The sequence below is a fragment of the Kitasatospora sp. NPDC056731 genome (assembly GCF_040687675.1).
Taxonomy (GTDB): domain Bacteria; phylum Actinomycetota; class Actinomycetes; order Streptomycetales; family Streptomycetaceae; genus Kitasatospora.
Genome location: NZ_JBFBNR010000037.1, coordinates 1 through 57,122, shown reverse-complemented (window position 1 = coordinate 57,122; position 57,122 = coordinate 1). Strand labels below are relative to the sequence as shown.

Here is a 57,122-nt window from a genome sequence, read left to right as displayed (position 1 = left end):
CTGGACACCGCACGGCTCGTGGAGGGACTGCGGGAGCAGACCCGTCAGTTCACCCGTGCGGTCGCCGGAAGGGACCCGGACACCCGGGTGCCCACCTGCCCGCAGTGGCCGCTGCGCACCCTCGTCGGGCACCTCGGCCAGGAGCACCGGTGGGCGGCCGAACTCGTCCGTACGCGCGAGCAGTTGCCCGTCCCCGACCCGTGGCAGGCCGATCCCGGTGCCCCGGACGGGTGGGCCCGGTGGCTGCGCGAGGGCACGGAGGACTTGGTCCGCGCGGTCCAGGAGACCGGCGCGGACACCGAGTTGCCCACGTTCTTCGGGCCACGGCCGGCGGCTTTCTGGCTCCGCAGGCAGCTGAGCGACACCTGCGTCCATCACTACGACGCGGCGTCGGCGACGGGCACCGCGTTCGAGATCGCCGACGACCTCGCGGCCGACGTGATCAGCGAGACCCTGGATCTGCTGTGCACGCCGGCCTTCGAGTCGGTCAGGCCAACCGTCGCCGGGCTGCGCGGCCGGGGCGAGCGGGTCGGGTTCCGGCCGAGGCCCGGGGAGGGCTGGGTGGTCACCAGGGCGCCCGAGGCGCTGCGGTGGGAGCGCGGGCCGGTCGAGGCCGACGTGGTGGTGTCGGGCGCGGCGGCGGACCTCATGCTGGTGGTCTCCCGCCGCCGCCCGCCGCAGGACGACCGGGTGACGGTGACGGGCGACCGCGCGTTGCTGGACCACTGGCTGGCCCACACGGCGTTCTAACCGCCAGAGTTGCGCGAGAAGTCGGCCGGCCCGACTTCTCGCGCGACGGCGTTCGGCTACCGGCCGACCTCGCGGAGGCGGAAGTCCTCGACCGTCTCCCGGCGGATCAGCAGGCGGGCCCGGCCGTCCTTGACGGCGGCCACCGCCGGGCGGCCGACCAGGTTGTAGCCGGAGGCCATCGACAGCTGGTACGCCCCGGCCGCCGGGACGGCCAGCAGGTCCCCCGCGCGCAGGTCGGCGGGGAGTACGGCGTCGCGCACCAGCACGTCGCCGGCCTCGCAGTGCCGGCCGACCACGTCCACCCGGGCCGCGCCCGCCTCCGAGCGGCGGCCCACCAGGCGGACGCTGTACGGCGATCCGTACAGCGCCGGGCGCGGGTTGTCGCTCATCCCGCCGTCCACGGCGGCGAAGCAGTGGCCGTCCGCGGTGTGCTTCACCGACAGCACCCGGTACACGGCGACGGCGGCCGGGCCGACCAGCGCGCGGCCGGGCTCGACGATCAGCCGCGGCACCTCCAGGCCCGCCTCGGCGCAGCGCACCGCCAGCCGGTCGGTCACCCGGACGGCGAAGTCGGCGACGTCGAACTCGGCGTCCCCCGGCAGGTAGCGGATGCCGTGGCCGCCGCCGAGGTCCAGTTCGGGCAGTTCCACGCCGTGCTGCTCCCGGATCTCCGCGAGCAGCCGCACCAGCGCGTCCACCGCCTGGAGGTAGGGCTCGACCTCGGTGATCTGCGAGCCCAGGTGGCAGTGCAGGCCGGCCAGTTCGAGCCCGGGCTGGTCGAGCACCCGGGCGATCGCGTCGGCCGCGTCGCCGCCCTCGATCGGGAAGCCGAACTTCTGCCCGCCCACCCCCGTCTGAACCGCCGTGTGGTGCCCGGCGGCGATCCCCGGGACGACCCGGACGAGTACCCGCTGCGGGGTGTCGGCGGCCACCAGGGCGGCGAGCCGGGCGATCTCCGCCGGTCCGTCGATCACGATCCGCCCGACCCGCAGCCGCCGGGCCAGCCGCAGTTCCTCCGGGGACTTGGCGTTGCCGTGCAGCAGGATCCGCTGCGCCGGGAAGCCGGCCGAGGCGGCCAGCCACAGTTCGCCGGAGGAGCAGACGTCCAGGCCCAGGCCCTCCTCGGCCACCCAGTCGGCCATCGCGCTGCACAGGAACGCCTTGGCCGCGTACAGCACCTCGGCGTGCGGCAGCGCCCGCCGGTAGGCCCGGGCGCGGTTGCGCACCTCGGCCTCGTCCAGGACGTACAGCGGGGTGCCGAAGCGCTCGGCCGCCTCCGCCAGCCCCACCCCGCCGACCAGCACGTCGCCGCCGGGGCCGGGCCGCGCCGAGGCCGGCCAGGGGCCGCCGAGCGCGTCGACGGCCGGGGCGTCGGGGCGGGCGGTGGAGGTGCCGGTGGAGGGGGCGGGGACGGTGGAGGGGACGGACGGGGCGGTCAGCTGCGTCATGGCGGTACTCCTACGGGGCGGGGCGGGGTTGCGGCACGCGGTGGGCGGGGTCAGTCCTCGAACTGCATCGCGATCCGGCAGTGCGCCGGGCGGCCGCGGTCGTGGCCGACCGTGGTCGCGGGCGCGGGTTCGGGCGGCTCGGGGCTGTCCTGAAGCTCATGCCGTTCCTGTCGGTCCTGCCGGACACCTGCGGGCACCAGGCGGACCAGGCGGCGCGGCGACTGGTCGACGGCGGTGGCGATCGTGCTGCTCACGGGAGGCTCCTCGGGCTCGGGCGGGCCGCCGTGGTGCGGCCCTCGGTTCCAGTGGATGCCCACCGGACGCCGATCGCACCGGGCCTTGACGCGTGGCCTACGCTCCGCCGGGCGTCCTTGACGCCTTCCTGACATCCGCCGCCACGGCCGTCACCCGTACGGCCGCACGCGCCCCCGAACGTCCGTACGAGCCCCCGAACGCCCACCCGGTCCGGATGTCAGGGAGCCGTCAAGGACGGCCGCCCGCACGCCAAGCCCGCGTCAAGAGGCGCGTGGCGGGCGCGGATCCGGTGGTGGGCTGGCCGCCGTCCCCGCCGCCACCGAGCCCGCCGCCCCGTTGCCCCGCAGCCCCGGGCGGCCCGGAAGGTCTTCCGAGACGATGCGCCGTTCGGCCCTCACTCCCCCGGACACCACCACGCCCCGAACCGACTGGTTCCGCCGCCCGGAGGGCGTCCGCGAGCAACCCCCGCACGACCGACCGGACGACCGGACGGACGACCGACCGCACGACCGACCGCACCAACCGCAGCACCACCCGAGCCACCGGCCGACCGGCCCGGACGGCGGCCGCCGCCGGCTCATCACCCGCCGCCAGCTCACCGAGGCCCTGCCCGCCGCCGTCCGCAAGCTCCACCCGCGCACCATGATGCGCAACCCGGTGATGCTCGTGGTGGAGACCGGCTCCGCGCTCACCACGCTCAGCGCGGTGATCCACCCGAGCGTGTTCGCCTGGGTGATCGGCTTCTGGCTCTGGCTGACCGTGCTGTTCGCCAACCTCGCCGAGGCCGTCGCCGAGAGCCGGGGCAAGGCCCAGACCGAGTCGCTGCGCCGCACCCAGGCCGGGACCACCGCCCGGCGGCTGCTGCACTGGCGGGTCGGGACCCGCGACCACCGCCACGAGGTGATCCCCGCCGAGCAGTTGATGCTGCACGACGTGGTGCTGGTGCCGGCCGGCGAGGTCGTGCCGCAGGACGGCGAGGTGGTCGAGGGGGTGGCCTCCGTCGACGAGTCGGCGATCACCGGGGAGTCCGCGCCGGTGATCCGCGAGTCCGGCGGCGACCGCACCGGCGTCACCGGCGGCACCAGGGTGCTCTCCGACCACCTGGTCGTCCGGGTCACCTCCCGGCCCGGGCAGAGCTTCGTCGACCGCATGATCGCCCTGGTGGAGGGCGCCAACCGGCAGAAGACCCCGAACGAGATCGCGCTCAACATCCTGCTCGCCTCGCTCACCATCGTCTTCCTGCTCTCGGTGGTCTCGCTCCAGCCGATGGCGATCTACGCGCACGCGCCGCAGACCACCGTGGTGCTGGTCGCCCTGATGGTCGCGCTCATCCCGACCACCATCGGCGCGCTGCTGTCCGCGATCGGCATCGCCGGGATGGACCGGCTGGTCCAGCGCAACGTCGTCGCCCTGTCCGGCCGGGCCGTCGAGGCCGCCGGGGACGTCGACGTGCTGCTGCTCGACAAGACCGGCACCATCACCCACGGCAACCGCCGGGCCGTCGCACTGCACCCGCTGCCCGGCGCGAGCACCGAACAGCTCGCCGAGGCAGCCCAGTTGGCCTCCGTCGCGGACGAGACCCCGGAAGGCCGCTCACTCGTCGAACTGACGAACCGTCAGTACTGGGTGCCACCCCGCGCCCCCGGCGAACTCGGCGAGCAGCAGCCCGTCCCGTTCACCGCGCACAGCCGGATGAGCGGCGTCGACCTGACCTGGCCCGACGGGACGAACTGCCTGATCCGCAAGGGCGCCGCCGGCGCCGTCGCCCGCTGGGTGGTGGAGTCCGGCGGGCGGATGCCGATGGAGGCCAAGCCGCTGGTGGACCGGATCGCCGAGGCCGGCGGCACCCCGCTGCTGGTCGCCGTCCACGACCGGCACGGCGCCCGCGCGCTGGGCGTGGTCGAACTCAAGGACGTGGTGAAGGAGGGCATCGCCGAGCGCTTCGCCGAGCTGCGCAGGATGGGCATCCGCACCGTCATGGTCACCGGCGACAACCCGCTCACCGCCCGCGCCATCGCCGCCGAGGCCGGGGTGGACGACTTCCTCGCCGAGGCCACCCCCGAGGACAAGCTCGCCCACCTGCGCCGCGAGCAGGCCGCCGGGAACATGGTCGCGATGACCGGCGACGGCACCAACGACGCCCCCGCGCTCGCCCAGGCCGACGTCGGGGTCGCGATGAACTCCGGCACCCCGGCCGCCAAGGAGGCCGGCAACATGGTCGACCTCGACTCCAACCCGGCGAAGCTGATCGACATCATCCGGGTCGGCAAGCAACTCCTCATCACCCGGGGCGCGTTGACCACCTTCTCGATCACCAACGACGTGGCCAAGTTCTTCGCGATCATCCCCGCGATGTTCGCGAACGCCTACCCCGGGCTGCACCACCTCAACATCATGGAACTGCACAGCCCGACCTCGGCGATCGCCTCCGCGATCATCTTCAACGCGCTGATCATCGTCGCGCTGATCCCGCTCGCCCTGCGCGGCGTCCGCTACCAGCCCGCCTCCGCCACCGACCTGCTCCGCCGCAACCTGCGGGTGTACGGGCTGGGCGGGCTGATCCTGCCGTTCCTCGGCATCAAGGCGATCGACCTGCTGATCCAGTTCGTGCCGGGCCTCGGATGAGGCGCACGGCCTGCCGGAGCTGTCAGAAGGCCGTCAAGAAGTGTGCGACCGGCGTCATGGAGCCATCAGCGGCGGTACGGACGGACCGGTTCCGGGGTTCACTGGAATCATCCGAACCAAGGAGTACGGAACCGGGAGTACCCGACCGGAGAAACGGAGGCGAACGGCCATGACCGGGACCACCCGAGTGATCGTCGGCCTGAGCGGATCACTGAGCAGTCTGGCCGCCCTCTACCACGCCGTCGGCGAGGCGGCCCGCAGCGAGGCCGTGCTGGTGCCGGTGGCCGCGTGGAACGCGGGCGAACGCGACGGCCTGCGCCCGCTGTCCGAACTGGAGCACGCCGCCCGGCGGCGGCTGGACATCGCCTTCGAGCAGGCCTACGGCGGCTACCCGGCCGGCCTGGTCATCCACCCGCTGGTGGTCAAGGCCGAGCCCGGGCCGGCCCTGGTCGGCGCCGTCACCGGGCCGGAGGACCTGCTGGTCCTCGGCGCCGCCACCCGCCGCCGGTTCGACCGGCTGCGGCACGGCTCGGTGGCCCGGCACTGCCGCCACCGCGCGGGCTGCCGGGTGGTCGAGGTGTCGCCCTCCGCGCTGCTGACCCGGCTCGAACTCCCCGCCCGCACGGGGGCACCGCTCCCGCTGCTGGGCCGCGCCTGACAGCAACTCCCCCGAACCCGCCCGCCGGCTCGACGCGTCACCTCACCCACGCCGAGCCGGCGGGCGCCATCGCGCCCGGGCGCGCCGGACCAGGGCCCCTGGTCAAGGCCCGCCCCGACGCCTCCCCCAACTGCACCACCGCGTCCGCGTGTTCACGCACCAGCGACAGGTCGTGGCCGATGAGCGCCAGCGCCACCCCGCGCTCGGCGCGCAGCCGGCCCAGCAGGGTCATGATGCCCGCGGCCGTGTCGGCGTCCAGCCCGGAGGTCACCTCGTCGCACAGCAGGACGTCCGGTTCGGCCGCCAACGCCCGGGCGATGGCGACGCGTTGACGCTGGCCGCCGGACAGCTCGTGCGGGTGCCGGGCGGCCAGGTCGGCGGGGAGGCCGACGGCGGCCAGCAGTTCGGCGACCCGGCCGGGGCACTGCTCGTGCGGGGTGGTGTGGTGCAGCCGCAGCGGCCGGGTGAGGGTGGCGCCGACGGTCCGGACTGGGTTGAGCGCGCCGAGCGGGTTCTGCGGGACGAGTTGGACGCGGCGGCGCTGCTCGCGGGTGCGGGCGTGGTGCGAGCCGGCCAGCGGGGCGCCGTCCAGGGTGAGGGTGCCGCCGGTGGGCGGGTGGAGCCCGGCGAGGACCCGGGCGAGGGTGGTCTTGCCCGCGCCGGAGGGGCCGATGATGCCGGTGCAGCTGCCGGGCGCGAGGTGCAGGTCGACCCCGGCCAGGATCCGGCGCCGCCCGCGCCCGTACCCGACGTGGGCTTCGACGCCGAGCGCGGCCAGCCCGACGGCGGTGCGCGCCGCGACCGGTCCGGACGTGCGGCTCGCCCCGGCCCGGACGGCGCCGGCCCGGATGGCGCCGCCGCCCGCCCCGGGGCGGGCCGGGGCGAGGACGAGCACCTCGTCGGCGCAGCGGGCGACGAAGGCGGCGTCGTGACTGGCGAGCGCGACGGCGATGCCGTGCCGGCGGGCGAGTTCGCGCAGCAGGTCGGCGATCTCGTCCCGCAGCGCGGGGTCGAGGCCGGCGCCGGGTTCGTCGAGGAGCAGCAGGTCGGGGCGGCGGGCGAGGGCCCGGGCGAGGGCGACGCGACGCTGCCGGCCACCGGAGAGGGCGCCGGGGAAGGCGAGCCGGTGACGGCGCAACCGGCGCAGTGGTTCGGGGGCGAGGGCGAGGACGTCCTGGCCGAGGACGGTGACCAGCCCGGTGGCCCGGGCGCCCGGGGGCAGGGCGCCGGCGAGGGCGTGCAGCAGGGTGGTCTTGCCCGCGCCGGAGGGGCCGGTGACGGCGTGCACGCGCCCGGGGTGCAGGTCGAGGCTGACCGGGGCGAGCAGCGGGGTGCCGTCCGCGAGGGCGATGGCGAGCCGGTCGACCCGGGCGGTCGGGTTCTCGGTCACAGTCATTCCGCGTGTCCTCCCCCGAACCGAAATCACTTAGGTTTGCCTACCCTGAAGTTGAGCCCCCAGACAACCCTCCTGCCACACAATGGCTCAGGAGTGACCACCCCGCCGACGTTCTCGGCCGCCGTCCGGCCGTCAGCACCAGGGGGCAGCCGGCGCACGGCCGGCGTCACTGCGGGTCGTGCAGGTGGTCGCTCAGCCAGGTCAGCGACGGCGGGAGCAGCCTGGTCCAGGTGGTGAAGTTGTGCCCGCCGGTCTCCACGACGGCCTGGGCGACCACCAGCGGCGGGCGGGCGGCCGCGGCAAAGGCCACGGAGTCGGCGTAGCCGTGGCCGTCCTCCTTGCTGTCGGCGAGGAGGACGGCGAGGGCGGGCATCGGCAGGTGGGCGAGGCGCCAGTTCAGGTCGGCCTCGTCGCGCCGCTGCTGGCTGCCGCCGAAGAGGTCGCCGGTGGTCGCGTCCTCGGCGGCCTTGAAGTAGCCGGACAGCGAGACCGCCACCGGGAAGGTCTCCGGGTGGACCATGCCGAGCTTGACGGCGCAGTAGCCCCCGGTGGAGTCGCCGATCACGCCGAGGCTGCCGGTGCCGTCGAGCACCCGGTAGGAGGCGCGCAGGTCGGCCGGCACGTCGGTGGTGAAGTAGCGCTGGGCCTGCGGGCCGTTCGGGACGTCCTCGCACTCGCTGTCGCGCGGCATCGACGGCGAGGGGCGCACCAGCACCAGGACGGTCGGCTTCATCGTCCCCCGGCGCAGCAGGTCGAGTTCGTACGCCGGGTAGCGCAGCTTGGTGACCAGGTTGGCGGCGTCCCCCGGGAAGCCGGTCATCACCAGGGCGGCCGGGAAGTGCCGGGCCTCGGCGCCGGGCCGGAAGTACTGCGGCGGCAGGTAGACGTACCCGTCGGTGCTGAGCCCGGTGGTGGTGCCGGGCAGCCGGACCCGGTCGAGCCGCCCGATGGTGGCCGGGTCCCGGTCGGCCCCGTCCGCGCCGGTGATCTCGGCGGTGCCGAGCACCTGCACCCCGGCGGGCACCTCGGCCGGGGTGCTGCTGGGCCCTCCGGAGGGAACGACGGACGGGCTTCCGGACGGGCCGCCGGTCGGGCTGGTCGCCTGGATGACGCCCGTCCCGCGGTCGCGTCCGAACAGGTCGGACCAGCTGCTGTAGAACACGAAGTCGTCGTTGACGGCGAGCCCGAGGGTGGCCAGCAGGGTGAACTGGGTGACGGCGATCGTGCCGAGCCGCAGGAACACCGCGGGCCAGCTCCGGACGGCCAGCCGGGGCCAGACCCAGAGCGTGCCGAGCACCGTGAACACCGCGAACAGTGCCACCAGCGCCAGCAGCTTGTGACTGGTGAGTCCCATCCGGCCTCCCTGGGGCACGTCCGACAGCGCGACCCAGGGTAACCAGGTCGGGACCGAACGTCACTCCCGCCGGTCGGCGAGCGCCTGCCAGACCTGGTCGCGCAGGAACGGCGGGTCGGTGAAGCGGATGCCGGTGGCGTCGCGCAGGGCGTTGGCGAAGGCGGGGGCGACCGGGTTGAACGGGCTCTCGCTCATCGACTTGGCGCCGAGCGGGCCGATCGCGTCCGAGGTGGTCGAGAAGTGCACCTCGGTGCGCGGCACGTCGGCGTACGCGGGCAGGCGGTAGCGGCGGAAGGCGGCCGTGGTGACCTCGCCCCGGTCGTCCAGCAGCACCCGTTCGAACAGCGTCGCGCCGAGCGCCTGGGCGACCCCGCCCTCGACCTGCCCGCGGCACTGCATCGGGTTCATCACCCGCCCGGCGTCGGCGCCGTGCACGCTGCGCAGGATCCGGATCTCCCCGGTGTCCGGGTCGACGGCGAGGCGGAACCACTGCGAGTTGAACGCCACCGAGCGCGGCGAGCCGCCCCAGTGCCCGGTGCCGACGAGGTCGACGCCGCGTTCGCGCGCCGCCGCGTGCAGTTCCTTCAGCGGGATGCCGCGCCCGTCGCAGTCGACGGCCTCGGCGCCGAGCCGGACCAGGCTGCGCGGGGTCCGCGCGTACTCGGCGGCGAAGTCGGTCAGCCGTTCGGCGAGCGCGTTCGCGGCCCGCATCACCGCCTTGCCCGCGACCACCGTCCCCGCCGAGCCGAAGGCGCCGGTGTCGTGCCGGACGACGTCGGTGTCGGACTGCCGGATCGCGATCCGGTCGACGGTGGTGCCGAGCGCTCCCGCGGTGATCTGCTGGTGCACGGTGGTCGTGCCGTTGCCGAACTCGGCGGTCCCCACGGCGACGTCGTAGCCGCCGTCCTCCAGCAGGGCGACGGCGGCGTCGGCGAAGTGCCCGCCGGGCGGGCCGGTGGCGATCATCGCCATGGCGAAGCCCTGCCCGACCAGCCAGCCCTCGGGGGCGTCCGCCGCGCTGCGGTCGTTCGCGAGCGCGTCGCGGACGACTTGCAGGCACTGGTCGAGGCCGTAGCTGGCGATGTGCAGGTCCTCCTCCTCGCCGCCGGGGCTGAGCAGGTGCTCGCCGGGGCCGATGACGTTGCGCTCGCGGAACTCCAGCGGGTCGATGCCCAGCCGGCGGGCCAGTTCGTCCATCGCCGACTCCACCGCGAAGGTCACCTGCCCGAGCCCGTAGCCCCGGAAGGCGCCGGCCGGCACGCAGTTGGTGTACACCGAGTACGCCTCGACCTTCTTGTGCGGCACCCGGTAGACGCCCATCGACTCGCCGACGCTGTGGAACATCACCGCCGGGCCGTGGTTGCCGTACGCGCCGGTGTTGGACACCACCCGGAAGCTCAGCGCCGTGAGCGCGCCGTCCGCCTTGGCGCCCGCCTTGACGGTGATCGTGAACGGGTGCCGGGTGGTGGCGCCGTGGAACTGCTCGGCCCGGGTGAACTCCAGCTTCACCGGCCGGCGCAGCCGCAGCGCCGCCAGCACCGCGATGTCCTCGGTCAGCATCTCCTGCTTGCCGCCGAAGCCGCCGCCGACCCGGCCCGCCACCACCCGGACCTCCTCCTCCGGCAGGTCGAACAGGGCGCAGAGTGCGCGCCGGGTGAGGAACGGCACCTGGGTGCTGGAGCGCACCACCAGCCGCTCGCCTGCGCCGTCCTCCCGCTCCTCGAAGGAGACGACGCAGCCGTGCGTCTCCAGGCTGGCGTGCTGCACCCGCTGGGTGCGGAAGGTCTCCTGGTAGACCGCGTCGGCCTCGGCGAAGCCCTGCTCCACGCTGCCGATCTCGCCGTGCACCTCGCCGCACACGTTGTTCTCCGGCCGGGCGATCCGGGCCTGCGGCCCCTTGGCGTGCAGCACCGGCGCGCCGGGCGCCATCGCCTCCTCCGGGTCCAGCACGTACGGGAGTTGCTCGTACTCGACGGCGATCCGGCGGCAGCCCTCCTCGGCGGCCGCCTCGCTGTCGGCGACCACCGCGGCGACCCGCTGGCCGACGAAGCGGACGACGTCGTCCAGCAGCCGGGTGTCGTCCGGGTCCTCGGTCGGGTGCTCGTGCCGGGCCGAGGAGTACAGCCGCTCGGGCGCGTCGTGGTGGGTGAACACCGCGTGCACGCCGGGCACGCGCAGCGCGGCCGCGGTGTCGATGGCGACGATCCGGGCGTGCGGGTGCGGGGAGCGCAGCAGCTTCAGGTGCAGCAGCCCCGGCACCTCCACGTCGAAGGTGTAGCGGGCGGTGCCGGTGACGACCTGCGGCCCGGCGGGTGCGCCCAGGCTGCGGCCGACGGCGCGGCCGGCCTCGGGCTCCTCGGTGTGCCGGACGCCGCGGATCGCGTCCTCGATCGCCCGGTAGCCGGTGCAGCGGCACAGGTTGCCCTTCAACGACCTGGGGAGGTCGGTGAGTTGCTCCTCGTCCAGGGCACTGGCGGTCATCAGGAAGCCGGCCGTGCAGAAGCCGCACTGGAAGCCCTGGGCGTCCAGGAACCGCTGCTGCATCGGGTGCAGTTCGCCGTCCTTGGCCAGGCCCTCCACCGTGGTGACGCACCGCCCCTCGGCGCGCGCCGCCGGGTAGAGGCAGCTGTGCACCGGGGTGCCGTCCACCTGCACGGTGCAGGCGCCGCAGTCGCCGGCGTCGCAGCCCTTCTTCACCCCGAACCAGCCGCGCTCGCGCAGGTAGGTGCGCAGGCACTGGCCCGGGCGGGGCTCGGCGTCGAAGTCCCGTTCGTTGACGCGGATCGAGAAGCTCATGCGGCGGCCTCCTCGGCCAGGTCCGGTCCGGTCAAGTCCGGTTCAGCCAGGTCCGGCCCGGACAGGTTCGGTCCAACCAGGTCCGGCCCGGACAGGTCCGATCCATCCAGGCCCGGCCCGGCGGTACTCGGCGGGGCCGGCCGGGCGGGGTCCAGTTCGCGGCGGATCTGCTCGGCGAACCGGAAGGTCAGGTGCCGCCGCCAGGCGGGCAGTCCGTGGATGTCGTCGACGTACTCCTCGGGCCGGATGCCGTCTCGGACCGCCTCCTCGACGGCGGCCGCGTTCGGCCCCGGCGGGAACCAGAGCCGGATCGGGCGGACGGTGGCGGCGGTGACGGTGATGGCCAGCGAACCGTCCACCGGGTCGAGGGTGCCGATCAGCAGCGCGCCGGAGCGGCCCAGCCCGTACAGCGAGGCCTGGCGGAACGCCGTCCGGGCGGCCAGCGCCCGGCCCGGCAGGGTGATCGAGCGCAGCAGCTCGCCCGGCCGCAGGTCCTTGACGCCGGCGCCGGTGACGAACTCCGCCACCGGGACGCGGCGTTGCTCCCCCGACGGGGCCCGCAGCAGGCAGACCCCGTCCAGGGCGGCGGTCAGCGAGATCATCGGACCGGCGGGCAGGCCGTTGCACAGGTTGCCACCGACGGTGGCCATGTTCCAGATCTTCCAGGAGGCCAGGAACGCCCGGCAGCACTGCTCGAACAGCGGCGCCGCCGTCCAGGCGGCGGGCTTGGGGTGGCGGGAGAGCTGGGCGACCGTGCAGGTCGCGGCGATCTCCAGGCCGCCGTCCGGGGTCGGGGTGAGCGGCTCCCAGCCCATCCGGCCGAGGTCGATCAGCCGGCGGATGTGCGGCTGCGGCTCGGAGAACAGGTACGTCCCGCCGCCGAGCCAGGCGTCCCCGGGCCGCCAGGTGCCGCCCCGGCGGGCGTCGCGCAGCTCGGCCACCGTGTTCAGATCCATGTCGCTCCATCGCCCCCGGCCGGTCCCGTTCCTTCGGTACGGCGATTGAAGCGGCGGCGACCGGTCGGGCACGAGTGGGCCCGCACACCAGCCGCACCCGGCCCCACCTGGTCGATCGTCCAACGGCGGGCCCTCGCACCGGCGCCAACTTCGACAAGGGTGTCGAAGTTGGCGTGAGGGCCGGGCTATGCTGTCCCGAAGTCCGAGGATGACCCCCCCTTGCCCCGTCGACGAACGCACCAGCATGGCGCGCCCGACCGGAAGGAGGCGAGACGCATGGACAGCAGCAGTGCGGGCCGCACCACCCGCCCCCACCCCCGCATGCCCCGGTCCGCCTCCGGCAGACGGTGAGCACGGTCGAGACGGTGAACACACCCGTCGCGCACGCTTTCTGACGCCACGTCAAGTTCTCCTGACGCTACGTCACCCACGTCGGCCCTGCCGCCACCGCCGTCCACGGCCCCTTCACCCGCCCCGGTCTTCCCCGCCGAGGAGAGGTATCCCATGACGACGTCCCGGCCCTACCCGCGCCCCGCCGAAGCCGCGGTGCTGCTCACCGTCCTCGCCCTCCTCGTCGCCGAGGAACTCGCCCTCGGCCTGGCCGAGGAGGAGGACCGCCCGGTCATCAACGCCATCCTGATCGGCGCCTCCGGCTCCGGCCTCCTGGCGGTCGGCGCGGTGCTGCTCGGGCGCTGGCTCGACACCCGCCGCCCGCTCCCGTTACCCCCGCCCGGCCCCAACGGCCGCGAGTACAGCGCCCGCGCCCTCGAAGACTTCCCGATGGACGCCGTGCGCCCGCTCCTGCTCGCCCACCAGGCCCCGCAGCTGGGCCAGTTGTACTCCGCCTGGATGCTCGCCCGGGCCGGCCGCCCGGCCCCGTGGATCGCCCGCCGACTCGGCATCCCGCTCGACGCCGCCCACCTCCTCGTCGACGCCGCCCGCACCCGCCACGACTGAGCCGGCGGCGTCAGCGGCGTCGGCCGGGCGCCCCCGCGCCCGCCTGCGCCAGCAGGAACGGCACCAGGCCGCGCTCCGCCAGCGCCGACCGCCAGGCGTCCCGCGCCAGCCCCAGCTCCCCCAGGACGCCGGCCTCCCCGCCGGACTCCGCCGACCTCGACCGCGAGGCCGCGCCCAACAGCCCCAGCCCACCCACCAGCAGGCTCACCGCGGCCACCCCGGCCGCCACCCACCCGGCGCCCACCAGCGCGTGCCCCAGCACCTCGGCGTCGTCCGCCAGCCCCAGCGCGTACCCGAGCAGCAGGAAGATCGCGGCCGCCACCCCGGCGATGATCGGCACGATCACCCCCAGCACGCCCCACCACCCGGACACCCGCTGCCGCCCCGGCTCGTCCACCGGCAGCCGCGCCACCGCGTCCTGGTCCGCCCGCAGCGCCGCGTACCGCTCGTACTCGGGCGCCGCCGCCGCCAGCACGAACTCCGCGTTCTCCCGGGCGCACCGCCGCAACCGCTCCACCCCCGGCCCCTCGTCCCCCACCGCCCGCAGGGCCGCCCGCACCTGCGACCCGGCCAGCGCCCTCCCCAGCTCCGTCTCGAAATCGGCCCGATCCTGCTGCGGCAGTCGAAGCGGCCTGTCCATGCCGTGCCCCCGTTCGCTGTTCTCCATGTTCTACAGAACTGTAGAACATGGCAGCGGATAGCAGCAGCCCCGTTCACCTGTGGGCTTGCGATTCAGGAGCAGCCGCACCCGGCGCCCACACGGCCGACGGACCGGTCAGCTCAGGACACCGTCAGGATCCCCCGCATGAAGTGGTGGAGGGTGCACAGGTACGAGGAGGCGCCCGGCCGGGCCGGCGCGGTGAAGGTCGCGGACGCGCCCGGGGCGATGGTGCCGGTGTCGAAACTGCGGTCCTGGGCGGTGAGGGTGTGGTCGACGGTGTCGGCGTTGCGGACCGTGACGACGGCGCCCGGGCGGACGGTGAAGTTCGCCGGCTCGAACACGAAGTCCCTGATGGCCACCGCCCCCGGGCCAGGAGCGGTGGCCGAGGACGGCGAGGCGGCCGGGGCAGCCGGAGTCGCCGGGGCGGACCCGCTCGGCCCCGGGCCTGAGGTCGAGCCCGAGTCCGGACCCGAATCCGGGCCTGCGTCCGGGCCGCCCACGCTGACGGAGCAGGCGGCGAGGGCGGCGCCGAGGAGCACGGCGGCCACGGCCCGGGCCCGCGACCGCATCAGGAACTGAAGAGCGGGACCCGCCGGGCGTCCGAGGACGCGGGCGGGGTGGCGCCGAGGTCGGAGACCGTGGCGATCAGGACGGCGTCCGCGCCCGGGATCCAGTTGACCGTCTTGGACTGGACGACGAGCTGCCGCTGCCGCGCCGTCCCGTCGCAGATCACGTCCGCCTCGGCCGTCCGGCTGGAGCCGAAGGCCATCGAGGAGGTGTCCTCCGGGTCCCGCTGCTCGACCGAGACGGTGAGCGACCGGGCCTCCTCCGCGACCCCGCAGACGTACTCGACGTCGACCCGGACCCGGCCGGGGACCTTCGGGTCGATCCGGGCCTCACCGAGAGTGACGCCCGTGGGGGCCGCGTCCCCGTCCCGCACCCGGGCCGGGGCGGCCACCGAAGCCGCGGCCGGCGCCGGGTCGGCGGCCAGGGCGGGTACCGTGAGCCCGCCGAGGGCCGTGGTGAGGGCCGTCACAATGATCCACCGCTGCACTGCCAACCTCCCATAACTGAAACCGTGTTGCGGCCGACGCTAACCGCCCCGCCAGTGGCCCGCGCGCCGGAGCGGGCACCCGTCGCACGGACAGCCCAGCCACGACGGCGACCCGCCGTCACCAACGGCCCAACCCGCCGCCCGACCGCCCGTCACACCGGACCGGCCCGCCGCGACGACCCTCCGTCACCAGCCACCCCGCATGGACCAGCGCCCCTTTGGCCGCCCTCCCCAGGGCCGCCTGAACGGACGAAGGGCCCGCCGCGCGGTACGCACGACGGGCCCGGGGCGGCGCAGTGTTCGGGGTTCAGACCGCGGCGAGCTCAGGACGCGGCGAGTTCATGGCACAGCGGGCTCAGGACGCGGCGAGCCAGGCGGCCGGGCCGCCGACCTGGGCCCAGTTGGTGCCGCCCAGCCACTTGAAGACGCCGCTGCGGTCCGGGCTGAGCCCGTACACGGTGCCGGCGCCGTCGATGCTGAACTCCGCGCCGGGGCCGCCGATCCGCGACCAGCTGTTGGGCGCCCCGCCGTAACGGAAGACGTCACCGCTGGTCGGGTTGGTGGCCAGCAGGGTGCGGCCGCCGCCGGCCACGATGCTGCCGGCCGGGCCCCCGACCTGGGTCCAGTTGGTACCGCCCTGCCACTGGAACACGCCACCGCGGTCCGGGCTGAGCCCGTACACGCCGCCCGCGTCGTCGACGGCGAACTGGGCGCCGGGGCCGCCGATCCGCGACCAGTTGTTGGGCGCCCCGCCGTAACGGAAGACGTCACCGTTGGCGGGGTTGGTGGCGATCAGGGTGTTGCCGCCGGCGACGATGCTGCCGGCCGGGCCCCCGATCTGGGTCCAGTTGGTACCGCCCTGCCACTGGTACACGCCACTGCGGTCCGGGCTGAGCCCGAAGACGTGGCCGCCGCCGTCCACGGCGAACTGGGCACCCGGACCGCCGATCCTCGTCCAGTTGTTGGGGCTCCAGTTGTACGCGTAGAGGTCGCCGGTGGCCGGGCTGGTGGCGACCAGACCGCCACCGCCGGAGACGATGGTGGCGGCCGGGCCGCCGACCTGGGTCCAGGTGGCGCCGTTCCAGTTGAAGACGGCGCCGCGATCGGGGGCGAGCGCGAAGAGGGCGGTCGAGACCGCGATCGGGGCACTCGGCCGCGCGACGGACGCGGCCGCGCTCACCGGTGCGGGTGCGACGGCGGACGCCGTGGTGGCCTGGGCCGGGACCGCCAGCAGCGGGGCGGCTCCGAAGGCGAGCGCCAGGCCGGTGAGGAGGAGTTTGCGGGTCGTGGCACGGAGGTGCATCGCTTCCAACCTTCTGATGGTTTGGGAGTGCGAGTGGCACGTGCTGTTGATCCGAGTGGCTGATCCGAACTGCCTATAATAGGCATGGACATGCCAGGCGCCAGTCTTGCCTACCGCTCCACGGCCTGTCCTACGACGAACTGCGGATTGTCCGCCGCACCCGGGTGCGGTACAAGGCGTCCCCGGGCCCGCCGCGCCCTCCACGCGGCGGGCCCCTCAAGGACGCGAGGCACTACCGGCGCCTGGCGCCGACCTCGGAGCCGGTGTTCTCGCCCTCACCCTGGTCATCGTTCCGGTCGTCGTTCCGGTCCCGGTCGCCCCAGCCGTCGCTGCGGTCGCGGTACAGGGTGAAGCGGTCGAAGAGCACCGGCGTCGGGAACGGGTTGGCCGCGGTGGCGGACGGGGAGTGGTAGTAGCTGACGGTGATGGTGGTGCGGCCGCCCGGCACCGGCCCGGGGTCGACGTCGAAGACCGCGACGCCGTACGGGAAGGCGGTGTCCGGGTCGGTGACCGCGGACCAGTGGGCCTTCTCCTTCGCGTCCGGGTCGGCCTTGAAGGTGAGCCGCTGGGTGCGCACGGAGGCCTGGCGGACGCCGTCCGCGTCGGCGGGCAGGTAGACGTCGTCGTGGCCGGCGGTGCCGCCGCCGCCGAGGATCAGGTGGACGGTGCCCTGCGAGGTGTCGATCCGGCGCAGGTCGTCGTCGGCGACGGCCGGGGTGAGCAGGCCGCCCGGCTCGGTGCCGCGGACGGGGTGGGTGCGCTCGTAGTCGTGGTCGTGCCCGGCCAGGACGAGGTCGACGGAGTAACGGTCGAGCAGCGGCAGCAGCTTCTCGCGGATGCCCATGTCGCCGCCGTGGCTGGCGGCCGAGGAGGACATCGCGAACTGGTGCAGGTTGACGACGACCCAGTCCACCGCGCGGCCGCGCCGGGCGCGCGCCAGGGTGCGCTCCAGCCAGCGGAGTTGGGCGCCCTCGCTGTAGTCGCTGATGTAGATGGACTGGCCGGTGACCGGGTCGAGGCTGGCGTCGTCCTCGACGGCGATCTCGTTGCCGTCGAGGCTCACGAACAGCACCGAACCGACCTGGAAGCTGTACCAGTTGCCGCAGTAGTCGCGGGTGCCGTTGTCGGGCAGTTCGAAGCGCGTCAGATAGGAGGCGTAGCCGAGGTCCCCGCCGCCGGCCTCGACCTCGTGGTTGCCGGGCGCGGGCATCCAGGGCCGGCTGGCGGCCGACTTAGCGAGGTTGTTCATGAACGCGTTCCAGCACTGCGGCTGGCGCTGCGGGTTGTTGTTGGCGTACGCGAGGTCGCCGTTGAGCAGGTGGAACAGCGGCGCGAACTGCTCGACCTGGCGGACGGCGGCGGCGCCGTGGATCGAGGACTTGCTGAACACGTTGTCGCCGGTGCCGAGATCGCCGAAGCTGGTGAAACGGAACGCGGCCCGGCCGCGCGCGGGCGCGGTGCGGAAGGTGCCGCGCACCGGGCCGGAGCCGTCGTGCAGCACCTCGTAGACGTACGTGGTGTCGGGCCGCAGGCCGTCCAGGCGGACGTGGTGGGTGTACGTCTCGACCTTGTTGAGCCCGTCGACGTAGGTGCGGGTCTCGGCGTCCACGGTGTGGCCGGCGCCGCCGCGCGGGGTGCCGATCCGCACCCGGGGGCGGCGCACGGTGGCGGCCGTCGCCCAGGAGACGGTCATCTCGCGGGACGGCTCGTTGCCCCACTGGAGGTGGATCTGCTCCGGTCCTGGGGTGCCCGCCAGGGCCGGCTGCGTCCAGAGGAGGGTGGACACGGGCAGCACGGCCAGCGCACCGGCCGCGGTACCCGTCCGAAGGACCGTTCTGCGCGAGGGATGTGACACTGCCGCCTCCAAGGCTCCGGGAAACGCCCAGGAGAGTCCCAGCCGAACCGGGCGCCCGGGCCACCGGCGAAGGTTCTTCCGGCGAACGCCAGTTGAACGCTGGATCGGATCGGGCGGCGATCAACCGTGACACCGGCCAGGCCGGTCACGCCAGTCACACCGATTACTCCGGTTACTCCGGTTACACCGGTTACACCGGTTACGCCGGGAGGATTACCGATCCCTGACGGCCGGTCCGTCCACGCCCGGTCCGCCGCACCGCGCGGCTAGCGTCGGCGGCATGGAGATTCTGGTCACCGGCGGAGCCGGGTTCATCGGGTCGGCCGTGGTCCGCGCGCTGGTCGCGGCCGGGCACGGGGTGCGGGTGCTGGACGCGCTGCTGCCCGCCGTCCACCCCCCGGGGCGGCCGCCCCGACTGCCCGAGGGCGTGGCCTTCGCGCAGGGGGACGTCCGGGACGCCGCCGCCGTGCAGCGGGCGCTGGCCGGGGTGGACGCGGTCTGCCACCAGGCGGCGATGGTCGGCCTCGGGCTGGACCTCGACGACGCCCCCGCCTACGCGGGCTGCAACGACCTCGGCACGGCCGTCCTGCTCGCCGCGATGGCCCGCAACGGCGTCCGCCGCCTCGTCCTGGCCGGCTCGATGGTGGTGTACGGGGAGGGCCGCTACCGCTGCCCCGCGCACGGCGACGTCGCCCCGGGCCCGCGCCGCCCGGCCGACCTGGAGGCCGGGCGCTTCGAGCCGCCCTGCCCGGTCTGCGGCCGCGCCCTGAGCCCCGGGCTGGTCGCCGAGGACGCCCCGGCCGACCCGCGCAGCGTGTACGCGGCCACCAAGCTCGCCCAGGAGCATCTGGCCTCCGTGTGGGCCCGGGCCTGCCAGGGCGCCGTCCTGACGCTCCGCTACCACAACGTGTACGGGCCGGACATGCCGCGCGACACCCCGTACGCGGGGGTCGCCTCGCTGTTCCGCTCGGCGCTGGCCCGGGGCGAGGCCCCCCGGGTGTTCGAGGACGGCGGCCAGCGCCGGGACTTCGTCCACGTCGAGGACGTCGCCGCGGCCAACCTCGCCGCACTGGAGGCCCTTGCCGCCCGCGCGCCGGGCAGCTCCCGCGCCTACAACGTGGGCAGCGGCGAGGTCCGCACGATCGGCGAGCTGGCCGGAGCCCTGGCGGCGGCGTACGGCGGCCCGGCACCGCTGGTGACCGGCGAGTACCGCCTGGGCGACGTCCGGCACATCACCGCCGACTCCTCCCGGCTGCGTGCCGAACTCGGCTGGCGCCCGCAGGTGCCGTTCCCCGCCGGGATGGCCGAGTTCGCGGCGGCGCCGCGGTCCGGCGCCGCACCTGACGACCCGTCCGATGTCGGCCGGAACTCGCCGGTGAAGAGCGGAGGATGGGGCTAGCCTGGCGGCATGGTTGCAAACTACAAGGGAGATGTGGCCGTGAACGACCAGGAATTCGTCAGCGCACCCGCCCTGATCCTCCGGTCCCTCTCCGCCGACCCCGGCCGGCGGGCCATCGTCACCGCCGACGGCGTCGAGATCACCGCCGGCGACTTCGCCGCCGCCACCTACCGCCTCGCCCACGAGCTCATCGCCCGGGGCGTCACCCGCGGGGACACCGTCACCCTCCTCACCGGCAACACCGCCGAGGCACTCGGCGCCCGCTACGCCGCGGGCCTCGCAGGTGCGCGGGTGGTCACCCTGTACGACGGCATGAGCACCCCGGTCCTGGCCGAGGTCGCGGCGAGCGTCGACGCCGCCGTCCTCCTCGTGGATGCCGAACGGTACGCGGAGGCCGCCGAGTTGCTGCCCCTGATCGACGTGCCGACGGTCCTGCGCCTCGGCGCCGGACCGGCGGCCGTCGGCGAGGACGTGATCGCCGCCGCCGCGAACCGCCCCGCCGAGCCGCCCGCCGTCCGGATCGGCCCGGACGACGACCTCGGCATCCGCCACACCGGCGGCACCACCGGGATCCCGAAGGGCATCGTCAGCCTGCACGGCCCCTACCGCGGCGTCTTCGACACCTCGTTCGGCTCCGCCGGCACGGCCGACGAGGCGCCCCGCTTCCTCGCCGCCACCTCGCTCGCCCACCTCGCCGGGATCTTCTCCGACCTGACGCTCCACCACGGCGGCACAGTGGTCCTCCAGCGCACCTTCGACCCCGGCGAGGTCCTGGCCGCCGTCGAGCGCGAGCGCATCACCAGCCTCTGGGCGCTGCCGCCGCTGCTCTACCAGCTGCTCGACCACCCGGCGATCGGCCGCACCGACCTGTCCAGCCTCCGGCAGATCATGTACGGGGGCTGCGCCGCCTCGCCGACCCGGATCCGCGAGGCGCTCAAGGTGTTCGGGCCGGTCCTGGTGGGCATCTACGGGATGTCCGAGGCGCAGCTGATCTCCTTCCTCACCCCGGAGGGGCACGACCGGATCGCGCAGGGCGGCCAGGTCTCGGTCGGCCGGCCCCTCCCGGGCGTCGACGTGGAGATCCGCGCCGAGGACGGCACCGGGCTGCCGACCGGAGAGCAGGGCGAGGTCCACATCCGATCGGCCGGACTCATGGCCGGGTACTGGAAGCGGCCCGACCTGACCGCCGAGGTGCTGCGCGACGGCTGGCTGAACTCCGGCGACGTCGGCTACTTCGACGCGGACGGCTACCTCTACCTGGCCGACCGGGTCAAGGACCTGATCATCGTGGTCGGCGGGCACGTCTACCCGTCCGAGGTGGAGGACCTGCTGCTCACCCACCCGGCGATCGCCCGCTGCGCGGTCTTCGGGGTGCGCGACGGGCAGGAGGCGGAGCACGTCCACGTCGCCGTCGTTCCCGCTCCGGGGCAGCAGCCCGAGTTGGCGGACGTCCAGGCGTTCGTCACGGCCCGCAAGGGGCGGATCTACGCGCCGGAGGCCCTGCACCTCGTGGACGAGATCCCGCTGACGTCGGTCGGCAAGCCGGACAAGAAGCGGCTGCGCGAGGCCGTGGCCGAGTAGGCCGAGTAGGCCGCGCGCTCGAAAGGCGGACCCCGGGACCTGCCTCGTCATTCCCTCCGGGCGCGCGGCGCGGGCAGGGCGATCTCGAAGCAGCAGCCCCCGGCGACGTTGCGCACCTCCGCCCGCCCGGCGTGCGCCTCGACGATGCCGCGCACGATGGCGAGCCCGAGCCCGGCACCGCTCTCGCCGGGCTCGCCGGCGGCCCGGCCGTCGTCGCGGCGCGGCGTGCGGGCGGAGCCGCCGCGCCAGCCCGTCTCGAACACCCGGGGCAGGTCCTGTTCCGGGATGCCGCCGCAGCCGTCGGTCACCGACAGCACCACCTCGTCGGCCTCCCGCCGGGCGGCGACGGCCACCACGCCGTCCGCCGGGGTCGAGCGGATCGCGTTGACCAGCAGGTTGCCGAGCACCCGGGTGATCTCCCCGCTGTCCACCTCGACCGGCTCGGCCGCCGCCGGCTCGTCGGCCACCTGCCGCCCCTCCAACCGGACGCCGCGCCGCCGGGCCAGCGGGTACGCCCCGGCGAGCGCGTCGTCCACCAGGTCGTACACCGAGACCCTGGTGAGCGAGAGGGCGAGCGCGCCCGCCTGGATCCGGGAGAGCTCGAACAGGTCGTCCACCATGCCGGTGAGCCGTTCGACCTCGGTGCCGATCCGCACCAGGTAGCGGTCGGGGTCCTCGGCGACGCCGTCCTCCAGCGCCTCGGCCATCGCCCGCAGGCCGGCCAGCGGGGTGCGCAGGTCGTGCGAGATCCACGCGACCAGCTCCCGGCGGGAGTGCTCCAGGGCCTGCTCGCGCGCCCTGGACTCCGCCAGCCGGGCACTGGTGGCGGCCAACTCCTCGCTCAGCGCGGCGAGTTCCGCGCCGAGCGGATGGTCGGGCGCGGTGAACCCGGCGTCGCTGCCGACCGTCCGGACGGCCTCGGTCAGCGCCCGGCTGCCGGCCACCACCTGGCGGCCGAGCAGCGCGGCGGTGAGCAGCGAGACGACGGCGGCCATGCCGAGCACCGTGATGACCACGCCGAGGTCGTGGGTGGACAGGAACATCGCCTGCGCCACGGCGAACGTCCCGGAGGTCACCGCGAGGACGGTCACGACCGCCACGCAGAACAGGGACAGGGCGACGGAGCGGCGGCGCAGCAGCCGGATCGCCGCCCAGCCGAGCAGGCCGGCCCCGCCCGCGCCGAGGGCGGCGAACAGCGCGATCAGCAGCAGGTCCTTCACTCCGCACCGTCCTGCGGGCAGGCCCGGTCGCGGGGAGCCGGATCGTGAGGCGCCGGATCCTGGGGAGCCGGATCGTAGCGGTAGCCGACGCCCCAGACGGTGCTGATCAGGGCGGGCGCGGCCGGGTCGTCCTCGATCTTCTCGCGCAGCCGCCGGACGTGGACGGTGACGGTGGAGAGGTCGCCGAAGTCCCAGCCCCAGACCCGCCGCATCAGGCTCTGCCGGGAGAACACCGTGCCGGGGTGCCGGAGCAGGAACGCCAGCAGGTCGAACTCCCTCAGGGTGAGGGCGAGTTCGCGCGCGCCCCGGTGGGCGCGGCGGGCCTTCGGGTCGAGCGTGACGTCCCCCGAGCGCAGCACCCCGCCGACCGTCCCGTCGGCCGTCCCGTCACCCGGCCCGCCGGCGGTCCCGCTCCCCGCCCGGGCGCGGCGCAGCACCGACTGCACCCGCAGCACCAGTTCGCGGGGGCTGAACGGCTTGGTGACGTAGTCGTCCGCGCCCAGCTCCAGGCCGAGGATGCGGTCCGCCTCGTCGCCCTTGGCGGTGAGCAGCACCACCGGCAGCGCGGCGCCCCCGGCGGAGGCCCGCAGCCGGCGCAGCACCTCCAGCCCGTCGAGGCCGGGCAGCATGAGGTCCAGCACCAGCAGGTCGGGGCGGGTGCGCTCGGCGAGGTCCAGGCCCAGCGCACCGTCGGCGGCCCGGTCCACGTGGTGCCCGGCGCGGGTGAGGTAGCCGGCGACGACCTCGGCCACGGTCGGGTCGTCGTCGATCACCAGGATGTGCGAGGTGTCGTTCACCTCGCCGAGGATAGGAGGCCTCGGCGGTGGACGCGGACGGAAGCGGGCCCGCGTCCGCGTTCCGTAAGATCCGCCGCCCACCCGCCGCCCGACCCGGCCTGCTCCGGTCCACCCGGCCCGGCCTACCCGACCCGGCCCGATCCGCCGGACGGGTCAGCCGCCGAGGCGTCCGACTTCCGTAAGGCTGCGCCGCCGCCGCACCCCGCCGTCCCGCACTTAGCGTGGCCGGGTGACCTCACCCACCTCCCCCGTCTCCCCCGTCGACGTCGTGCTGCCCTGCCTCGACGAGGCCGCCGCGCTGCCCTGGGTGCTCGGGCGGATCCCGGACGGCTGGCGGGCCGTCGTCGTCGACAACGGCTCCCGGGACGGCTCCGCAGACCTCGCCCGCTCGCTCGGCGCGACGGTGGTCGAGGAGCCCCGGCGCGGGTTCGGCGCCGCCTGCCACGCCGGGCTGCGCGCCGCCACCGCCGACGTGGTCTGCTTCCTGGACTGCGACGGCTCCCTCGATCCCGCCCAGCTCCCGCTGGTCACCGGCCCGGTGCTGGCCGGCTCCGCCGACCTGGTGCTGGGCCGCCGCCGCCCGGCCACCGCCGGGGCGTGGCCGTTGCACGCCCGCCTGGCCAACACCGTCCTGGCCCGACGGCTGCGCGCCCGCACCGGCGCGCCGCTGCACGACCTCGGCCCGATGCGGGCCGCCCACCGGGAGCAGCTGCTGGCCCTGGGGCTCGGCGACCGGCGGTCCGGCTACCCGCTGGAGATGGTGCTCGCCGCCTCGGCCGCCGGGCTGCGGATCACCGAGACCCCCGTCGACTACCTGCCGCGCGCGGGCCGCTCCAAGGTCACCGGCACCCTGCGCGGCACCCGCCAGGCCGTCCGCGACATGCGGGCCGTGCTGGCCGCGCCCCCGCCGACCCTGCTGGTGATCGCCAAGTCGCCCGTCCCCGGCCGGGTGAAGACCCGGCTCACCCCGCCGTGCACCCCCGAACAGGCTGCCGCCCTGGCCGCGGCCGCCCTCGCCGACACCCTGCACACCCTGGGCACGATGCCGGCCGGGCGGCGCGTGCTCGTCCTGGACGGCGAACCGGGCGGCTGGCTGCCGCCGGGCTGGGAGGTCGTCGCACAGACCGGCGGCGGGCTGGACGCACGGCTGGCCGCCGCCTTCGCGCACGCGGCCCGGGTGGCCCCGCACGCCCCGGCGCTGCTGGTCGGGATGGACACCCCGCAGCTGAGCGCCGCCGCCCTGGCCGAGCCGCTGTCGGCCGCACGGCGGGCGGGCACGGACGCCTGGTACGGCCCGGCGGCCGACGGCGGCTTCTGGGCGCTGGGCCTGGCCCGGCCGACCGCCGAACTGGCCGCGCGCCTGCTGCACGGCGTGCCGATGTCCACCGCGAGGACCGGCGCGGCACTCCTGGAACGCCTCGCCGCAGCCGACTTGACGATCCATCAGTTTCCGTCGCTCACCGATGTGGACACCGTCGAGGACGCCCGCCGCGTCGCCGCCGAGGCCCCGAACAGCCGTTTCGCCGCCCAGCTGGGGACGGTCGACCTGAAGCCGGAGGTGGCGAGTTGACGACCACCACCGCCTGGGTGGACGACCCGTTCGCCGAAGCCGTCCGCACCGGGCGCGGCCCGCTCTGGCTGCGCCGCGAGGACGGCCACCGCCTCCGGCTGGACATCGAACGCTGGTGCGCCCCGGCGGCCGGCGCCGACCACAGCCTGCTCCGGCGCTGCGCCCGCCGGTCCGCGCCCGTCCTCGACCTCGGCTGCGGGCCCGGGCGGCTGGTCGCCGCGCTGCTCGCCCTCGGCGTCCCGGCCCTCGGCGTCGACGTGACCAGGGCGGCCGTCGCCCGCACGGTCGGACTGGGCGGCCCGGCGCTCTGCCGCTCGGTCTTCGACCGGCTGCCCGCCGAGGGCCGCTGGGGCGCCGCGCTCCTCGCCGACGGCAACCTCGGCATCGGCGGCGACCCGGACGCCCTGCTCCAGCGGGGCGCCGAGCTCATCGCGCCGGACGGGCTGTTGCTGGTCGAGGTGGAGCCCGTGGAGGTGGACGAGCAGGTCACCGTCCAGGTCGAGGGCCCGGACGGCCGGCTCGGGCCGGCCTTCCCCTGGGCCCGGCTCGGCACGGCCGCCGCCCTCCGGCGGGCCCACGCCGCCGCCGGACTGGTCGAGGCGGAACGCTGGACCTCGCACGGCCGCCGCTTCCTCGCCCTGCACAAGCGCTGAGGCGCACAAGGCCGCTGCTCCGGACGGCCACGGCCGCACCGCCCCCGGTGTGATCCCCGAGACGGCGGTGCGGCTGTCATGCCGCTCGGACGTCAGGGAGGCCAGAACGCCGCCCGCGATCGACAGGGCGGCGAGGAGGAAGATTGGCGCCGGGGTCCAAGGAGCCTTGCAGGATGCCGGTCGTGCACCACGCGTGCGGCTGTCGCCCAACCGCCTCTTGGCCCCACGGTCAGGGGTGCCCCGGCGGCACCCTTCGAGGCGTCCCGGCCGAGCCTGCCACATGCCCCGGGCCGCGACAAGACGTCCGACCGGCCGCCTACTCCCGGCCCACCGGCCGCCACTGCGGGTGCTCGCGCTCGGCCCACCGGCGCTCCACCAACCCGGTCCGCATCCCGAGCCGCGCCTGCGGATCCCGCCAGGCCATCCGGACGTGTCCGACCACCACCACGGCGATGGCGGCGGCCAGCCAGTCGTGGACGAAGGTCGCCCCGGTCCGCCAGGAGGGCGGGGCGAGGCGGGGCAGCCACATCAGCAGCCCGGTGCCGACGATCACCAGCATCGAGCCGAGCGTCCACTGCGCGTAGAGCTTCTGCCCGGCGTTGAACTTGCCCGCCGGCCGGTGCGGGGTGCGGCGCCGGACGGCGCGCAGCCAGTCCCAGTCCGCCGGGGTGAAGCGGCTCAGCCGGGCGGCGTCCGCGCGCAGCGCCCGCGAGGCGAGCCCGAGCAGCAGCGGCACGGGCAGCGCGAGGCCGCACCACACGTGCACCGTCACCACCAGCCGCCGGTTGCCGACCAGTTCGGCGAGCGGGGCGAGGTAGAGGCAGGCCGCCGTGGCCAGGCAGACGCCGGTCAGCGCGGCGGTCGTCCGGTGCACCCAGCGCTCGGCCCGGGTGAAGCGCAGCAGGAGTTCAGCCGGTGGGCGCATCGTCACGTCCGTTCGACCGGCCGACCCAGGCGTCGACGTCGTACCCGTCGCGCTCCCAGTAGCCCGGCTCCACCGAGCCGGTCACGGTGATCCCGGAGAGCCACTTGGCGGACTTGTAGAAGTACATCGGCGCGACGTACAGCCGCACCGGGCCGCCGTGGGTGTGGGAGATGGGGTTGTCCTGCATCCGCAGCGCGACCAGCACGTCGTCCCGTCGGGCCTGCGCCAGCGTCAGGCTCTCGGTGTACGCGCCGTCGAAGCAGCTGAACCGGACGGCCCCGGCCCCCGGCCGCACGCCCGCGGCGTCCAGCAGGTGCGCGAGCGGCACCCCCTCGAACGGGGTGTCCGGCACCCGCCACCCGGTCACGCACTGCACGTCCCGCACGAGCCGCCGCTGCGGCATCGCCCGCAGGTCCGGCAGGCGGAACGTCGCGGGCCGCTCCACCATCCCGTCCACGCTGAGCGTGTAGTCCGCCACGCTCCGCTCCGGGACGGACGACACCACCGAGTAGTACCGGAATCCGTTGTTGCCCGGCAGCAGCCCGCTCAGTCCGCTCGGGTCCCGTTCGGCCAACCCCGACTCGGCCCGTTGCAGGTACGGACCCGCCGCCACCCCGACGGCCCCGAGCCCGAGCAGCCCGAGCACCACCCGCCGCCCCACCGGGGTGCCCCTGCCTTCTTCGCCTGTTCTGTCCACGCCCCGATTGCACCAGCCCGAGGACGGCCGGCGCGAGGCCCGGCACCGGTCCGTCAGCCTTTCGTCATCTCCGCCAGCAGGGCCCCACGGCCGAGCGGCGGGGCAGCCGAGCAGCGGGAGATCGTTTTCCGGTCAAGTTCGACGATCTTTCGAATCCCGTATTCCCCCAGGTCCGACCGCGCCACTACGGTGCCACGCATCCCCGTTGTTCCCCTCTCCCCGGCCGGCCGCAACCGCCGGGGCTACCGATCGGACCGGTGCGCCGTGACCAGAATCCTCCGCCAGCTGTGGACCCACGCGGGAAGAGCGGCGGCCGTCGTCGCGCTCCTCGCCGCCGCCCTCACCGGCACGGCGGCCGGAACCGCCACCGCCGCCACCCCGGCCGCCCCCGCGGCAACCGCCTCGGTGGGCGGCTGGACCTGCCCCGGAACGCCCGTCCCGGACGGCTACGTCATCACCATGTTCAACTCCAGCGGCTGCAACAACCACGGCGCCTGGTTCCAGGCACCCGCCCAGAACCGCCTGTGGACCTGCTCCGGCTCGCCGATCGTCTCCGGCTACGTCCTGACCAACTACAACCCCCAGGGGTGCAGCGGCGTCGGCGCCTGGTTCCACGAACTGGTCCGCAACGGCATCTGGACCTGCCCCTACTCGCCGATCCCGGCCGGCTACCGCAGCACCAGCTACGACGCCCGCGGCTGCAACGGCCTCGGCGCCTGGCTCACCATCAAGGCCTGACCCACACCCGGCGGGGCCCGACCGGAACTCCGGTCGGGCCCCGTCCGCGTCGTCACGTTGTCACGTCGCCATTCCGGGCCGAACACTCCGCACACGCAGCACCTGCAACGCGCGCCGCACACACCGTTTCACCAGCAGAAAAGAAGTCCGCTCGCAGCGGACGAGAAAAAAGGCACAGGAGGAAAAACCACTCCCGGCCACTTCTAACTTATAGCGTACGGGGGGCCTTGCGGCAAGGCCCCGGTCGTGCCGCACAATCGTCGACCTGAACCGGAATCCGCGGAAATTTGGGGTCGCGAAAATGCGTGTGCTGTTGTCGACGTACGGGTCTCGCGGGGATGTCGAACCGCTGGTGGGGCTCGCGGCGCGGCTGCGGGAGTCCGGCTCGCAGGTGCGGGTGTGTGCGCCGCCGGACGAGGACTTCGCGCAGCGGTTGGCCCACATCGACGTGCCGCTGGTGCCGGTCGGCCCGTCGGCGCGGGCGCTGACGACGACGGCGCCGCCGCCGTCGTCCCTGCCGGAGCGCGCGGCCGCGGTGATCGCCGGGCAGTTGGAGGCGGTCACGGCGGCGGCCGAGGGCTGCGACGTGCTGGTGGCCACCGGCATGCTACCGGCTGCGGCGGGCGCGCTGTCGGTGGCCGAGAAGCTGGGCATCCGCTCCGTGTCGGTGACCTTCCAGCAGCTGACCCTGCCCTCGCCGGGCCGCCCGCCGCTGGCGTACCCGGGCCGGCCGTTCCCGCCGGAGGTGACCGACAACCGGGTGCTGTGGGGCCTGGACGCCGAGAGCATCAACGCGCTGTTCGGCGCGGCGCTCAACACCAACCGGGCGTCGATCGGCCTGCCGCCGGTGGACGACGTCCGCGACTACGTCATCGGCGACCGGCCGTGGCTGGCGACCGACCCGGTCCTCGACCCGTGGCAGGAACCGGCGGACCTGGACGTCGTGCAGACCGGCGCGTGGATCCTGCCGGACCGACGCCCGCTGCCGGCCGGGTTGGAGGCCTTCCTGGCCGCCGGCGCACCGCCGGTGTACGTGGGCTTCGGCAGCATGCCGATGCCCACCTCCCAGGACGCCGCCCAGGTGGCCGTCGAGGCGGTCCGCGCGCAGGGCCGCCGCGTGGTCGTGGCCCGCGGCTGGGCCAGCCCGGGGCGTGTCCGGGCCCCGATCGACGACCGGGGCGACTGCTTCGTCGTCGGCGAGGTCAACCAGCAGGCGCTGTTCGGCCGGGTGGCCGCCGTCGTGCACCACGGCGGGGCGGGCACCACGACGACGGCCACCCGGGCCGGCGCGCCCCAGGTCGTCGTCCCGCAGACCGCGGACCAGCCGTACTGGGCCAGCCGGGTGGCCGAGCTGGGCATCGGCGTGGCACTCGACGGGCCGACCCCGACCACCGACTCCCTGTCCGCCGCGCTCAGGACGGCTCTCGCTCCCGAGACCCGAGTGTGGGCGACCGCCGTGGCCACCATGATCCGCACCGACGGCGCGGCGCTGGCCGCACAACTGCTGCTCGACGCGGCCGGCCGCTGAGACGTGCCGGATAATTCCACCCGCCGCCACCCCCGATTTCCCGGCCGACCGCCCGAGGAATCGAAAAGCTCAAAGCACCTGGAGCCAGGTTTGTCCCCCATCTCGTCCTCCCCATCCGAGTCCTCCTCGTTCTCCTCGTCCTCCTCGTCCGAACCGAATTCGCCCGCCGACGACTGGCGGTCCGGCGAACTGCGGGCGGAGAACGCGTACGTCGGCAGGCTGTACGAGCGCCTCGAAGCGCAGCGCGCGCTCGCGGCCGCCCGGCTGCGCCAGGTCCACCTCCAGGAGAAGGGCGGGACGATCCAGGCCCTCCTGGAGCGCGACACCATGGAGATCCACCACACCCGCCGGCTGGCGGCGCTGCACGCCGCCGAGTACGGGCTGTGCTTCGGCCGGATCGACGACGCCGACGGCGAGCGGCAGTACATCGGCCGGATCGCCCTGTCGGACGACGACCACGAGCCGCTGCTCACCGACTGGCGGGCGGCGGCCGCGGAGCCGTTCTACCGGGCGACGCCCGCCGCACCGGGCGATGTGGTGGCGCGACGGCACCTGCGGACCAAGGGCCGGACCGTCGTCGACTTCGACGACGACGCCTTCGGCGTGGGCGCCCACGCGGGCCGCGGCGACGCCGAGCTCAGCGGGGAGGGCGCCCTGCTCGCCTCGCTGACGGCGGCCCGGACGGGGCGGATGGGCGACATCGTCTCCACCATCCAGGCCGAGCAGGACCGCGTCATCCGCGACGCGCTCGGCGGTGTCCTGGTCGTGCAGGGCGGCCCGGGCACCGGCAAGACCGTCGTCGCCCTGCACCGCGCCGCGTACCTGCTCTACACCCACCGCGACCGGCTGGCCAAGCACGGTGTGCTGGTCATCGGGCCGAACACGACGTTCCTGCGCTACATCGACCAGGTGCTTCCCGCACTCGGCGAGAGCGAGGTCGTGCTGAGCAGCATCGGCACGCTCTACCCGGGGGTGACGGGGACCGACACCGAGACGCCCGAGGCGGCCGCCGTCAAGGGCGACGCCCGGATGGCCCAGGTCCTCGCCGCCGCGCTGGAGGGCCTGCGGCAGCTGCCGGAGGAGTCGTGGACCATCACCGTGGGCAAGACCTCGCCCTACCACCAGGAGCTCCGGATCGGCCGGGCGCTCTGCGAGCGGGCCCACGCCGCCGCGCACCGGAGCGGCAGGCCGCACAACGCGGCCCGGGCCGACCTGGTGGAGCGGCTCTCCTCGGAGCTGGCCCTGCGGATCGCCCGGGACCAGGGCGGGAAGATGGACCTGGACGCCGTGGCGGACCTCGCCGACGCGCTCGTCAACGAGCCCGAGTTCCAGGCCGTGGCCCAGAAGCTGTGGCCGTTGCTGAACCCGGAGCAGGTGCTCACGAGCCTGTTCGGCTCCCCGGAGCTGCTGGCGAGCGCGATGCCGGACTTCACCGAGGCCGAACGCGCCGCACTGCTGCGCGAACTGCCGGGCCCGGAGCGGGAGTCCGCCGCCGAGGAGGCCGTGACCGCCGAGGAGGTCGAGGAGGCCGTGACCGCCGCGACCGCCCGGACCGCCCGGACCACCTGGACCGCCTGGACCGCCGACGACGTGCCGCTGCTCGACGAGGCCGCCGAACTGCTCGGCCCGCTTCCGGGCGCCGCCGTCGCCCGCCGGGCCGAGGCCGCCGCCGAGGCGGCGGAGCTGGAGTTCGCCAAGATCGTCCTCGACGACTTCGGCGTGGGCCTGGTCGAGATGGACGCGAAGATGCTGGCCCGCCAGTACCGCGGCGAGGAGTCGCTCCGGCCGCTGGCCGAGCGCGCGGCCGAGGACCGGACCTGGGGCTACGGGCACGTGATCGTGGACGAGGCCCAGGAGCTGTCCCCGATGGCCTGGCGGATGCTGGCCCGCCGCTGCCCCGGCCGTTCCATGACGATCGTCGGCGACCTGGCGCAGACCGGCGCGCCGGCCGGGCTGAGCTCCTGGGGCCAGGCCCTCGACACGTACACGGCGGGGCGCTGGCGCACGGTGGAACTCACCATCAACTACCGCACCCCGGCCGAGATCATGCAGGTCACCGAGGGCGTCCTGCGGGCGCTCGACCCGTCGCTCGCCGCCCCCACCGCGGTGCGCAGCGGCGGAACCCGCCCGTGGAGCCTGCGGATCCCCGCGGACGGCCGGGCGGCGGCCCTGCGCGGCGCCGTCGAACGGGAGCTCGCGGCGCTGGACGGCGGCCGGCTGGCGATCATCCACGCCCCCGACGCCCCGGCCGAACTGCTCGACGGGATCGCCGAGTTGGCAGGCGTCTGCGTCAACGACGGCCCGGCGTCGCTGGATTCGCCGGCCGTCCTGCTGACGGCCGCCCAGTCCAAGGGACTTGAGTTCGACGCCGTCCTGGTCGTGGAGCCCACCGAGATCCTCGCGGCGCACGCCCACGGCGTGAACGACCTCTACGTCGCCCTCACCCGTGCGACGAAGTCCCTCGGGGTGCTGCACAGCCGGGACCTGCCGGAGATGCTGCAGGGCCTGGAGCCCCGCTGAGGACGGCGGCCGCTCTCCCCCGCACCAGGGCGCCGACCGCGACGCACACCAACGCGGCGCCGTAGGCGGCCTGTTGGGCCTCGACCCCGCCCGTCAGATAGAGGTACTGCCCGGCGGCGGGGACGGCGAGCCACTCCCAGCGGCCGGTGAGGCCGACCAGGGCCACCACCAACAGGCCGTACCAGGGGTAGGCGGGCGCGGCGAGGAGCAGGGCCGTGCCGGTGACGAACAGGGCGCCGTCCCAGGGGCGGGCGGGGTCGCCGCGCCGGAGCACCCACAGGGCGACGGCGGCCAGGACCGCCCCGGCGGCCCACGGCAGCAGGGCGTCCGGCAGGAGGAGGGCGAGCAGGCCGAAGCGGTCCAGGTGCCCCTGCTCGTACCCCTCCTCCTTCAGGTAGCCGGGCAGGTAGCCGAGCACACCGGTGCCGGAGGCGGCGAGGTAGGGCAGGTAGGCCAGGGCGAACGCGCCGAGCGAGGCGCCCAGCAGCAGGGCGCTCTCGCGCGGGCGTCGGCGGGCCAGCGCGCCCGGCAGGGCCAGTGCGGGGATCAGCTTGACCGCCACGGCCGCGCCGAGCAGCGCGCCGGCCCGCGTCGCCTTCCGCCGGGCCGCGTACCCGAGGCCCACGACCAGCAGCAGCGCCCCGAGGGTGTCCACGTGCGCGTCGTTGACCGACCACACCGTCACGCCGGGGCACCACCCCCACAGCGCGGCCCGCCGGCTGCCCCGCCCGATGACGAGCAGCGCCCCCGTGGTCGCCACCGCGAACAGGGCGCCGGCGGCCTGCATCCCGCGCACCCCTCCCCCGAAGGGGTGCAGGGCGAGGAACCAGGCCTCCGCGACCGGCGGGTAGATGGTGTGCACGGCGGGCCGGTTGATGCGGGTGCAGTCGCCGGCGGCGGTGCGCCGCTCGTCCCAGCCGTCGCAGGCGCCGCCGGCCGGCCACAGGTCGGGGGTGCGCAGCCGAGCGAGCGCCGGGTCGTCCGGGGTGTGCGCGTACGGGGAGGTGCCGGCGGCCTGGACGCGGCCGTCCCAGACGTAGCGGTAGGCGTCGTCGCTGGTGCGCGGCGGGGCGAGCAGGCCGACGGCGGCGACGGCGACGCTCCCGGCCAGGACCAGCGGCACGACCTGGCGGCCGCCCACTCGGCGCAGCGCCAGCAGGGCGAGCACGTACAGGGCGGCGTCGACGGTGTACCAGGTGTACAGCGGTGCGCGGTGGCCGAGCGTGCCGCCGCCGGTGACGGTGAGGGCGAGCGCGGCGGTCAGGGCGGTCAGGGCGGCCGGCGCGAGCAGACAGGGCAGCACGCGGGCGGGCCGGAGGCGGGTGGGCGGCACGCGGGCGGGCCGGAGGCGGATGCGCAGGGGGCGGGTGGGCACGCGCCCACCCTGCCACCGGGCGGCGGCGCGCGACCGCAGCGGCGTGGCGCCGTTCGGATTCCGTAAGCACGTCGTGCCGCTGCGAGGCGGGGGCCCGGCGGTTCCATGGACGGGTGACTCCGAACCTCCTTCCGCGATTCCGCTCGGCGCTGCACGAGCCGCGCACCGCCGTGGTGCTCGGCCGCTGGCTGGGCGCCGCGCTGCTGGTGTGCTTCCTGACCGGGCTGGTCAGCCACGCCCTCCAGGACCCGCCCGGCTGGCTGACGCCGTATCTGCTGAGCCGCCCGGTGAACGGCTACCGGGTGACCCAGGGGCTGCACGTGATCAGCGGCCTGGCGGCCGTCCCGTTGCTGGGGGCGAAGCTGTGGACGGTCTACCCGCAGCTGTTCGCGTGGCCGCCGGTGCGCGGCGTGGCGCACGCGCTGGAGCGGCTGGGGATCTTCGTGCTGGTCGCGGCGATGCTGCTGGAGCTGTTCACCGGGCTGTTCGACACCCTGCAGTGGTATCCGTGGCCGTTCCCGTTCCGCCAGACGCACTTCTGGCTGGCCTGGCTGGCCACCGGCGGCCTGTTCGTCCACCTCGCGGCCAAGGGCCCGCTGATCGCGCGGCACTGGCGCCGCCCGGCGGCCGGGCTGCCGCAGCGGCGGGCGTTCCTGGCCGCCGTGACGGCCGCGGTGGGCGCGGTCACGCTCACCACGGCCGGGCAGACCGTCCCCTTCCTGCGCGGGCTGGTCCTGCTGGCCCCGCGCCGCCCCGACCTGGGCCCGCAGGGGCTGCCGGTCAACCGGACCGCCGCGCAGGCCGGGACGGTCACCGTGCCGGCCGACTGGCGGCTCCGGGTGGACGGCCCGCAGCCGTACCGGCTCTCCCTTGCCGAGCTGCACCAACTCCCGCAGTACGAGGTCGAGTTGCCGATCGCCTGCGTGGAGGGGTGGAGCTTCTCGGCGCGCTGGACCGGGGTGCGGGTGGCCGATCTGCTGGTCCGGGCGGGCGCCCCGGCCGGCTCGGGCCTGCTGATCACCTCGCTGGAGGCGGACGGCCCGTACCGGGAGACGCGGATGCCCGCCGAGTACGCCGTCGACCCGCTCACCCTGCTCGCCCTGCGGATCAACGGCGAGGTGCTGACGGCGGACCACGGCTTCCCCGCGCGGATCATCGCGCCCAACCGGCCCGGGGTGCTGCAGACCAAGTGGGTCGCGCGCCTGGAGGTGATCTGATGCCCCGGTGGCTGCGCGCGGTGCTGCTGCTCGGCGGGCTCGCCCTGATCGGCTTCGGCCTGTCGGGCCTGCTCACCGACTCCTACCTCACCGACCCGCTCGACGTAGCGGTCTGGGCGGTGGGCGGGGTGCTGCTGCACGACGGGCTGTGGGTGCCGCTGCTCTGCCTGGTCGGCGCGCGACTGGCGCGCGACTGGGCGCTGCGCGGCTGGCTGATCGTCGCGGCGGCGGTGAGCGCGATCGGGCTGCCGGCGGTGCTGCGGGACGGCGAGAACCACGGCAACTCCTCCGTCCTGCCGCTGCCGTACCTGCGCAACTGGCTGCTGGTGCTGGCCGCCACCGCCGGGCCGGTGCTGCTGTTCGCACTCGTCCGGTGGTGGCGGCGGCGCCTGCGGGTCAGACGCCCGGCAGACCCGTCGTGAGCCCGTCCAGGGCGTGCGAGCAGACGCAGTCCCGGGCGGCGGGCAGGCTCTCCAGCGCCTTGAACAGCACCGTCCGCAGCCGGTCGACGTTTCCGGCGAAGACCTCCAGCACCTCGGCGTGGGTGACGCCCTCGCCGCTCTCCACGCCCGCGTCGAGGTCGGTGACCAGCGCCAACGAGGTGTAGCAGAGGCCGAGTTCGCGGGCGAGGACGGCCTCCGGGTGGCCGGTCATGCCGACCGCCGACCAGCCGTTCGCGGTGAACCAGCGGGACTCGGCGCGGGTGGAGAAGCGCGGGCCCTCGATCACCACCAGGGTGCCGCCGTCCACCGGCTCCCAGGCCGCGCCCCGGGCGGCGTCCAGGGCGGCGCGCCGCCCGTCCGGGCAGTACGGGTCGGCCATCGAGACGTGCACCACCTCGGGCACCGCCCCGCCGGGCAGCGGCAGACCGTCGTAGTAGGTCTGCACCCGGCCGGAGGTGCGGTCGACGAACTGGTCGGGCACCAGCAGCGTGCCGGGCCCGTACTCCGGGCGCAGCCCGCCGACGGCGCACGGCCCGAGCACCTGGCGCACGCCCAGGGAGTGCAGCGCCCACAGGTTGGCCCGGTAGTTGATCCGGTGCGGCGGCAGGCCGTGGCCGCGCCCGTGCCGGGGGAGGAAGGCGACCCGGCGGCCGGCCACCTCGCCCAGGAACAGCGCGTCGCTGGGCGGCCCGTACGGCGTGTCGACGCGCAGTTCGGTCACGTCGTCGAGCAGCGCGTAGAGCCCTGAGCCGCCGATCACGCCCAGTTCGGCGCGCGGAGCACCGGTTCCCTGATCGATCGTCATCGTTCGTACCCTTCCTCGGGGAGGCGTCCCGGCCACTCTAGGGTCCGCGCGGCGGCACCGGTCCTTACGGTTCCGGGACGGCGGGCGGGACCAAATGGCCGCGGGCCGTCGGGGTGGTCCGGGGCGGCCGAGCGGGTGACTTGCCGGACGTGTCGGCGGCGGCGCCCCCCACCCGGCGTGCGTCGGTTGGTGTGCGCCGCCTCCGGGCGGTGCGCGCCCTGTTCCCGAAGTTGAGAGCCGCCGATGCCTCCCACCGTTCGTCTTCGCCGCCTCGTCCCCGCCGCCCTGTGCGCGCTCGCCGTGGCCCTCACCGCTCCCGCGGCCCAGGCCGCTCCCCCGGGCCGCGGCCCGGGCACCGACCCCGGCCGGGGGTACGACGGAGGGAGGTACGACTGGGAGAGCGTGGCGGCCTGCGAGAGCAGCGGCGACTGGCACGTCAACACCGGCAACGGCTACTTCGGCGGCCTCCAGTTCGACACCCCCACCTGGCGCGACAACGGCGGCCTCGCCTACGCCCCGCGCGCCGACCTCGCCAGCCGCGAGGAACAGATCGCGGTGGCCCAGCACCTCGCCGGGCGGCGCGGCCTCTCCCCCTGGCCGGCCTGCGGCGCCCGCGCCACCCGCGGCCACGACCGCGAGCGCGACGCCGCCCTGCCCCCGCCGCCCGCACCCGCACCCGCGCCCCCGGCGGACAGCGACAGTGCCGGCGCCGAGGCCGGCGACGGCGGGTGGACGGTCCGCGAGGGCGACACCCTGGGCGACCTCGCCGAAAGCCTGCGCGTGCCCGGCGGCTGGCCCGCCCTCTACGCGCTCAACCGCGCCGCCATCGGCGACGACCCGGACCTCATCCAGCCGGGCACCGCGCTGCGCCTGCCGTCCTGAACCCGGCTCCCGCACAGCAGTCGGCCCGCCCGGTCTCACAGGACCGGGCGGGCCGACGGCGTTGTGCGGCGGAGCGTCAGCCGACGTGGACGCGCGGGCGGCGGCTGCGGTCGGGTTCGGCCTCGCGCAGCACCTCGCGGGTGACCGGGGCCACCTCGCCCTGGCCGAACAGGAAGAACCGCAGGAACTGGGCGAAGGGGTTGCCCTCGGTCCACTCGAAGTAGAGGTGCGGCTGCTGCCCGGTGCGGTCCCGGATGGTGAGGGCCAGCGCGGCGATCGCGTTCGGGATGCTGGAGCTCTCCAGCGTCAGCACCCGGTAGCGGCCGTGCAGCACCTCGCCGCGCACGGTCAGCTCGGTCTCGAAGTCGGAGGCGTCCCGGACGGTCACCTCGACGAAGACCAGGTCGTCCTCACCGGGGATGTCGTTGTCGGCGCGGATCTGGCGGATCTTGTCGCGGTACTCGGCGACGTCGCGGTGGGTCGGCTCGTTGGCGATGAGCCGCAGCGGGCGGTGCGCGTAGTCCCTGACGAAACGTTCCGCCACGTCGTCCAGCACCACATCGGTGACGCGCAGCTCGAAGGCACGGCGCAGCCGGGAGAGCAGCGAGACCAGGATGATGCCGGCGATGAAGCAGGCACCGATCTTCAGACCGTCCGGCCGCTCCAGGCAGTTCAGCACGGTGGTGTACAGGAAGATCGCCGCGATGATCGCGAAGGCGGTGGTCCAGCCCCGCTGCTTCGCCTTGTACGCGGCGATGGTGACGGCGATGGCCGCCGAACTGATCAGCACCAGCACGCCGGTCGCGTACGCGCCGCCCTGGGCGTCCACGTTGGCGTCGAACAGCCAGGTGACCAGGAAGCCGATCAGGGTCAGCACGATCACCATCGGCCGCACCGCGCGGGCCCAGTGCGGGGCCATGCCGTACCGGGGCAGGTAGCGCGGCAGCAGGTTGAGCATGCCCGCCATGGCGGAGGCGCCGGCGAACCAGAGGATGGCGATCGTGGACAGGTCGTAGACGCTGCCGAAGGTGCCGCCCAGGTACTCGTGGGCCAGGTAGGCGAGGGCGCGGCCGTTCGCGTCGCCGCCGGGCTTGAACTGGTCGGCCGGGATCAGCAGGGTGGTGATGAAACTGGTGGTGATCAGGAAGCAGCTCATGATCACGGCGGCCGTGGTGAGCAGCTTGCGGGTGCCGCGGATCCGGCCGGTGGGCTTCTCCTCGGTGTCGTCCGGGTCCCCCTCGATGTGCGGCATCACGGCGACGCCGGTCTCGAAGCCGGACAGGCCGAGCGCCAGCTTCGGGAAGACCACCAGCGCCACGCCCACCATGATCACCGGGTTGCCGTGCTGGGCGGTCAGCGCACTGGTCCAGTCCGTGACCACGTGCGGCGCCTCGATGATCTTCCAGATGCCGACGGCCACCACGACCACGTTCAGCACCAGGTAGACCGCGACCAGGGCCACCGCCAGGCCGATCGCCTCGCTGAAGCCCTTCAGGAACACCGCGCCGAGCAGCGCGACCAGGACCAGCGTGATCAGCACCTGCTTGCCGCCGAGGACGCTGGTCAGGTGCGGGTTCTCCACCAGGTGCGCGCTCGCGTCGGCGGCCGACAGGGTGATCGTGATGAGGAAGTCCGTCGCCGCGAAACCGAGCAGCGCCAGGACGAACAGCTTGCCCTTCCAGAACGACAACAGCCGCTCCAGCATGGCGATCGAGCCCTCACCGCGCGGGCTCTCCTGCGCGACCCGCCGGTAGACCGGCAGCGCGCCCAGCAGGGTGACGATCACCAGCACGATCGTCGCGATCGGCGACAGCACGCCCGCGGCCAGGGCGGCGATGCCCGGCTGGTAGCCGAGCGTGGAGAAGTAGTCCAGGCCGGTCAGGCACATCACCCGCCACCAGCGCTGGCCCTTGTGCGCGCCGGAGTCCCCCGCCTGCGCGCCGCCCTGCGAACCGTCCTGGCCGGCCTCCCCGGTGGCCGGCTTGTCCGCCGACACGTCCTCCAGCAGCCAGCCGCGCAACCGTATTCGCGCCGACGACGGTTCCGCCGTCGCCGCCTCCGTCAAACCCGACGAAACCACCTTGCACCTCTTGTTAAAGACCCCGTAAAAGCGCCGTCGGGCGACGGCAGTGCGACAGGCTATGCGACCGGCGTTAAGGACGCGTCATCGCCCCGCGTTAAGAAAACGTCATTGCCCCGCAGGTCGCGGCGGGTGGTGCGGCCGGTGACGGTGCGCCCGCGGCCGGGCGCCGACGGGCCGGCCGCGCGGCGCCGGGACAGGGCCGCTCCCCCGCCCCTGCGCCGCGTGCCGCGAAGGTCAGGCCCGGTAGCCGAGGACGGTCATCATGCCCGTCTCCGCGTGGTAGACGTTGTGGCAGTGCACCATCCACAGGCCCGGGTTGTCGGCGTCGAAGTCGACGGCGAGCGTCGCGCCCGGCAGCACGATCGCGGTGTCCTTGCGGGGCCCGTCACCGGGCAGCGCGAAGGTGTGGCCGTGCAGGTGGACGGGGTGCCACATGCTCGTGGTGTTGCGGAACTCCAGCCGCACCCGCTCCCCCGCCGCGACCGGGTGGCGCTGCGCCGGGTCGTACCGGCGGCCGTTGAACGCCCAGTCGGCCTTCGCCATGCCGCCGGTGAGCTCCAGCCGCACCGTCCGGTCCGGCGCCCTGGCGGGCAGTCGCACGCTCGGGTCGGCCTTGAGCTGTGCCGCGCCGAGCAGCCTGCCGTCCAGCTCCGCCGGGCGCACCGAGGCGTCCGGCGCGGCGCCGCCGCCGGTGCGCAGCAGGGCGAGTGCGGCGGCGTTCTTGCCCTCGGCGAGCGCGGTCAGCGGGAACACGCCGTCCTGGACGGTCACCAGCACGTCGTAGCGCTCGCCCATGCCGAGCAGCAGCGCCTGGGTGGTGGCCGGCTCGACCGGGAAGCCGTCGGTGTGGGTGACGGTCAGCTCGTGGCCGCCCAGCGCGACCCGGTAGGCGGTGTCGCCGCCCGCGTTGATCAGCCGGATCCGGACCCGGTCGCCGGGCTTGGCGGTGAAGGTCTCGGGCGCGGTGGCGAGCCGGCCGTTGACCAGGTGGAACGGATAGCCGACGTCGCCCGCGTCGCCGCCGAGCAGCGCGCTGCGGGCACCCATCAGCATCCGGGACGGGCCGACGGCGGTGGGCGGGGCGGAGCTCGGGGTGCCGGTTGGAGTGCCGCCCATGGCCGCCATGTCGTGGCCGCCCATCGCCGAGTGGTCCATCCCCGCGTGGTCCATCCCGCCCATGCCCCGGGCGAGTTCGGCGAGCACGGCGTCCGGGGTGCTGCCGTCGACCCCGTCCACCCAGTCGTCCAGGACGACGACCCACTCCTTGTCGTAGCGCAGCGGCTCCCTCGGGTCCTCGACGATCAGCGGCGCGTACAGGCCGCGGTCCTGCTGGACACCGGAGTGCGGGTGGAACCAGTACGTCCCCGGGTGGGCGAGCGCGAAGCGGTACTCGAAGCCGGCGCCCGCCCGCACCGCGTCCTGGGTGAGCCCGGGCACGCCGTCCATGTCGTTGCGCAGCGCGAGGCCGTGCCAGTGCAACGAGGTGGGCTGCGGCAGGTGGTTGGCGAGACTGACGGCGAGCGTCTCGCCGACCGTGGCGCGCACCTCCTGGCCGGGCAGGCGGTCGCCGTACGCCCAGCTGCGGACGGTGCGGCCGCCCAGGTCGAGCGTCGTCTCGGTGGCGGTGAGCGCGACCTTGCGCTCCGGCCCGGGCCCGCGCCGAGCCTCGGCGGCGGCGACCTCGGGGCCGCCGGGGGCGACGAAGCCGCCCGGGGTGGTGGGGGCGGCGCCCCGATGGTCCATGCCCTTCATCGGATCGGCGGAACAGGCGGCGAGCAGACCGGTGCCGGCGGCGGCGAGCGCCGCGCCGAGCACGGTACGACGGGTGGGTGTGCGCATGACGGAGTGCACCTCGTGCGGTGGGTGTGGGTGAGCAGGGCGTCGCGACGGCCGTCCCGCCCGCGCCGGAGCGCGGACACGGGGCGGCCGGCACGCGCCTACTGGCGCAGCACCGACAACCGGGCGAGGAGGATCCGCCCGCCTCCGGGCGGCGGCAGCGCGCGAACGGCCCGCAGCAGCCGGGCCCTCACCTCGGCGGCGACGTCACCGCTGTACCGCAGCAGGGGGCCGGCGATGAGGAGCAGCAACGTCCAGCCGGCGAGGACGGCCAGACACACCGTCATCGGATCCATGCCGTCGGCCGCCGTGGTGTGCACCGTCTCCTCGGCGCCCGCCGGGTGACCGGCGCTCACGGCGTGCCGCGCCGGCCCGTGGCCTGCCCCGTGCTCCGCCCCGTGCCCGCCGGCAGTCGGATGGCCGAGCGTGTGCATCGCCACGATGCCGAGCAGGAGCGCTGCGAGGAGCAGCAGGCGCAGGGCCCGGGGGACGGCCGGACGCGGCTCCGCCATCGTCCACCTCCCGACCGATCCCGCCACCAGTTACCCCCGCAGGGTATCCCGAGTCACGGCCCCCGGCCGCGCCGGGGCAGGTCGCCCGGCCCCTGCCTTCCCCGCCGCCGAAGATCGATCCGTTAGCATCCGTCAGCAGTTTGTCGACACGGAACCGGGCGGCACGCCGGTCCGGGGCTCATCAACGGGGGAAAGACATGGCAGATCCTGATCTGGCCTTGGAGTTCAAGGTCAACCCAGCCGAACTGGACGGCTGCGGACAGAGCGCTCAGCACATCGGCGGACTCATACCGGGCGAGACCGCGAAGATCACCGACCCGTGCAACCAGGCCGCCGGGGGCCTGAAGGGCTGGCTCACCGCCGCCGCCATCCAGAACTGCGGCACGAACTGGAAGACGCTGCTGGACAAGCTCGGCGGCGACATGGGCGACGTCGGCACCAAGCTCGCCACGTCAGCCGCCTACTACCGCCAGGTCGAGAAGGACATCCATGGGAGCATGCGGAACCCGGCCGCACCGGTCCCCAACGAACCGGACCCCTTCAACACGACCTTCGTCCCGGGCCCCGTGAAGCCCGCCAACGCGAAGGCGGCCGCGTAAGCGATGGACATCAAGACCCTCCACGACGCCGACCTCATCAACCTCACCACCGCGAAGACCGCCTTCGACACCCTCGCCACCGCCTTCGGCCAGCACGTCGAGAACTGGCAGCACGAGGTCGTCGACCGGCTGAACCACTCCCAGTGGACCGGGAACGCCGCCGGTCACGCCCAGGCCCGGATCCAGCTCCTGGAGAACGAACTCCAAGCCGCCCAACAGGAGATCGGCCTCGTCAGCAGGGCCCTGTACGACGCGGCCGAGGGCTTCGCCGCCACCCAGGCACACCTGATCAACGCCCTCGACGACGCCAGGACCCACAAGCTGACCGTCGCCGCCGACGGCGGGATCACCTGGGACAACGACCCCGGCTCCGCCACCTTCGCCGGCACCGACGCCGAGTCGCAGGCCCGGCAGATCAGCAGCCGGATCACGGCCGCCCTCGCCGAGGCCGACCACGCGGACCAGACGATCAGCGCCCGGCTCGCCCACCTGGCCGGCAACGCGAGCGACGGCACCGGACTCGACGCCGCCACGGCGAAGACCGACCTGGCCGCCGCGAACGCGCTCGAACAGGTCCCCGCCGCCGGCACCGACCCGAACAGCGTCAAGGGCTGGTGGAACGGGCTGACCGACGAGCAGCAGCACCGGATGATCCTCAACCACCCCGACCAGGTCGGCGCCCTCGACGGCGTCCCCGCGCTCGCCCGGGACCAGGCCAACCGGATCAACCTCCAGCGTGGCAAGCAGGACCTCCAACACCAGCTCGACGGCCTCGGCCCGGAGCCCAAGCACTACCTGTCCGTCGCCGAGACCAACGGCGGGCCCGTCCAGAACCCCGACTACACGGCGTGGAAGCAGAAACGCGACGACCTCGAAGACAAGCTGAAGGGCGTGACGGCCATCGAGAACCGGCTGAACACCCCGGTCAACGCCGAACACCCGCCCACCTTCCTGCTGGGCTTCGACACCAACGGCAAGGGCCACGCGATCATCGCGGCCAACAACCCCGACACCGCCGACAACGTGTCGACCTACGTACCCGGCACCGGCGCCCGGCTCGGCAGCATCGGCAGCGACATCAACCGCTCCGACCTGATGGTCCAGTCGGCCAACACCGCCAACAAGAACTCGAAGACCACCTCGTCGATCACCTGGGTCGGCTACGACGCTCCGCAGACGATCATCCCCGAGGCCGCGGACGACAAGTACGCGAAGAACGCGGAGGACAAGCTGCACGCCTTCGAGACCGGGCTGCACGCCACGCACGAGGGGAAGCTGTCGAACAACACCGTCCTCGCCCACAGCTACGGCACCACGACCGTGGGCTACACGATGCGGGACAAGGGCCTTCCGGTCGACAACGTCGTCCTCATCGCCAGCCCCGGCTGCGGCGTCGAAAACGCCAAGGACCTGAACATCGACCCGTCCCGCGTGTACGTGGCTCAGAGCCCGGCCGACGCGATCGGCTGGGCCGCCGCCACCGACCCCGGCGGGATGACGGACAACATCGTCGACAACGTCGCCAGCTCGTGGGGCCTCGGCGACGGTGACCACCACCTGATCCACGGCCGACAGACCACCGTCCCCCAGTTCGGCGCGCAGATCCTGCCCACCGACCCCAAGGCGGGGCACTCGGACTACTGGAACGAGAATTCGCCCACCCTGACCTCCATGGGGGAGATCATCGCCGGAAAGCGGGCCTCATGAGCACCACCGAGCACGCCCCACTGATCAAGCGGGTCACCGCCGCCGCTGCACTCGCGGTCACCGTACTGGCCCTGAACGGCTGCGGCGTGCAGACCTTGAACGAGCGGTCGAAGCCCACGATCACCCTGGACCAGGCCAAGAAGCAGATCGACACCTACCTCGCCGACACCCTGGCCAAGCTGCCGGTCAAGCCGACGGCGAGCTCGAGCGATTTCTTCGACATGGAATGCGACGCCAACGACATCGGCCCGCACGGCAGGACGCAGACCCATCGGGGATACGACTTCGAGGACCTCCCCCTGTCCGGCAGGACGGAGGTCGCGGACGCCTTCCGCGTCTACCTGACGGGACAAGGCTTTCAGCCGGTCGAGGACCCGCCCGGCTTCCATCCCGGCTGGGTGAAGCTGAAGAACCCCAAGGACAACTTCCTCGCCGTCCTGGACGGCGCCACGGATTCGAGCCGCCTTCTCAAGCTGACCGTCAGCTCCCCCTGCGTCTGGCCCGACGGCACGCCGCCGGCCTGATCCGAGCCGCCGCACCGGGGCCGCACCCTCCGCAGGGTGCGGCCCCTGCACGTCCGCCCGCGCCGACCCCGGAACAAACCCCGAGGAACGTCCCCTAAGGGCGTAGACGCGCCCGGGGGCGGGCATGGCTGAATCGTGGAACCCCGAGCAGCAGCCGTGAGAAGGTGTCGGCCATGAAGGTGATCGAGTTCGTCCTCAATGTCATTTGGCTGATCTTCTGCGGTATCTGGATGGCCATTGCCTATACCGTCGCCGGAATTATCTGCTGCGTGCTGATCGTGACCATCCCGTTCGGCGTCGCATCCTTCCGAATTGCCGGCTTCATACTGTGGCCGTTCGGGCGGACGACCGTGGAGAAGCCGGGGGCCGGGGCGGCGTCCTGCGTCGGGAACGTCATCTGGCTGATCTTCGCGGGCTGGTGGCTGGCGATCGCGCACCTGGTGACCAGCATCCCGCTGTTCCTGTCGATCATCGGCATCCCGTTCGGCTGGGCGAACCTCAAGATGATCCCGATCTCCCTCATGCCGCTCGGCCGCGAGGTCGTCCCCACCGACCAGGCCTGGGGCGCCCGGTAGCCGTTCGAGAAGCAGCCGCAGGATAAACGGCCCCGGGCCGGCGGAAGAACCGCCGGCCCGGGGCCGTTCGGTGTGTGCGGACGGGCGGGCTCGTACCGGGCGGCGGTGGGGCGGCGGCGGCCCGAGGGCCGGTTGCGGGTCAGGTCAGAGGCCGAGCAGGCGCACGGCCTCCGCGCGAATCTCGACCTTGCGGACCTTGCCGGTGACGGTCATCGGGAACTCCTCGACCACGTGCACGTACCGCGGGATCTTGACGTGGGCGAGCCGGCCGGCGCAGTAGGTGCGGACGGTGTCGGCGGTGAGCGGCTCGGCTCCCGCGCGCATGCGGATCCACGCCATCAACTCCTCGCCGTACCGGGCGTCGGGCACACCGACGACCTGGACGTCGAGGACGTCGGGGTGGGTGTACAGGAACTCCTCGATCTCGCGCGGGTAGAGGTTCTCGCCGCCGCGGATGACCATGTCCTTGATCCGGCCGGTGATGGCGAGGTAGCCGTCCCGGTCCATGACGGCGAGGTCGCCGGTGTGCATCCAGCGGGCGGCGTCGACGGCCTCGGCGGTGCGCTCGGGCTCGCCCCAGTAACCGAGCATGACGGAGTAGCCGCGGGTGCAGAGTTCACCGGGCTCGCCGCGCGGGACGGTCCGGCCGGTGGCCGGGTCGATGACCTTGACCTCCAGGTGCGGGCCGACCCGGCCGACGGTGGAGACCCGGCGGTCGACCGTGTCGTCGGCGCGGGTCTGGGTGGAGACGGGCGAGGTCTCGGTCATGCCGTAGCAGATGGCGACCTCGGCCATGCCCATCCGGCCGATGACGTCCTTCATCACCTCGGCCGGGCAGGGGGAGCCCGCCATGATGCCGGTGCGCAGGCTGGTGAGGTCGTGGCGCGCGAAGTCGGGGTCGGCGAGTTCGGCGATGAACATGGTGGGCACCCCGTACAGCGAGGTGCAGCGCTCGGCGGCGACGGCGGCCAGGGTGGCGCCCGGGTCGAAGGAGGGCGCGGGGATCACCGTGCAGGCGCCGTGGGAGATGGCCGCGAGGTTCGCCATCACCATGCCGAAGCAGTGGTAGAACGGCACCGGGACGCAGATCCGGTCCTGCTCGGTGTAGTTGAGCAGTTCGCCGACGAAGTAGCCGTTGTTGAGGATGTTGTGGTGGGACAGGGTCGCACCCTTGGGGAAGCCGGTGGTCCCGGAGGTGTACTGGATGTTGATCGGGTCGTCCGGCGCCAACTCCCGCTGCCGCTGTGCGAGAAGGCCGGGGTCGGCGCGGCGCCCGGTGGCGAGCAGGGCGTCCCAGTCGGGGCCGCCGATCAGCACCCTCCGCTCCAACTCGGGGCACCCGGGCCGCACTTCCTCGATCATTCCGGCGTAGTCGGAGGTCTTGAAGCGCTCGGCAGCGACCAGCAGGCGGATCCCGGCCTGGTTCAGCACGTACGCCAACTCGTGTGAGCGGTAAGCAGGGTTGATGGTGACCAGGATCACGCCGAGCTTGGCGGTGGCGTACTGGGTGAGCGTCCACTCGGCGCAGTTGGGCGCCCAGATGCCGACCCGGTCGCCCTTGGCGATGCCGAGGTCGAGCAGGCCGAGGGCCAACGCGTCGACGTCGGCGGCGAGTTCGGCGTACGTCCAGCGGCGGGCGGTGGCCCGGTCGACCAGGGCGTCCCGTGCGGGGAAGGCGCGCACCGCGCGGTCGAGGTTCTCCCCGATGGTGTCGCCGAGCAGCGGCACGTCCGAGGTGCCGGAGGCGTAGCTGCGCGGGGTCGGCGTGGTCGGCACGTTCTGACTCCTGGGTGGGCGCGTGCGGGTCGGCCCCCATGGTCTCCGCCGCGCGCCCGCGCCACCACCCCCGAACGGGGGTGCGGACACGATGCTGGGGCCGTCCGTCGGGTTCGACGGACGGCCCCAGCAGTCGGGTCAGCCGTTGATGCAGGTGTTGCCGAAGGCCGGGTTGAGGATGCTGATGATGCCGATCGAGTTGCCGCAGACGTTGGCCTCGAGGTTGATCGGGATCTGGATCTGGTTGCCGGAGAGCACACCGGGGGAACCGAAGGCGACACCGTTCGCGGTCGCGTCGCCCGCGGCAGCGGTGCCGGCACCGGCCAGAACGGCCACAGCGGCGAGTGCGGTGGCGGCGAGGGTGGTACGAATACGCATTGCGTCACTCCTTGTGAGGGCAGCGAACATCCATGTGACGAACACACTCGCACCGATCGAACTCGATGGCAGGCCGGGAACGGCCGAATTGGTCACTCAGAGGGCGTGTCGCCCTCCCGCTCCCCCGGCACCGGCCGCACCGACCCGGACGCGCTCACCCATTCCAGCAGGTCCCGGGCCGGTTCGAGCCCCGGTTCGGCCGCCACCGCGCGGTGCAGCAGTCCGAGCGCGAACACCCTGTCACCTGCCGCCAGCGCGTCCAGCGCCCGGTTGTAGTCGATCCGAGCGGCGTAACGCAGCCGGAACAGCACGCCGAGATCCTCCCGGCAGGACGGACAGCGCAGGCCCTGCGGGTCCGCCGGGACGGCGCACTGCGGGCAGCGCACCTCGATCGGCGGAACCTCGGCAGCCTGCCCGCCGATCGGGTGCGCGTCGGCCGGGGACACCTCGGACGGTGGTACCTCGGACGGAGTCAGGTCGGACGGAGTCACGTCGGAGTTCATCGCGGACCGGCCTCCTCCGGGCGGACCGGGCCGAGCGACTCCGCGAGCGGCTCGCTGCCCAGCTCCCGCTGCGCCTGCGCGTACAGCGCCAGCAGCGCCGAGCTGTGCTGGTTGGCGGCCTCCATGTTGGCCGACTCCACCGCCTCGTCCAGCCCGCGCAGCTCGGCCATGATCCGCTGGGCCAGCGCCGGCGAGACCATGTTCTGGTTGACGTAGACGTTGCACATGGTGAGCATCCGGAAGGTGTGCCCGAGCGAGTCGCACAGTTCGTCGGCCCGCTGGGCGGCGCGCATGGCGCCCTCCCAGTCGGCCGCCTCGCGGCGCAGCCGCAGGTCGGCGGCCACCGAGCGCAGCCGGTCGAGGTCGCTCGGGTCGAGGTGCTTCTCGCAGTAGTGGATGAACAGGCTGAGGTACGCCTCCGAGCCGCGCACCCAGCGCTGGGCCTTGAGCTGGCGCTGGGCCCGCTCCAGCGCCTCGTCCACCGACTGGCCGCGGGTCTGGCCGGCGGCCAGGTCGTCCAGGCTGTCCATGAGGCGCTGCGCCTCGCGCATCTCGGCCTCGGTGAGCTCGCCGCCCCAGCGGTCGGTGAAGGTCTCGATCTGCCGCTGCTGCTCCTCGACCTGGACCTTGAGCTCGGGGTCGAGGGTGACGCGCTCCAGCTTGACGGTCTTCTCGCCGCCGCCCTGGATCCGCACCGACAGGGTGATGGTGCGGTCCCGGTCGAGGCCGAAGGACACCTCCACCGGGGTGCGGCCGCCGAGCCCGGCGGGCAGCCGCAGGGTCAGGTGGCCGATCAGCTCGTTCTGCTGGGCGATCTCGTGCTCGCCCTCGTAGACCGCGATCTCCAGCCGCTGGCGGCCGCTGCCGGAGACCACGAACTCGCGGCTGACCGGCGAACTGGTCGGGTAACTGGTGTTCTTGGGGATGATGACGGCCAGCCGGCCGTCGTTGAGCTCGATGCCGAGGTTCTTCGGGGTGATGTCGAACGGGTTGGTGACCTGCATCAGCTCGCCGCAGCCCTGGCAGGCCTCGCTGCCCGGCGGGTTGACCACGCCGCAGGCCGCGCAGCGCAGGCCGACGTCCTCGGCGGCGGTCGAGGCGACCCTGGTCTGCCCGGGTGCGGCGGAGTTGAGCGCCTCGCCGCACAGTTCGCAGGCGGAGACGCCGGGGGCGGCGGGGGTGCCGCAGCGCGGACAGTTGTCGCTGCGCACGGCGGTGGCCGCCTGGGACTGCGCCGGGATGGCCGCGCCGACGGCCGAACCGCCCAGCTCCTGGCCGCACTTGGGGCAGGCGGCCGCCTCGGCGTCGACCGGGAGGTGGCAGCCGGTGCAGGAGACCCGGGGCCCGCCGAGCAGCGTGGTGGCGCAGTTGGCGCAGTTGGAGGCGGAAAGGTCGCCGGGGGCCCGGCACTCGGGGCACTCCACCTCGCCGACCAGCGCGGACTGCACGGCCGCGCCGAGCGCCACGCACTGCATCGGGTTGACGCCGCGCCGGATCCGGCGCGGCCCGAAGACCTCGCCGAGCCGCCGGGCCACCAGCGGGATCGCGGTGGAGCCGCCGACCAGCACCACCTCGTCGATGTCCCCGACGGTGAGGTTGGCCTGCATGATGGCCTTGTGGGTCAGCTCGATGGTGCGCTCGATCTGGGCCTCGATCAGCTCCTCGAAGCGGGCCCGTTCGAACTCCGTCTCCAGCACCAGCTGGCCGGCGCCGAGGCCGGGCAGGATCACCTCGGAGGCCTCCTGGTGGGAGAGCTCGATCTTGATGGTCTCGGCCGTGGAGGCGATCTTGGGGCGGTCCCGCAGGTCGGGCTGGTAGTCCGCGCCGTACTCCTCGCGGATGTCCTCCAGCAGCGCGGTGGTGATGGCCCGGTCGAAGTCGTCGCCGCCGAGCAGGTTGTCGCCCTCGATGCCGAGCACCGAGACCGAGCCGGGCACCAGCAGCAGGATGGAGATGTCGAAGGTGCCGCCGCCGAGGTCGTAGACCAGGACGGTCCGGCCCTCGTCGCCGGCCTCGGAGGTGATCCCGTAGGCGAGCGCGGCGGCGGTCGGCTCGTTGATGATCCGCAGCACGTGCAGGCCGGCCATCCGGCCCGCCTCCTGGGTCGCGGCGACCTGCCGTTCGCCGAAGTACGCGGGGACGGTGATGACGGCCCGGTGGAAGGGCTCGCCGAAGCGCTGCTCGGCGTCCTCCTTGAGGCGGTGCAGGATGATCGCGGAGATCTCGATCGGGGTGTAGGAGCGGCCGTTGAACCAGACGTTGACGTCGCCGTCGGTGCCGGCCGTGACCTTGTAGTCGACCTCCTTGAGGGCCGCCTGGACCTGCGGGTCCTTGAACTTGCGGCCCATGAAGCGCTTGACCGAGCGGATCACGTTGACGCCGTCGATGGCGACCCGGCTGCGCGCCGTGGAGCCGACCAGCAGTTCGCCCTTGCGGCCGCTGCCGACCACGGAGGGCGTGGCCTCCTGGTTCTGCCGGTTGAAGATGATCTCCGGCTCGCCCCGGCGCAGGTGGGCCACCACCGAGTTGGTGGTGCCCAGGTCGATGCCGAGTGTGCGGTACATGTCGTTCCCCTCTTGCCCCTCGTGGTCCTGGCTACTTCTTCCGCTTGCGCCGGCCGCCCGCGGCCGTTCCCTTCCGGCGGGCCCGGGGCGGGGCCGCCGTGGCCCGGGCGGCGGGGTTCACCGGCGCGGCGGCGGGTTCGGGGCCGCCGTCCGCGTCCTCGGCTTCCGTGGGTCCGGTGTCGTCGCCCCCGGCTTCCGTAGGCTCAAGGTCCGGCGCCGCAGCCCCCTCCGGTGCGGGCTCCAGGGCCCGCTCGACGTCCTCCGCGAGGACCGGCTCCCCCACCGGGGCGGGCTCGGGCACCGCGGCGACGACGACCTGGGCGCGGCGCAGCACCTCCTCCTCCCAGAAGAACCCGGTGACCACCGTCCGGACGACCGTCTCCGGCGCCACTGCGGGACGCGGCTCGGTGCCGACGATCTCGGTCAGCGCCGGGTCCGCCGCCAGCCCCTCCAGCCGCATCGGGCGCACCCCGGCCTTGGCGAGGCGGCCGAGCAGCCGCCGGCGGGTGGCCTCGATCCCGGTACCGCGTCCGAGCAGCACCAGCTCCCGGTCCAGGCCGAGCGCGGCGAGGGCGTCGTCCACCTCGACCAGGATGCCCAGCAGGTCCCGCTGGGTGGCCCGGGCGGTCTGCGCCTCCTCGGCCCGCAGGCGCTGCAGGAGGGAGGCCCGGTACAGCAGTTGGCTGAACGCCTGGTCGAGGTCGACCTCCAGGGCGCGCTGCGGGACGTCCAGCGGCCGGTGGCCGTCGGGCGCGGGAGCGGTCGGCGTGTCGGTCATTCGGGTACCTCGATCTGCGGCAGCACGGACAGGTCGGCCGCGTAGCGGGCGGGGACGGGCGGTTCGGGGTCGGCTCCGCCGGGGGCGGGTTCGGCGAAGTCGGCCGCCGCCTCGGCCCGGTGCAGCACCAGGAGGGCGGCGGCGGGCGGCAGCGGCGGGCGTTCGACGACCAGCAGCGGTTCGGCGAGGGCGGGCGCCAGCAGGTCGGCGGCCTGGTCGACCGGCTCCGGCGGCAGGGGGCGCTGGAGGTCCAGCTCCAGCCGCCGGTCGGGGTTGCGCAGCAGGGCGGCGGCGTCCTGGATCTGCTGGCGGGTGTAGCGGCCGGCCTTCATCGCCGGGCCGACGGCGAGGTTGATCTCGCGCACGCCGGCCGTGAGCGCAACGCCCAGGACCTCGTACGGCGACGGTTCGTGCAGTGGCATGGCGGGCGGCTTCTCTCCTCACGGCTGACGGTTGCTCAGGGATTGGATGTGGCTCGGGGATTGGCTGTGGCTGTGGATCAGGGATGGGCGCATGGGCTACGACGACGGCGGCGGCTCCGCGGTTGCCGTCAGCGCAGTGCGCCGATCCTCCGTTGCAGGGCGCGCAGGTCGCGGTCGTCCGGGTTGTACTCGACGGCCTTGCCGATCAGCGAGCGGGCCTCCCGGAACTGGCGCAGGTTGGCCCGGCTGACGGCGTAGGAGCTGTAGACGACGCTGAGTTCGACGTGCAGCTTGGCGACGTCCTCCGGGGTGCGGGAGAGCGCAAGCGCCTCCTCCAGCAGCCGGATCGCGTCGCGGTAGCGGTTGGCCTCGTAGTGGCCGATGGCCTCGCCGCGCCAGACGCTGACCATCAGGCGGCGGATCTCGTCCGAGTCGTCGTAGGACCTGGCCTTCTGGAGCATGGCGGCCTGGGTGGTGAACGGGCTGCCCTGGAGGTTGTCCAGCATGTGGTTGGCCAGCATCACGGCGACCCGGCGCGGGGCCTCCTCCTCGGTGTCGCCGTCCCATTCCGGGTCGGCGCGCAGGGCCTCCGCCATCCGGGCGACGGCGAGGGCGCGGTGGTCCGCGAAGGCGGCGATGCGGGAGAGGTGGCGCAGCACGAAGGCGAGGCCGAGCCGGTGATCCGGGTCGGGGTTGAGCGTGATCAGCTCCCGCCACGCGTCGGCGGCCTCCTCCAGTTCCGCTTCGGGGGCGTCGGGGCGGCTGAGCTGGCCGGCCCGGTTGCCGAGGGCGGCCTCCAGGAAGTGGACGGCGGTCGGGTCGCCGGGGGCGAGCTCCATGCTCTTGCGCAGCAGGACCAGGGCGCGGGGGTAGTCCTTGGCCTCGTTGTTGATCTTGCGGGCCCACTGGGCGTAGGTGGCGCCGAGGTCGCCGCGCACCTCGGGGTGGTCGGGGGCCAGCGCGAGGGCCTTCTCCAGGAGTTCGGTGGCACCCGCCTGGTCGTCGTCGCTGCTCTTGAGCAGGGCGCGGGCGGCCCGGACGCCGCACTCGGCGGCGATCGCGGGCGCGTCGGCGGGCAGGACGGCGCCGGGCACGGCCCGGGCGCGGGTGAGGCAGTCCAGGGCCTCGCGCCAGTCCTGGTTGCGGTGGTGCTCGCGGGCCTCGCTGACCAGGCTCTCGCCGAGCAGGTCCCGCCAGCCCGTTCCGCGTTCGGCCTCGGGCACCGCGTCCAGGGCGCCGACGGCGGCGGCCTGGCGGCCCTGGAGGAGCAGATAGCGCTGCGGGCCGAGGTCGCCGAACAGGCCGAGGGCCCTGGTCAGCGGGTGCCCGTCGGGGGTTTCCGGTCGCCGCCAGGCCTGTACGGCCTCGTCGAACCCGGCCGCCCAGGCGGCGAGTTCGGACTCCTGGCGGAGCAGCCGGTCGAGTGCGGGGCCGAGGGCGAGGCGCCGGGCGGGGCGGCCGGGCAGGGTGATCCGGACGTCCTCCTGGGCGAAGGCGTCGGCGCTGTGCGCCTCCATGCCGAGGCGCAGGGTCCAGGCGGTGACCTCGTCGCCGGTGCGGCCGGCGGCCCGGTCCAGCGCGCGCAGGTCCTCGCGGAGGCGGTCGGTGAGCGCGCTGCGGGCGGTGGACATCCGCTGCGGTTCGGCCGGGCGGCCGGTGATCCGGGCGGACTCCGCCCACAGGTCGGGCTGGTGCAGGGCGGCGACCAGGCAGCCGAGCGTCCAGGTCCAGATCCGCTCGTCCGGGCCTTCCGAGGTTTCCGAGGTTTCCGGGCCCGCCTGGAGGGAGACCGCGAGCCGGTAGCCGGCCAGGCCGAGCGCGTGCAGCAGCCGGGGGTGGGCCGGGTCCTTGAGCAGCAGGGCGTGGTAGCCGTCCCAGGCCTCGCGGTGGCGGCCCTCGACGGCGTGCTGGTGGGCCTCGTGCTCGGCGAGCAGGACGAGCGCGGCGGCGGCCTGCGGCCTGCCCGGGGCGAGGGTGAGGGCCTGGCGCAGGTCGCCGGCCGCGCGTCCGGGCTCGCCGGCGTCGAGGGCGGCGCCGGCCCGGCGGATCAGGACGGCGCCGCGCGCGGCGTCGGCGTCCGCCGGCAGGTCGGCCAACGCCTCGTCCAGTCGGCCGAGTTCGGCCCGCAGCAGGGCGAGGTCCAGCCGTACGGGCGCGGCGGCGGGGCTGTCGCCGAGGGCCTGCGCCCAGGCGGCGAGGACGGGTTCGGCCTGCTCGGGCACCCCGGCCCGGCGGGCGCAGTCCAGGACGGCGCGCAGCGCGGGGCCGGTGCAGCGTACGCAGCGTGGCGAGGCGCCGTCGGCGGGGCGGTGCAGGTGGGCGGCGCAGACCTCCCGGCCGCAGCCGGCGCAGGTGCCGGTGGCGGGGGCGGGGGCGGCGGCGGGGCAGACGGCGCAGTCGGCCGTCGCGGGCGGGGGCTGTGGCGGTTCGGGGGCCTGGCCGGCGGTCAGGAAGTGGCGGTACCAGTCCAGTGCGGCGGCCCAGTTGCCGGCCCGTTCGGCGAGCAGCGCCCGCAGCCGGGCGAGGCCCGGGTCGCCGGCCGGGTCGGGGGCGAGCGGGGCGAGCAGGGCGATGGTCTGGACCGGACGGCCGGTCAGCAGGGCGGCGGCGGCCAGGTGGTAGCGGTCGCGCGGCCCGGTGGCGGCGTCGAGCAGGGTGCTCAGCGGTTCGGTGGAGCCTGCGGCCAGGGCGAGGGCGGCGCGCAGCCGGGCCTGCCGGTGGGTGACGGAGCCGGGCAGGGTGTCGGCGAGGTCGAGGGCGGCGGCGGCCCGCTCGCGCGGTTCGGGCCGGTCGCGGCCGGTGATCAGGAGGTGCGCGGCCTCGCGCAGGGCGGCCTCGCGCAGCGCGGCCCGGTAGCCGGGGGCGGCCGGGTGGTCGGCGGCGGCCTGCTGCCAGAGCTCCCGGGCGGCCACCGGGTCGGCGGCCAGCCGGGTGCGGGCGAGCCGGTCTCGGGCCAGGGCCTGGCGTTCGCGCAGGTCCTCGTCGTGCAGCGGCTCCCAGCGGGCCAGGGCGCCGGCCGGGTCGTCGGTGCGGGCGAGGGCGAGACCGTGGTGGAAGGCGGCGATCCGGGCCCAGCGGGAGTCCGGTTCGACGTCGGCCTCGGCGCCGAGGACGGGCGCGGCCTCGGCGGCCTGCCCGGCGGCGAGCAGGGCCGCGCCGAGCCGGACCCGGGCGGGGCGCCAGTCGGGGGCGAGGCCGAGGCCGGTGCGGTAGTCGGCGGCCGCCTCGGCGGGGCGCGCGGCCCGTTCGTGCACCAGGGCGAGGCCGAACCGGGCCGGGGCGAAGGAGGGTTGGACGGTCAGGGCGGCGGTGAACTGGTCCCGGGCCTGCTCGTCGGCGCCGAGCAGCAGGGCGAGTCGGCCGAGGGCGTAGCGGGGGCGGGGGTCGCCGGGGGTCTCGGTGGCGGCGGCCGCGAGGTCGGACCAGGCGGCGTCGGTGGCGCCGAGCCGCTGCCGGGCCAGGCCCCGGAAGAGCAGGCTCTCGGTGCGCAGCGCCGGGCCGCGCCCCCACGGGGAGGGCTCGCCGGGGCCGCGGCGCAGCGCCTCGTCGAAGGCGGCGACGGCGGGTTCGTCCCGGTGCAGGGTGAACAGCTGGGCGCCCCAGCGGAACCAGAGTTCGCCGCTGCCGCCGGGTGCGGCCGCGGCGAGCAGGGTCTCGGCCTCGGCGGCGCGGTCGGTGTCGCGCAGCAGGGCGGCCCGGGCCAGGACCGGCCAGTCCCGGCCGGGCAGTGCGGCCAGCGACCGGGTGGTGGCGCTCTCGCGCTGCTCGGGGGAGCCCTCGCGGCAGAGCCGCTGGAGCCAGTCCGTGGCGCGGGCGGCGGCCGCGGCCTCCTCGCCGGGTTCGGCGCCGTCGGCGGTGGCCTGGAGGAAGGCGAGCAGCGGCCCGAGGTCGCCGTCGGGGGCGGATATCCGCTCCTCGGCGAGGCGGTGCAGGCTCCACCGGGGCAGTTGCCGGGCCGGGTCGGCGAGCAGCGGGAAGGCCTCGCGGTACAGGGCGAGGGTGGCCTGCTGGTCGCCGGTGGGGACGGTGGCCTCGGCCTGGCCGAGCAGGGCGAGGCCGCGTTGCGGGCGCAGTTCCTCGGGGCCGGCGGCGAGCCGTTGGGCGAGGCGCGCGTAGCGGCGCCGGGCCTGCGGGGCCTTGCCGGCGGCGAGCCGTTCGGCGGCCGCGGCCAGGGCCTTGGCCACGGCCTGGGCGTCCAGGCTCCGTCGGCGGCGGGCCAGTACGACGGCTGCCGCACCGGCCAGTGCCACCACGATCAGCAGCACCGCGAGCTGCACCATGCACCGTCCCCCTGCGCTTGGAAATACGCCGATCGATGATCAACACAAGGTGTGTGATCATGAGTTGACGCCGTTTCGATGTTGATCGAGTGCCCATCAGAATAGGCCCTCCACCGGACAGACGAACAGAATTGAGCACTATCCTGGGCGACGCAGCGGAAGCGGTGTGAGAACCACCGCGCGGGAACCGGCCCGAGGCCGGGTCGGGGCGAACAGGCCAACAGGCCAACAGGGTCCAGTCGGGGGATGCGTGTCCGAGTCGCGTTGGGTGCCCGGGCTCCGGTTCGGGCCGGAGTTCGACCCCGAGCAGTACGAGCTCCTGGAATTCCACCACCGGGGCGGCGAGGCCGAGGTGTGGCGGGCGGTGCGGACCGGCCACAGCGGGCTCAAGGAACTCGTCGCCGCGAAGATCATGCTGGAGCGCGACCCCTCCGAGGTGCGGCGCTGGCTCGGCCGCTGGGACGACGTCTCGCACAACGCCCACCGCCTGGGCGTGAACGACCTGGTGGTGCCCAGCTTCCTGCTCGGCCCTTCCCCGCACCGGCCCGGCGCCGCGCCCTCCGCCGGGCTGCTCGGCTACCAGATCTCCCCCTGGGTCGAGGGCGTGCCGCTGCACACCTGGGCCCGCACCCAGCGCGGCGGCCCGGCGGCGGTGGCCGAGGTGCTGGCCCGGCTCTGCCGGATCGTCGACGAACTGCACCGCAAACGCTGGGTGCACCGCGACATCTCCCCCGCCAACGTCCTGGTGGACGCCCAGAACCAGGTCAAGCTGATCGACCTGACCTTCCTGGCCCCGCTCGACCACACCCTCACCGTCGCGGTGTTCACCCCCGGGCACGTCCCGCCGGAGGCCGAGCAGGTCGGCGGCTTCCCCACCACCGCCAAGGACCTGTTCGCGGTCGGCACCCTCGCCCGCACCCTGCTGCTGCCCGACCACGGCCGGCTCGACCACCGGCTCGCCGCCGAACAGGCCCGCGCCGAACTCCTCGCCGCCGGCTACGGCGAGGACCTGGCGCGCTGGGCCTGCGAACCGCTCGCCCGCGAACCGGACCGCCGCCCCTCCCCGCTCGGCCCCTGGGTGGGCCGCGGCCGCGAACTCCTGCGCTCCCGCAGGCCGGTGGCGCGCACCACGGGCCTGGCCGTCCTGCCCGACCGGGCCGGCCGGCCGCTCCTGGTCACCGGCGGCGCCGACGGCACCGCACTGGCCGGCCCCGGACACCACGGGCAGCGCCTGCCGGCCGGCCAGGGGCCCGGCCCGGTCAGGGAGTTGCTGGCCGGCTGGGCCGGACGCCAGGGCGAACTGGTGGTCTGCGCCGAGGACCGCGGCGGGACGCTCTGGGTCGGCACCTCGGCCGGCTGGTGGGAGGCCGCGCGCGGCGTCAGCGGGCTCGCCGGGGCGGTCAACTCCGCCGGGGAGATGACGGTCTGGACGGCGGCCGGCGGCGCCCTGCGCTCCTACCGCTGGGCGCCCGGCCTCACCCTCACCGGCCAGGAGCTGCCCGGCTGCCCGGCCGACCGGGTGCTCGCCGCCCTGGAGGAGCGGGCCGGGTCCTGGCTGGTCCTGGTCGAGCACCGGGAGCAGGTGCTGAGCTGGCGACCGGGCTCGGCCGAGCGCCCCGCCCCGCTGGGGCCGCCCGGCGCCCTGCGCGCCGGGGCGCTGGCCCGCACCTCCGCCGGACCGCAGGCCGCCACGCTGCGCCCGGACGGCTCCGTCCAGCTGCACACCCTCGACACGGCCGGCCCGGCCCCCGAGATCGGCGACGGCGAGCCCTCCCTCGGCGTCGCGATGGCCGGCCACCGGGGCGGCCCGACGGTGGCGCTGGCCGGCGCGGGCGGCGTCCGGCTACGGCTGCCGGCCGGCGGCGCCTCCCGGCGGCCGCGCTGGTGGCGGCCGACGCTGCGCCCGGCCACCCGGGTCGCGCTCGCGATGGGCGAGGACTGGCGGCTGTGCCTGGCCGCGGTGGTGGAGGGCGAGTTGCAGTGCTGGCAGGAGGACGCGGCGTACCGGTGGCAGGCGGTGACGCTGCCCGAGCAGGGCTGAAGCGGGGCTTCGCGGGGCTGAACGGAACGCGCCGGGCCAGCGCGCCCGGGCTTCCGGTGGTCAGGTCGAAGCGGATGTCGGCCGAGTCGCGCCGGCCGAGCACCGTCACCTGCAACTCCTGGTCCA

General features: G+C 74.6%; 46 protein-coding genes and 1 pseudogene (1 of these 47 running past the window's edge). 20 read left to right on the top strand and 27 right to left on the bottom strand.

Going from position 1 to position 57,122, the window contains the following annotated elements; all coding sequences use genetic code 11:
• Positions 1-750, top strand: partial view of a maleylpyruvate isomerase family mycothiol-dependent enzyme gene (locus AB0R04_RS29695; RefSeq protein ID WP_363376636.1) — the 3' portion only. 18 nt of this gene lie to the left of the window's left edge; 750 of the gene's 768 nt are visible here — the last part of the coding sequence; its start codon lies beyond the left edge, outside the window; the stop codon is at positions 748-750.
• 56 nt (positions 751-806) lie between these two features.
• On the opposite strand, the gene lysA is transcribed toward AB0R04_RS29695, so the two are convergent.
• The gene (gene lysA, locus AB0R04_RS29690) at positions 807-2,198 is read right to left on the bottom strand and encodes a diaminopimelate decarboxylase (protein ID WP_363376635.1); all 1,392 of its coding nucleotides are present in this window, start codon (positions 2,196-2,198) and stop codon (positions 807-809) included.
• A gap of 50 nt (positions 2,199-2,248) precedes the next feature.
• A complete protein-coding gene (locus AB0R04_RS29685; protein ID WP_363376633.1) occupies positions 2,249-2,452 on the bottom strand; it encodes a hypothetical protein in 204 nt (67 codons plus the stop codon).
• A 379-nt stretch (positions 2,453-2,831) separates the two neighbouring features.
• Here AB0R04_RS29685 and kdpB point away from each other — a divergent pair, with 379 nt between their 5' ends.
• Together kdpB and AB0R04_RS29675 are read left to right on the top strand one after the other, a co-directional pair.
• Positions 2,832-5,078 carry a potassium-transporting ATPase subunit KdpB gene (gene kdpB / locus AB0R04_RS29680; protein WP_363376631.1) on the top strand — a complete coding sequence of 749 codons (2,247 nt, stop codon included), beginning with the start codon at positions 2,832-2,834 and terminating at the stop codon, positions 5,076-5,078.
• Between the two features lie 169 nt (positions 5,079-5,247).
• Complete coding sequence (locus AB0R04_RS29675; protein WP_063346559.1) at positions 5,248-5,736, top strand: universal stress protein; 489 nt, start codon at positions 5,248-5,250, stop codon at positions 5,734-5,736.
• A gap of 37 nt (positions 5,737-5,773) precedes the next feature.
• Here the strand turns inward: AB0R04_RS29675 and AB0R04_RS29670 are convergent, their stop codons facing one another.
• The 4 genes from AB0R04_RS29670 to AB0R04_RS29655 form a co-directional block, all read right to left on the bottom strand.
• Positions 5,774-7,132 (bottom strand): ATP-binding cassette domain-containing protein, encoded by a 1,359-nt coding sequence (locus AB0R04_RS29670; protein ID WP_363376629.1) that lies wholly within the window; start codon positions 7,130-7,132, stop codon positions 5,774-5,776.
• A gap of 166 nt (positions 7,133-7,298) precedes the next feature.
• On the bottom strand, positions 7,299-8,486 hold the full coding sequence (locus tag AB0R04_RS29665; protein WP_363376627.1) for an alpha/beta hydrolase-fold protein: 1,188 nt from the start codon (positions 8,484-8,486) through the stop codon (positions 7,299-7,301).
• 60 nt (positions 8,487-8,546) lie between these two features.
• Positions 8,547-11,282, bottom strand: a complete 2,736-nt coding sequence (locus tag AB0R04_RS29660; RefSeq protein ID WP_363376625.1) for a molybdopterin-dependent oxidoreductase — start codon at positions 11,280-11,282, stop codon at positions 8,547-8,549.
• A complete protein-coding gene (locus AB0R04_RS29655; protein ID WP_363376624.1) occupies positions 11,279-12,238 on the bottom strand; it encodes an FAD binding domain-containing protein in 960 nt (319 codons plus the stop codon). The genes AB0R04_RS29660 and AB0R04_RS29655 overlap by 4 nt, the downstream gene beginning before the upstream one ends.
• A 504-nt stretch (positions 12,239-12,742) precedes the next feature.
• On the opposite strand from AB0R04_RS29655, the gene AB0R04_RS29650 reads away from it, so the two are divergent.
• Positions 12,743-13,195 (top strand): hypothetical protein, encoded by a 453-nt coding sequence (locus tag AB0R04_RS29650; protein ID WP_063346563.1) that lies wholly within the window; start codon positions 12,743-12,745, stop codon positions 13,193-13,195.
• A 10-nt stretch (positions 13,196-13,205) separates the two neighbouring features.
• Here AB0R04_RS29650 and AB0R04_RS29645 read toward each other — a convergent pair whose 3' ends face one another.
• From AB0R04_RS29645 to AB0R04_RS29625, 5 genes are all read right to left on the bottom strand, one after another.
• Positions 13,206-13,862, bottom strand: coding sequence for a hypothetical protein (locus AB0R04_RS29645; RefSeq protein ID WP_363376622.1), 657 nt, complete (start codon positions 13,860-13,862; stop codon positions 13,206-13,208).
• Positions 13,863-13,975: 113 nt separating this feature from the next.
• The gene (locus AB0R04_RS29640; RefSeq protein ID WP_363376620.1) at positions 13,976-14,425 is read right to left on the bottom strand and encodes a cupredoxin domain-containing protein; all 450 of its coding nucleotides are present in this window, start codon (positions 14,423-14,425) and stop codon (positions 13,976-13,978) included.
• Positions 14,425-14,892: a hypothetical protein gene (locus AB0R04_RS29635; RefSeq protein ID WP_363376618.1), complete on the bottom strand. Its 468-nt coding sequence runs from the start codon at positions 14,890-14,892 to the stop codon at positions 14,425-14,427. The genes AB0R04_RS29640 and AB0R04_RS29635 overlap by 1 nt, the downstream gene beginning before the upstream one ends.
• A gap of 373 nt (positions 14,893-15,265) precedes the next feature.
• Positions 15,266-16,213, bottom strand: coding sequence for a hypothetical protein (locus AB0R04_RS29630; protein WP_363376616.1), 948 nt, complete (start codon positions 16,211-16,213; stop codon positions 15,266-15,268).
• A 232-nt stretch (positions 16,214-16,445) separates the two neighbouring features.
• Positions 16,446-17,999: a metallophosphoesterase family protein gene (locus AB0R04_RS29625; protein ID WP_363376614.1), complete on the bottom strand. Its 1,554-nt coding sequence runs from the start codon at positions 17,997-17,999 to the stop codon at positions 16,446-16,448.
• A gap of 349 nt (positions 18,000-18,348) precedes the next feature.
• Here AB0R04_RS29625 and AB0R04_RS29620 point away from each other — a divergent pair, with 349 nt between their 5' ends.
• Both AB0R04_RS29620 and AB0R04_RS29615 read left to right on the top strand, forming a co-directional pair.
• The gene (locus tag AB0R04_RS29620; protein ID WP_363376613.1) at positions 18,349-19,467 is read left to right on the top strand and encodes an NAD-dependent epimerase/dehydratase family protein; all 1,119 of its coding nucleotides are present in this window, start codon (positions 18,349-18,351) and stop codon (positions 19,465-19,467) included.
• Between the two features lie 39 nt (positions 19,468-19,506).
• Positions 19,507-21,048, top strand: coding sequence for an AMP-binding protein (locus AB0R04_RS29615; RefSeq protein ID WP_363376611.1), 1,542 nt, complete (start codon positions 19,507-19,509; stop codon positions 21,046-21,048).
• Between the two features lie 47 nt (positions 21,049-21,095).
• Here AB0R04_RS29615 and AB0R04_RS29610 read toward each other — a convergent pair whose 3' ends face one another.
• Entirely contained in the window at positions 21,096-22,268 is a 1,173-nt protein-coding gene (locus AB0R04_RS29610; protein WP_363376610.1) for a HAMP domain-containing sensor histidine kinase, read from the bottom strand.
• Positions 22,265-23,065: a response regulator transcription factor gene (locus tag AB0R04_RS29605; protein ID WP_363376608.1), complete on the bottom strand. Its 801-nt coding sequence runs from the start codon at positions 23,063-23,065 to the stop codon at positions 22,265-22,267. Before AB0R04_RS29605 ends, AB0R04_RS29610 begins: the two co-directional genes overlap by 4 nt.
• 229 nt (positions 23,066-23,294) lie before the next feature.
• Here AB0R04_RS29605 and AB0R04_RS29600 point away from each other — a divergent pair.
• From AB0R04_RS29600 to AB0R04_RS29590, 3 genes and pseudogenes are all read left to right on the top strand, one after another.
• Positions 23,295-23,972 (top strand): annotated as a pseudogene (locus tag AB0R04_RS29600) (glycosyltransferase family 2 protein); the annotation flags it as partial.
• Positions 23,946-24,635 carry a DUF2064 domain-containing protein gene (locus AB0R04_RS29595; protein ID WP_363376660.1) on the top strand — a complete coding sequence of 230 codons (690 nt, stop codon included), beginning with the start codon at positions 23,946-23,948 and terminating at the stop codon, positions 24,633-24,635. The pseudogene AB0R04_RS29600 and the gene AB0R04_RS29595, both read left to right, overlap by 27 nt.
• The gene (locus tag AB0R04_RS29590; protein ID WP_363376606.1) at positions 24,632-25,288 is read left to right on the top strand and encodes a class I SAM-dependent methyltransferase; all 657 of its coding nucleotides are present in this window, start codon (positions 24,632-24,634) and stop codon (positions 25,286-25,288) included. The genes AB0R04_RS29595 and AB0R04_RS29590 overlap by 4 nt, the downstream gene beginning before the upstream one ends.
• Before the next feature lie 316 nt (positions 25,289-25,604).
• Here the strand turns inward: AB0R04_RS29590 and AB0R04_RS29585 are convergent, their stop codons facing one another.
• On the bottom strand, positions 25,605-26,213 hold the full coding sequence (locus tag AB0R04_RS29585; protein WP_063346572.1) for a cytochrome b/b6 domain-containing protein: 609 nt from the start codon (positions 26,211-26,213) through the stop codon (positions 25,605-25,607).
• A complete protein-coding gene (locus AB0R04_RS29580; RefSeq protein ID WP_363376604.1) occupies positions 26,197-26,910 on the bottom strand; it encodes a molybdopterin-dependent oxidoreductase in 714 nt (237 codons plus the stop codon). Before AB0R04_RS29580 ends, AB0R04_RS29585 begins: the two co-directional genes overlap by 17 nt.
• A 264-nt stretch (positions 26,911-27,174) precedes the next feature.
• Between AB0R04_RS29580 and AB0R04_RS29575 the strand changes: the two genes are divergently transcribed.
• The 3 genes from AB0R04_RS29575 to AB0R04_RS29565 all read left to right on the top strand — a co-directional run bounded on the left by AB0R04_RS29575 (position 27,175) and on the right by AB0R04_RS29565 (position 31,696).
• A complete protein-coding gene (locus AB0R04_RS29575) occupies positions 27,175-27,648 on the top strand; it encodes a hypothetical protein (RefSeq protein WP_244293291.1) in 474 nt (157 codons plus the stop codon).
• Between the two features lie 301 nt (positions 27,649-27,949).
• Complete coding sequence (locus AB0R04_RS29570; protein ID WP_363376601.1) at positions 27,950-29,176, top strand: glycosyltransferase; 1,227 nt, start codon at positions 27,950-27,952, stop codon at positions 29,174-29,176.
• A 90-nt stretch (positions 29,177-29,266) separates the two neighbouring features.
• A complete protein-coding gene (locus tag AB0R04_RS29565; RefSeq protein ID WP_363376599.1) occupies positions 29,267-31,696 on the top strand; it encodes an ATP-binding domain-containing protein in 2,430 nt (809 codons plus the stop codon).
• On the opposite strand, the gene AB0R04_RS29560 is transcribed toward AB0R04_RS29565, so the two are convergent.
• The gene (locus AB0R04_RS29560) at positions 31,617-33,071 is read right to left on the bottom strand and encodes a glycosyltransferase 87 family protein (RefSeq protein WP_363376597.1); all 1,455 of its coding nucleotides are present in this window, start codon (positions 33,069-33,071) and stop codon (positions 31,617-31,619) included. The genes AB0R04_RS29565 and AB0R04_RS29560 overlap by 80 nt on opposite strands.
• A gap of 113 nt (positions 33,072-33,184) precedes the next feature.
• Here AB0R04_RS29560 and AB0R04_RS29555 point away from each other — a divergent pair, with 113 nt between their 5' ends.
• Positions 33,185-34,288, top strand: a complete 1,104-nt coding sequence (locus AB0R04_RS29555; RefSeq protein WP_363376595.1) for a molybdopterin-dependent oxidoreductase — start codon at positions 33,185-33,187, stop codon at positions 34,286-34,288.
• Complete coding sequence (locus AB0R04_RS29550; protein ID WP_363376593.1) at positions 34,288-34,710, top strand: hypothetical protein; 423 nt, start codon at positions 34,288-34,290, stop codon at positions 34,708-34,710. Before AB0R04_RS29555 ends, AB0R04_RS29550 begins: the two co-directional genes overlap by 1 nt.
• Here the strand turns inward: AB0R04_RS29550 and AB0R04_RS29545 are convergent.
• A complete protein-coding gene (locus AB0R04_RS29545; protein WP_363376591.1) occupies positions 34,685-35,536 on the bottom strand; it encodes an S-methyl-5'-thioadenosine phosphorylase in 852 nt (283 codons plus the stop codon). The genes AB0R04_RS29550 and AB0R04_RS29545 overlap by 26 nt on opposite strands.
• Positions 35,537-35,779: 243 nt before the next feature.
• Here AB0R04_RS29545 and AB0R04_RS29540 point away from each other — a divergent pair, with 243 nt between their 5' ends.
• Positions 35,780-36,418: a transglycosylase family protein gene (locus tag AB0R04_RS29540; RefSeq protein ID WP_363376589.1), complete on the top strand. Its 639-nt coding sequence runs from the start codon at positions 35,780-35,782 to the stop codon at positions 36,416-36,418.
• A 76-nt stretch (positions 36,419-36,494) separates the two neighbouring features.
• Here the strand turns inward: AB0R04_RS29540 and AB0R04_RS29535 are convergent, their stop codons facing one another.
• The 3 genes from AB0R04_RS29535 to AB0R04_RS29525 all read right to left on the bottom strand — a co-directional run bounded on the left by AB0R04_RS29535 (position 36,495) and on the right by AB0R04_RS29525 (position 40,849).
• Positions 36,495-38,483: an amino acid transporter gene (locus AB0R04_RS29535; RefSeq protein WP_363376588.1), complete on the bottom strand. Its 1,989-nt coding sequence runs from the start codon at positions 38,481-38,483 to the stop codon at positions 36,495-36,497.
• Positions 38,484-38,735: 252 nt separating this feature from the next.
• Positions 38,736-40,340 (bottom strand): multicopper oxidase family protein, encoded by a 1,605-nt coding sequence (locus AB0R04_RS29530; RefSeq protein WP_363376586.1) that lies wholly within the window; start codon positions 40,338-40,340, stop codon positions 38,736-38,738.
• A 98-nt stretch (positions 40,341-40,438) separates the two neighbouring features.
• Positions 40,439-40,849: a DUF6153 family protein gene (locus AB0R04_RS29525; RefSeq protein WP_363376584.1), complete on the bottom strand. Its 411-nt coding sequence runs from the start codon at positions 40,847-40,849 to the stop codon at positions 40,439-40,441.
• A 197-nt stretch (positions 40,850-41,046) separates the two neighbouring features.
• Between AB0R04_RS29525 and AB0R04_RS29520 the strand changes: the two genes are divergently transcribed.
• From AB0R04_RS29520 to AB0R04_RS29505, 4 genes are all read left to right on the top strand, one after another.
• On the top strand, positions 41,047-41,448 hold the full coding sequence (locus AB0R04_RS29520) for a hypothetical protein (protein ID WP_363376583.1): 402 nt from the start codon (positions 41,047-41,049) through the stop codon (positions 41,446-41,448).
• A gap of 3 nt (positions 41,449-41,451) precedes the next feature.
• The gene (locus AB0R04_RS29515) at positions 41,452-43,155 is read left to right on the top strand and encodes an alpha/beta hydrolase (RefSeq protein WP_363376581.1); all 1,704 of its coding nucleotides are present in this window, start codon (positions 41,452-41,454) and stop codon (positions 43,153-43,155) included.
• Positions 43,152-43,679 (top strand): hypothetical protein, encoded by a 528-nt coding sequence (locus tag AB0R04_RS29510; protein ID WP_363376580.1) that lies wholly within the window; start codon positions 43,152-43,154, stop codon positions 43,677-43,679. The genes AB0R04_RS29515 and AB0R04_RS29510 overlap by 4 nt, the downstream gene beginning before the upstream one ends.
• Before the next feature lie 173 nt (positions 43,680-43,852).
• Positions 43,853-44,254: a YccF domain-containing protein gene (locus AB0R04_RS29505; protein ID WP_063346584.1), complete on the top strand. Its 402-nt coding sequence runs from the start codon at positions 43,853-43,855 to the stop codon at positions 44,252-44,254.
• 144 nt (positions 44,255-44,398) lie between these two features.
• On the opposite strand, the gene AB0R04_RS29500 is transcribed toward AB0R04_RS29505, so the two are convergent.
• The 7 genes from AB0R04_RS29500 to AB0R04_RS29470 all read right to left on the bottom strand — a co-directional run bounded on the left by AB0R04_RS29500 (position 44,399) and on the right by AB0R04_RS29470 (position 54,955).
• A complete protein-coding gene (locus AB0R04_RS29500) occupies positions 44,399-46,030 on the bottom strand; it encodes an AMP-binding protein (RefSeq protein ID WP_363376578.1) in 1,632 nt (543 codons plus the stop codon).
• A 138-nt stretch (positions 46,031-46,168) separates the two neighbouring features.
• Positions 46,169-46,408 (bottom strand): chaplin, encoded by a 240-nt coding sequence (locus AB0R04_RS29495; protein WP_063346586.1) that lies wholly within the window; start codon positions 46,406-46,408, stop codon positions 46,169-46,171.
• Between the two features lie 92 nt (positions 46,409-46,500).
• Complete coding sequence (locus AB0R04_RS29490; RefSeq protein WP_363376576.1) at positions 46,501-46,911, bottom strand: hypothetical protein; 411 nt, start codon at positions 46,909-46,911, stop codon at positions 46,501-46,503.
• Positions 46,908-49,475 (bottom strand): Hsp70 family protein, encoded by a 2,568-nt coding sequence (locus tag AB0R04_RS29485; protein WP_363376574.1) that lies wholly within the window; start codon positions 49,473-49,475, stop codon positions 46,908-46,910. The genes AB0R04_RS29490 and AB0R04_RS29485 overlap by 4 nt, the downstream gene beginning before the upstream one ends.
• Before the next feature lie 31 nt (positions 49,476-49,506).
• A complete protein-coding gene (gene grpE, locus AB0R04_RS29480) occupies positions 49,507-50,253 on the bottom strand; it encodes a nucleotide exchange factor GrpE (protein WP_363376572.1) in 747 nt (248 codons plus the stop codon).
• Entirely contained in the window at positions 50,250-50,675 is a 426-nt protein-coding gene (locus AB0R04_RS29475; protein ID WP_063346590.1) for a hypothetical protein, read from the bottom strand. The genes grpE and AB0R04_RS29475 overlap by 4 nt, the downstream gene beginning before the upstream one ends.
• Positions 50,676-50,803: 128 nt before the next feature.
• A complete protein-coding gene (locus AB0R04_RS29470) occupies positions 50,804-54,955 on the bottom strand; it encodes a hypothetical protein (RefSeq protein WP_363376570.1) in 4,152 nt (1,383 codons plus the stop codon).
• A gap of 250 nt (positions 54,956-55,205) precedes the next feature.
• On the opposite strand from AB0R04_RS29470, the gene AB0R04_RS29465 reads away from it, so the two are divergent.
• Positions 55,206-56,996, top strand: a complete 1,791-nt coding sequence (locus tag AB0R04_RS29465) for a protein kinase (RefSeq protein ID WP_363376568.1) — start codon at positions 55,206-55,208, stop codon at positions 56,994-56,996.
• Positions 56,997-57,122 lie beyond the last annotated feature (126 nt).

Bases quoted from the DNA above. Each gene is read 5' to 3' on its own strand.
- AB0R04_RS29490 (WP_363376576.1), bottom strand. From the start codon at position 46,911: ATGAACTCCGACGTGACTCCGTCCGACCTGACTCCGTCCGAGGTACCA.
- AB0R04_RS29550 (WP_363376593.1), top strand. From the start codon at position 34,288: ATGCCCCGGTGGCTGCGCGCGGTGCTGCTGCTCGGCGGGCTCGCCCTG.
- AB0R04_RS29645 (WP_363376622.1), bottom strand. From the start codon at position 13,862: ATGGAGAACAGCGAACGGGGGCACGGCATGGACAGGCCGCTTCGACTG.
- AB0R04_RS29640 (WP_363376620.1), bottom strand. From the start codon at position 14,425: ATGCGGTCGCGGGCCCGGGCCGTGGCCGCCGTGCTCCTCGGCGCCGCC.
- AB0R04_RS29570 (WP_363376601.1), top strand. From the start codon at position 27,950: ATGCGTGTGCTGTTGTCGACGTACGGGTCTCGCGGGGATGTCGAACCG.
- AB0R04_RS29670 (WP_363376629.1), bottom strand. From the start codon at position 7,132: ATGACTGTGACCGAGAACCCGACCGCCCGGGTCGACCGGCTCGCCATC.
- lysA (WP_363376635.1), bottom strand. From the start codon at position 2,198: ATGACGCAGCTGACCGCCCCGTCCGTCCCCTCCACCGTCCCCGCCCCC.
- AB0R04_RS29650 (WP_063346563.1), top strand. From the start codon at position 12,743: ATGACGACGTCCCGGCCCTACCCGCGCCCCGCCGAAGCCGCGGTGCTG.
- AB0R04_RS29540 (WP_363376589.1), top strand. From the start codon at position 35,780: ATGCCTCCCACCGTTCGTCTTCGCCGCCTCGTCCCCGCCGCCCTGTGC.
- AB0R04_RS29475 (WP_063346590.1), bottom strand. From the start codon at position 50,675: ATGCCACTGCACGAACCGTCGCCGTACGAGGTCCTGGGCGTTGCGCTC.
- AB0R04_RS29495 (WP_063346586.1), bottom strand. From the start codon at position 46,408: ATGCGTATTCGTACCACCCTCGCCGCCACCGCACTCGCCGCTGTGGCC.
- grpE (WP_363376572.1), bottom strand. From the start codon at position 50,253: ATGACCGACACGCCGACCGCTCCCGCGCCCGACGGCCACCGGCCGCTG.
- AB0R04_RS29630 (WP_363376616.1), bottom strand. From the start codon at position 16,213: ATGCACCTCCGTGCCACGACCCGCAAACTCCTCCTCACCGGCCTGGCG.
- kdpB (WP_363376631.1), top strand. From the start codon at position 2,832: ATGCGCCGTTCGGCCCTCACTCCCCCGGACACCACCACGCCCCGAACC.
- AB0R04_RS29665 (WP_363376627.1), bottom strand. From the start codon at position 8,486: ATGGGACTCACCAGTCACAAGCTGCTGGCGCTGGTGGCACTGTTCGCG.
- AB0R04_RS29485 (WP_363376574.1), bottom strand. From the start codon at position 49,475: ATGTACCGCACACTCGGCATCGACCTGGGCACCACCAACTCGGTGGTG.
- AB0R04_RS29620 (WP_363376613.1), top strand. From the start codon at position 18,349: ATGGAGATTCTGGTCACCGGCGGAGCCGGGTTCATCGGGTCGGCCGTG.
- AB0R04_RS29520 (WP_363376583.1), top strand. From the start codon at position 41,047: ATGGCAGATCCTGATCTGGCCTTGGAGTTCAAGGTCAACCCAGCCGAA.
- AB0R04_RS29595 (WP_363376660.1), top strand. From the start codon at position 23,946: ATGCGGGCCGTGCTGGCCGCGCCCCCGCCGACCCTGCTGGTGATCGCC.
- AB0R04_RS29655 (WP_363376624.1), bottom strand. From the start codon at position 12,238: ATGGATCTGAACACGGTGGCCGAGCTGCGCGACGCCCGCCGGGGCGGC.
- AB0R04_RS29585 (WP_063346572.1), bottom strand. From the start codon at position 26,213: ATGCGCCCACCGGCTGAACTCCTGCTGCGCTTCACCCGGGCCGAGCGC.
- AB0R04_RS29525 (WP_363376584.1), bottom strand. From the start codon at position 40,849: ATGGCGGAGCCGCGTCCGGCCGTCCCCCGGGCCCTGCGCCTGCTGCTC.
- AB0R04_RS29505 (WP_063346584.1), top strand. From the start codon at position 43,853: ATGAAGGTGATCGAGTTCGTCCTCAATGTCATTTGGCTGATCTTCTGC.
- AB0R04_RS29545 (WP_363376591.1), bottom strand. From the start codon at position 35,536: ATGACGATCGATCAGGGAACCGGTGCTCCGCGCGCCGAACTGGGCGTG.
- AB0R04_RS29675 (WP_063346559.1), top strand. From the start codon at position 5,248: ATGACCGGGACCACCCGAGTGATCGTCGGCCTGAGCGGATCACTGAGC.
- AB0R04_RS29530 (WP_363376586.1), bottom strand. From the start codon at position 40,340: ATGCGCACACCCACCCGTCGTACCGTGCTCGGCGCGGCGCTCGCCGCC.
- AB0R04_RS29510 (WP_363376580.1), top strand. From the start codon at position 43,152: ATGAGCACCACCGAGCACGCCCCACTGATCAAGCGGGTCACCGCCGCC.
- AB0R04_RS29470 (WP_363376570.1), bottom strand. From the start codon at position 54,955: ATGGTGCAGCTCGCGGTGCTGCTGATCGTGGTGGCACTGGCCGGTGCG.
- AB0R04_RS29660 (WP_363376625.1), bottom strand. From the start codon at position 11,282: ATGAGCTTCTCGATCCGCGTCAACGAACGGGACTTCGACGCCGAGCCC.
- AB0R04_RS29515 (WP_363376581.1), top strand. From the start codon at position 41,452: ATGGACATCAAGACCCTCCACGACGCCGACCTCATCAACCTCACCACC.